The 41,656-nt window shown below is 66.4% G+C and carries 44 protein-coding genes and 2 tRNA genes; 20 read left to right on the forward strand and 26 right to left on the reverse strand.

Annotated elements, in window-relative coordinates; translation table 11 throughout:
• Positions 1-575 precede the first annotated feature (575 nt).
• The 6 genes from KF791_18300 to KF791_18325 all read left to right on the forward strand — a co-directional run bounded on the left by KF791_18300 (position 576) and on the right by KF791_18325 (position 4,670).
• Entirely contained in the window at positions 576-1,169 is a 594-nt protein-coding gene (locus tag KF791_18300) for an RNA polymerase sigma factor (GenBank protein ID MBX3734533.1), read from the forward strand.
• Positions 1,166-1,573, forward strand: a complete 408-nt coding sequence (locus KF791_18305) for a hypothetical protein (GenBank protein ID MBX3734534.1) — start codon at positions 1,166-1,168, stop codon at positions 1,571-1,573. Before KF791_18300 ends, KF791_18305 begins: the two co-directional genes overlap by 4 nt.
• Positions 1,574-1,797: 224 nt before the next feature.
• Positions 1,798-3,480 carry a hypothetical protein gene (locus tag KF791_18310; GenBank protein ID MBX3734535.1) on the forward strand — a complete coding sequence of 561 codons (1,683 nt, stop codon included), beginning with the start codon at positions 1,798-1,800 and terminating at the stop codon, positions 3,478-3,480.
• A gap of 170 nt (positions 3,481-3,650) precedes the next feature.
• Positions 3,651-3,726 (forward strand) — tRNA-Ala (locus KF791_18315).
• Between the two features lie 236 nt (positions 3,727-3,962).
• Complete coding sequence (locus KF791_18320; GenBank protein ID MBX3734536.1) at positions 3,963-4,166, forward strand: hypothetical protein; 204 nt, start codon at positions 3,963-3,965, stop codon at positions 4,164-4,166.
• A 168-nt stretch (positions 4,167-4,334) separates the two neighbouring features.
• Positions 4,335-4,670 carry an AI-2E family transporter gene (locus KF791_18325; protein ID MBX3734537.1) on the forward strand — a complete coding sequence of 112 codons (336 nt, stop codon included), beginning with the start codon at positions 4,335-4,337 and terminating at the stop codon, positions 4,668-4,670.
• 13 nt (positions 4,671-4,683) lie between these two features.
• On the opposite strand, the gene KF791_18330 is transcribed toward KF791_18325, so the two are convergent.
• The 10 genes from KF791_18330 to KF791_18375 form a co-directional block, all read right to left on the reverse strand.
• Complete coding sequence (locus KF791_18330) at positions 4,684-6,969, reverse strand: CotH kinase family protein (protein ID MBX3734538.1); 2,286 nt, start codon at positions 6,967-6,969, stop codon at positions 4,684-4,686.
• Positions 6,970-6,991: 22 nt separating this feature from the next.
• Entirely contained in the window at positions 6,992-8,734 is a 1,743-nt protein-coding gene (locus tag KF791_18335; GenBank protein ID MBX3734539.1) for a CotH kinase family protein, read from the reverse strand.
• A 43-nt stretch (positions 8,735-8,777) separates the two neighbouring features.
• Positions 8,778-11,075 carry a hypothetical protein gene (locus KF791_18340; GenBank protein ID MBX3734540.1) on the reverse strand — a complete coding sequence of 766 codons (2,298 nt, stop codon included), beginning with the start codon at positions 11,073-11,075 and terminating at the stop codon, positions 8,778-8,780.
• Positions 11,076-11,302: 227 nt separating this feature from the next.
• Positions 11,303-12,103 (reverse strand): restriction endonuclease, encoded by an 801-nt coding sequence (locus tag KF791_18345; protein ID MBX3734541.1) that lies wholly within the window; start codon positions 12,101-12,103, stop codon positions 11,303-11,305.
• The gene (locus KF791_18350; GenBank protein ID MBX3734542.1) at positions 12,081-13,859 is read right to left on the reverse strand and encodes an Eco57I restriction-modification methylase domain-containing protein; all 1,779 of its coding nucleotides are present in this window, start codon (positions 13,857-13,859) and stop codon (positions 12,081-12,083) included. The genes KF791_18345 and KF791_18350 overlap by 23 nt, the downstream gene beginning before the upstream one ends.
• A gap of 111 nt (positions 13,860-13,970) precedes the next feature.
• Complete coding sequence (locus KF791_18355; protein MBX3734543.1) at positions 13,971-15,017, reverse strand: efflux RND transporter periplasmic adaptor subunit; 1,047 nt, start codon at positions 15,015-15,017, stop codon at positions 13,971-13,973.
• Complete coding sequence (locus KF791_18360; GenBank protein MBX3734544.1) at positions 15,014-16,195, reverse strand: ABC transporter permease; 1,182 nt, start codon at positions 16,193-16,195, stop codon at positions 15,014-15,016. The genes KF791_18355 and KF791_18360 overlap by 4 nt, the downstream gene beginning before the upstream one ends.
• Positions 16,196-16,201: 6 nt before the next feature.
• A complete protein-coding gene (locus tag KF791_18365) occupies positions 16,202-17,347 on the reverse strand; it encodes an FtsX-like permease family protein (GenBank protein MBX3734545.1) in 1,146 nt (381 codons plus the stop codon).
• Between the two features lie 140 nt (positions 17,348-17,487).
• On the reverse strand, positions 17,488-18,180 hold the full coding sequence (locus KF791_18370; GenBank protein MBX3734546.1) for an ABC transporter ATP-binding protein: 693 nt from the start codon (positions 18,178-18,180) through the stop codon (positions 17,488-17,490).
• A gap of 61 nt (positions 18,181-18,241) precedes the next feature.
• Positions 18,242-19,126 carry an alpha/beta hydrolase fold domain-containing protein gene (locus KF791_18375; protein ID MBX3734547.1) on the reverse strand — a complete coding sequence of 295 codons (885 nt, stop codon included), beginning with the start codon at positions 19,124-19,126 and terminating at the stop codon, positions 18,242-18,244.
• Positions 19,127-19,343: 217 nt separating this feature from the next.
• Between KF791_18375 and KF791_18380 the strand changes: the two genes are divergently transcribed.
• From KF791_18380 to trxA, 3 genes are all read left to right on the forward strand, one after another.
• Positions 19,344-19,667, forward strand: coding sequence for an RNA-binding protein (locus KF791_18380; protein MBX3734548.1), 324 nt, complete (start codon positions 19,344-19,346; stop codon positions 19,665-19,667).
• A 121-nt stretch (positions 19,668-19,788) separates the two neighbouring features.
• Positions 19,789-20,193 carry a hypothetical protein gene (locus tag KF791_18385; protein MBX3734549.1) on the forward strand — a complete coding sequence of 135 codons (405 nt, stop codon included), beginning with the start codon at positions 19,789-19,791 and terminating at the stop codon, positions 20,191-20,193.
• 1 nt (position 20,194) lies between these two features.
• The gene (gene trxA / locus KF791_18390) at positions 20,195-20,530 is read left to right on the forward strand and encodes a thioredoxin (GenBank protein MBX3734550.1); all 336 of its coding nucleotides are present in this window, start codon (positions 20,195-20,197) and stop codon (positions 20,528-20,530) included.
• A 69-nt stretch (positions 20,531-20,599) separates the two neighbouring features.
• Here trxA and KF791_18395 read toward each other — a convergent pair whose 3' ends face one another.
• The 3 genes from KF791_18395 to KF791_18405 all read right to left on the reverse strand — a co-directional run bounded on the left by KF791_18395 (position 20,600) and on the right by KF791_18405 (position 22,583).
• A complete protein-coding gene (locus KF791_18395) occupies positions 20,600-21,562 on the reverse strand; it encodes an aspartate carbamoyltransferase catalytic subunit (GenBank protein ID MBX3734551.1) in 963 nt (320 codons plus the stop codon).
• Positions 21,559-22,092, reverse strand: a complete 534-nt coding sequence (pyrR, locus tag KF791_18400) for a bifunctional pyr operon transcriptional regulator/uracil phosphoribosyltransferase PyrR (protein ID MBX3734552.1) — start codon at positions 22,090-22,092, stop codon at positions 21,559-21,561. Before pyrR ends, KF791_18395 begins: the two co-directional genes overlap by 4 nt.
• 230 nt (positions 22,093-22,322) lie before the next feature.
• The gene (locus tag KF791_18405; GenBank protein MBX3734553.1) at positions 22,323-22,583 is read right to left on the reverse strand and encodes a hypothetical protein; all 261 of its coding nucleotides are present in this window, start codon (positions 22,581-22,583) and stop codon (positions 22,323-22,325) included.
• 166 nt (positions 22,584-22,749) lie between these two features.
• Between KF791_18405 and lpxC the strand changes: the two genes are divergently transcribed.
• Together lpxC and lpxA are read left to right on the forward strand one after the other, a co-directional pair.
• Positions 22,750-24,144, forward strand: a complete 1,395-nt coding sequence (gene lpxC, locus KF791_18410; protein ID MBX3734554.1) for a UDP-3-O-[3-hydroxymyristoyl] N-acetylglucosamine deacetylase — start codon at positions 22,750-22,752, stop codon at positions 24,142-24,144.
• 2 nt (positions 24,145-24,146) lie between these two features.
• Positions 24,147-24,923, forward strand: coding sequence for an acyl-ACP--UDP-N-acetylglucosamine O-acyltransferase (gene lpxA, locus KF791_18415; GenBank protein ID MBX3734555.1), 777 nt, complete (start codon positions 24,147-24,149; stop codon positions 24,921-24,923).
• A gap of 265 nt (positions 24,924-25,188) precedes the next feature.
• Here the strand turns inward: lpxA and KF791_18420 are convergent, their stop codons facing one another.
• The 6 genes from KF791_18420 to KF791_18445 all read right to left on the reverse strand — a co-directional run bounded on the left by KF791_18420 (position 25,189) and on the right by KF791_18445 (position 29,206).
• Positions 25,189-25,524 (reverse strand): hypothetical protein, encoded by a 336-nt coding sequence (locus KF791_18420; protein ID MBX3734556.1) that lies wholly within the window; start codon positions 25,522-25,524, stop codon positions 25,189-25,191.
• Between the two features lie 23 nt (positions 25,525-25,547).
• The gene (locus KF791_18425; protein ID MBX3734557.1) at positions 25,548-26,291 is read right to left on the reverse strand and encodes an NRDE family protein; all 744 of its coding nucleotides are present in this window, start codon (positions 26,289-26,291) and stop codon (positions 25,548-25,550) included.
• Between the two features lie 42 nt (positions 26,292-26,333).
• Complete coding sequence (locus KF791_18430; GenBank protein MBX3734558.1) at positions 26,334-27,554, reverse strand: carboxylate--amine ligase; 1,221 nt, start codon at positions 27,552-27,554, stop codon at positions 26,334-26,336.
• A gap of 11 nt (positions 27,555-27,565) precedes the next feature.
• Positions 27,566-28,075: a DinB family protein gene (locus KF791_18435; GenBank protein MBX3734559.1), complete on the reverse strand. Its 510-nt coding sequence runs from the start codon at positions 28,073-28,075 to the stop codon at positions 27,566-27,568.
• 223 nt (positions 28,076-28,298) lie between these two features.
• The gene (locus tag KF791_18440) at positions 28,299-28,607 is read right to left on the reverse strand and encodes a zf-HC2 domain-containing protein (protein MBX3734560.1); all 309 of its coding nucleotides are present in this window, start codon (positions 28,605-28,607) and stop codon (positions 28,299-28,301) included.
• On the reverse strand, positions 28,604-29,206 hold the full coding sequence (locus tag KF791_18445; GenBank protein ID MBX3734561.1) for a sigma-70 family RNA polymerase sigma factor: 603 nt from the start codon (positions 29,204-29,206) through the stop codon (positions 28,604-28,606). The genes KF791_18440 and KF791_18445 overlap by 4 nt, the downstream gene beginning before the upstream one ends.
• Positions 29,207-29,792: 586 nt before the next feature.
• Between KF791_18445 and KF791_18450 the strand changes: the two genes are divergently transcribed.
• From KF791_18450 to KF791_18480, 7 genes are read left to right on the forward strand one after another with little or no spacing between them, the layout of a single operon-like run.
• Positions 29,793-29,945 (forward strand): hypothetical protein, encoded by a 153-nt coding sequence (locus tag KF791_18450; protein MBX3734562.1) that lies wholly within the window; start codon positions 29,793-29,795, stop codon positions 29,943-29,945.
• A gap of 1 nt (position 29,946) precedes the next feature.
• A complete protein-coding gene (locus tag KF791_18455; protein ID MBX3734563.1) occupies positions 29,947-31,224 on the forward strand; it encodes a radical SAM protein in 1,278 nt (425 codons plus the stop codon).
• Positions 31,221-31,937, forward strand: coding sequence for a prolipoprotein diacylglyceryl transferase (locus tag KF791_18460; GenBank protein MBX3734564.1), 717 nt, complete (start codon positions 31,221-31,223; stop codon positions 31,935-31,937). The genes KF791_18455 and KF791_18460 overlap by 4 nt, the downstream gene beginning before the upstream one ends.
• Positions 31,934-32,392 (forward strand): tat pathway signal sequence domain protein, encoded by a 459-nt coding sequence (locus KF791_18465; GenBank protein ID MBX3734565.1) that lies wholly within the window; start codon positions 31,934-31,936, stop codon positions 32,390-32,392. The genes KF791_18460 and KF791_18465 overlap by 4 nt, the downstream gene beginning before the upstream one ends.
• A complete protein-coding gene (locus KF791_18470) occupies positions 32,389-32,805 on the forward strand; it encodes a hypothetical protein (protein MBX3734566.1) in 417 nt (138 codons plus the stop codon). Before KF791_18465 ends, KF791_18470 begins: the two co-directional genes overlap by 4 nt.
• A 30-nt stretch (positions 32,806-32,835) precedes the next feature.
• Positions 32,836-33,903 carry a ferric reductase-like transmembrane domain-containing protein gene (locus KF791_18475; GenBank protein MBX3734567.1) on the forward strand — a complete coding sequence of 356 codons (1,068 nt, stop codon included), beginning with the start codon at positions 32,836-32,838 and terminating at the stop codon, positions 33,901-33,903.
• Positions 33,900-34,649, forward strand: a complete 750-nt coding sequence (locus KF791_18480) for a hypothetical protein (protein MBX3734568.1) — start codon at positions 33,900-33,902, stop codon at positions 34,647-34,649. Before KF791_18475 ends, KF791_18480 begins: the two co-directional genes overlap by 4 nt.
• 120 nt (positions 34,650-34,769) lie before the next feature.
• On the opposite strand, the gene KF791_18485 is transcribed toward KF791_18480, so the two are convergent.
• Both KF791_18485 and KF791_18490 read right to left on the reverse strand, forming a co-directional pair.
• Complete coding sequence (locus tag KF791_18485; protein ID MBX3734569.1) at positions 34,770-34,964, reverse strand: type II toxin-antitoxin system HicA family toxin; 195 nt, start codon at positions 34,962-34,964, stop codon at positions 34,770-34,772.
• Complete coding sequence (locus KF791_18490) at positions 34,961-35,176, reverse strand: type II toxin-antitoxin system HicB family antitoxin (GenBank protein MBX3734570.1); 216 nt, start codon at positions 35,174-35,176, stop codon at positions 34,961-34,963. The genes KF791_18485 and KF791_18490 overlap by 4 nt, the downstream gene beginning before the upstream one ends.
• On the opposite strand from KF791_18490, the gene KF791_18495 reads away from it, so the two are divergent.
• Positions 35,175-35,363, forward strand: a complete 189-nt coding sequence (locus KF791_18495; protein ID MBX3734571.1) for a hypothetical protein — start codon at positions 35,175-35,177, stop codon at positions 35,361-35,363. The genes KF791_18490 and KF791_18495 overlap by 2 nt on opposite strands.
• A 72-nt stretch (positions 35,364-35,435) precedes the next feature.
• On the opposite strand, the gene KF791_18500 is transcribed toward KF791_18495, so the two are convergent.
• Positions 35,436-35,512, reverse strand: a tRNA-Arg gene (locus tag KF791_18500).
• A gap of 125 nt (positions 35,513-35,637) precedes the next feature.
• On the opposite strand from KF791_18500, the gene KF791_18505 reads away from it, so the two are divergent.
• The gene (locus KF791_18505; GenBank protein MBX3734572.1) at positions 35,638-36,756 is read left to right on the forward strand and encodes a GNAT family N-acetyltransferase; all 1,119 of its coding nucleotides are present in this window, start codon (positions 35,638-35,640) and stop codon (positions 36,754-36,756) included.
• Between the two features lie 21 nt (positions 36,757-36,777).
• Here the strand turns inward: KF791_18505 and pheT are convergent, their stop codons facing one another.
• From pheT to rpmI, 4 genes are all read right to left on the reverse strand, one after another.
• Positions 36,778-39,234 (reverse strand): phenylalanine--tRNA ligase subunit beta, encoded by a 2,457-nt coding sequence (pheT, locus tag KF791_18510; protein ID MBX3734573.1) that lies wholly within the window; start codon positions 39,232-39,234, stop codon positions 36,778-36,780.
• Entirely contained in the window at positions 39,231-40,250 is a 1,020-nt protein-coding gene (locus tag KF791_18515; protein MBX3734574.1) for a phenylalanine--tRNA ligase subunit alpha, read from the reverse strand. The genes pheT and KF791_18515 overlap by 4 nt, the downstream gene beginning before the upstream one ends.
• Positions 40,251-40,370: 120 nt before the next feature.
• Positions 40,371-40,745 carry a 50S ribosomal protein L20 gene (gene rplT, locus KF791_18520; protein MBX3734575.1) on the reverse strand — a complete coding sequence of 125 codons (375 nt, stop codon included), beginning with the start codon at positions 40,743-40,745 and terminating at the stop codon, positions 40,371-40,373.
• A 56-nt stretch (positions 40,746-40,801) separates the two neighbouring features.
• Positions 40,802-41,011, reverse strand: a complete 210-nt coding sequence (gene rpmI, locus KF791_18525) for a 50S ribosomal protein L35 (protein ID MBX3734576.1) — start codon at positions 41,009-41,011, stop codon at positions 40,802-40,804.
• Positions 41,012-41,656 lie beyond the last annotated feature (645 nt).

Raw genomic sequence — 41,656 nt, forward strand, 5'->3', positions numbered from 1 at the left:
GGAGCCATGACCTCTTGACTCGGTGGGGCAAGGCTCCTGCCGCGCCATACGCGGAACCGCGAGCGGACCTCGTGGGAACTCCACATGCTCACGGCTCGCCGGGAGGCTCGCCCCACCGGTATTGGAGCGATGACCTCTCGACTCGGTGGGGCAAGGCTCCTGCCGCGCCGTACGCGGAACCGCGAGCGGACCTCGTGGGAACTCCACATGCTCACGGCTCGCCGGGAGGCGAGCCCCACCGGTATTGGAGCCATGACCTCTTGACTCGGTAGGGCAAGGCTCCTGCCGCGCCGTACGTGCAACCGCGAGCGGACCTCGTGGAAACTCCACACGCGCACGGCTCGCCGGGAGGCTCCACCGGTATTGGAGCGCCAGGTGCGGGCGCATCCGCGAAGGAAGACAAGATCTCCCGGGTGACCCCATCCATGTGCCGGTTGTTGTTTGATTCGAAGGCAGGGAGGAATCCATTGCCGCCTGAAAGCGGCGAACCGAGGTCAGTTCAAGTTCGCGGCTTGGCCACGGCAGGCGGATACGGATTGAACCTTTCCCGTTCCGGCGCATTCCACTGGGTGACGATGGCTGACCGAAATGCATCCGATCCCCTTCCGGTGGCCCGGGCTCGAGCCGGATGCCCGGAGGCGTGGGAGGCTCTGTTCCGGCGGTACCAGCTACCACTGTACGCCTACGTCTTCGAAATGATCCGGAACGAGCAGACCAGTCTCGACATCGTCCAGGACACCTTCATCAGCGCCACACGGCATCTGTCGGGACTCCGGGCTGACGGCAAATTCGGGAGCTGGCTCTTCGGAATCGCCCACCAAAAGTGTCTCCAGGCATGGCGCCGCCACGGACGGGACGACCAGATTCAGGAAGCGCTGGCCGTGGAGGACCCGGACGCGGTCGAAAGACCGGATGCCCGGTTGCTGCAAATTGAGGATGAGGCCGCCTTCCTCGAAGGTCTCGCCCGCCTGCCGGCACCTCAGCGCGCCGTCCTGCTGCTCCACTATCTTGAGGACTTTTCCCTGGAGACCATCGCCGGAATTACCGGCACCCCGGTGGGCACCGTGAAGTCACGCCTGCACCACGCCCGACGGGCGCTGCGCGCGCTGCTGGCCTCCCCTCCCGAGTTTGCTCCCCAAGTCCCCACCGTTGATCGAATCCGGCCATGAAAACCCCGCGTGAACTCCTGCTCGAACACCACCAACCCATCGAACCCCGTCTGGATGCCATCCGACACCGGGTCGTCCACCCACGGCGCCCGGTCGCGGCAGCATTCGGTCGCCTGACCCGGCTTCTTGAATCAATCGGGGCCGGGCGCGGGCAGATTCTTGCCCTCGCCAGCGCCTGGGTGGCGATCGCCGCCCTGAATCACCATTCCGGACCCGATGGAACCCCGTCACCGTCGGGAAGCGATCGCGCATCCTCACCGCAATCCCTGCTGGTCCGCATGCAGGAAAATCAACGCAGGCTCCGGGATCTGCTGCGGCCGGATCCCGGGACGGCCGAGCCCGCCCTGGAGCCGATCCCTGCGGCGCTATGCCCGTCCCAGGCGACTCGCGGACTGCCCGTTTAGGCCGCAACGAAGCGGGCGGGCAGGAAGCAATCGCGCCACCAAGTTCCGAACAAGTAGCCAGGGGAGCATGGAGCGTATCACGTCGAGGCCATTTCACGACCAAACGCCAAGACTCCCGTCAGGAACGATCCCGCAACCAGAACCGGCCCACCCGCATCGTCCCTCCCAACCCGCAATCCCTGACGCCTTGCCGCACTCCGGCCAACACCCCGCCCCGCAACACCATGAACTCCGAGTCTGCCCCAAACGCAACGCCCGCAACCTCCGGATGGCATCACACATCCACCTACCGGTTGATCCGCTGGCTCACGCGCCCGCGCCTTCTGCGCTTGGCCGCGCTGACGGTTGTCTGGGCCGTCACCCTGGTTGCCCTCGCCTACGGCATCGCCAACTGGCGCGGCCAACGCGCCTGGGTCCGGGAACGCCAGTCGCTCCTGGACCGGAACATCCCGGTGGACTTCGCCGCCGTAATTCCCAAACCCGTTCCCGATGACCGAAACTTCGGCGCCACGCCGTTTGTGCAGTCCTGGTTCCAGTTCACCAACCGACCCGCCGACAGCTTTTGGAACGACACCTACTCGCGAGCGACGCATCTGGTCCCCGGACTGCCGGTGACCCATACGCAGCGCTGGACGGATCTGGGGGGGTGGGCGGGGGCGATGACCTATGTGGCGACGAACCCGCCGCCCGACCCCGACAAGCCACACCTCCGGTTGCGACGCCCCGACGGCGGATTGCCCGCGTTCTCATCACGAGCCGCCGCCGGAGCTGCGGTGCTTCGGGAATTCGAATCCGCAGGGTCCTGGCGTCAGGACCTCGAAGAGGCGCTCAGGCGTCCGGAGGCCCGCTACCCCGTCCAGTACCATCTCAAGGACCCCTGGGGCATCCTGCTGCCGCATTTGGCGACCGTGAAGTCCCTGTGCAACCGACTGGCCCTGCGGGCGAGTGCCGGAATTGCAACCCACCGCTCCGAGGAGGCTCTCGACGATGTCCTGCTGATCCTGAGCCTTGGGCAGACCCTCGATACCGAGCCCTTCCTGATCTCCTACCTGGTGCAGCTCGCGTGCTGGCAGATCTTGATCGAGCCCGTTTGGGAGGGCCTCGAACTCCGTGCCTGGACTCCCGAGCAACTGGTGGTGCTGGAACAGCGCCTTGCGGACATCCACACCCTTCCAGGACTTGAACGGGCGCTCCAAACCGAGCGTACGGCCGCATTCCTTACGGCGGACCTGCTCGCCTCCGGAGACTACCGCTACGGCATGCTGATGGAGGCCAACAACGGATCTTTGGACCCGGGGGCGCCGTCCGAGCTCGCGCTTCGTTTCGTCGAACGGATCATCCCTAGCGGTTGGCTCCACAGGGAGAAGGTGGAGTATTCGCGCCTGCTCGATGCCTGGATTCAAGGGGGATGGGATCCCGATCGGCGCCGGATCCACCCCGAAATCCTCGAGGCCAATCGTCGCCGGCTTGAAGACGAGCTCGGAGTTGAAGTCGCCACGGCCGGGGAGTGGATGTGGGGTGGTGCGATTCCTCCCCGCGCGGCCTCACAACTGCTGCGCCACCGATCCTTGGCGCCCATGCTCCTGCGCGAACTGCCCAAGCTACCGCCCAAGGCCGCGGCCGCGCAGGTGCTGGTGGATCAGGCACGACTGGCGTGCGCCATCGAGCGCTACCGGATTGCCGAGTCGCAACTTCCCCGGGATCTCGATGCGCTGGTTCCGCGGTTCCTTGCGGCCGTTCCCCTGGATCCGATCACAGGTCGTGCCTACCTGTACCGTAGCGGGGACGACGGAGGGTTTCAGATCATCTCGCCCGGATGGAACGAACGCGACGATGGGGGCGTTCCGGGGCGATCGCGGTTTGATGTGGAGGAGGGGGACTGGGTCTGGACCACAAGCACACCTTGAGCCTCCCCGTTCTCCGCCGCACCTGCGGGGACGCTCCGGCCGGACCCCGGGGCGGTGCTGGCGCCCCTTCCCTCGTCTTCGTCGGCTGTTCGGCCAAAATGGCTCCCGGCAAAACCCTTTGACACTCAGCCCCGGGTTTTTATGGTCCGGCGCGCATTGGTTCTGGCTTCGGGGTCGTAGCTCAGTTGGTAGAGCACCACAATGGCATTGTGGGGGTCGCAGGTTCGAATCCTGTCGGCTCCACCAGACCGATGCGCTGCGGGAGAGGTTGAGGCCTGTCCGACCGCGGCGAAGCGAACGCTTGCCCTGAGGACCCTCCGGCCGTTTTATCGGCGGGTATGCACTCCAAGTTCGCGAGATCGCTGATGACGTGGTTCGTATGCTTTGCGGTCTTTCTGGGTGCCGGATGCGCAACGCCGAAACCCGTGGTCCTTTCCCAACCCACCGTCGTGGATTTCGCCTGCGGCGAATGCCTGTTCGACATGCCCGGAAAGGGCTGCGACCTGGCCATCCGGTTTGACGGTCACGAGTACTATGTGGATGGCGTGAACGAAAACTCCCTTGGGGACGCCCACGCCGCCGACGGTATCTGCTCAATGATCCGACAGGCCCGGGTGACCGGAGAAGTCCAAAAGGGGCGGTTCGTCGCCACCACCTTCGAGCCGCTGCCGATGACCGTCAGATAGCTGCGAAGGCCCGGGTCTGCGGACAATCCGTCTGACGCCCCCCTGGCCGCCCCCCCTGCGGGGACAAGGACGGCCGAAACTCCAGACCGGTAAACACCCCATGGCGCAAAGCCTGTCGGCGAGGCCATGGTGCCATTGGTGTTCCACAGACTGCCGGTTTGTTGACCTATGTGTGCTCCCAAGCATCACAAGGATCATACGGCCCAGAACGCCGTCCCGGACGATTGGATCTCGGGAAGCCATGTCCAGGCCTTGGTCCTGACCGGGCTGACCCTCTTTGGGATCTATCTCTGCTACCGCCTGGCGGCACCCTTCGTGTCCGCAATCACCTGGGCCCTGGCGCTGGCGGTCCTGTTCACGCCCGTGCAGCGCTGGCTGGAGCGACGGGTCCTTCGTCCCGGGGTGGCCGCGATGGTCGCAGTGCTGGCCATTGCCCTGGTGGTGGCGGTGCCGGCGACGTTCGTGGCGCAACGTCTGCTGGCGCAGGCGGCCCACGACGATTGAGCCCGCAAAGGTCCTAAGGATTCGGGGCACCCGGAGTGGGAGGTACGGGGAGAAAACGGTCGGGGAATTCCGTCGTCCGTCCGATGGCCACGTCGGGACCCAAAGGGCCGAAGGTCACCGAATCGAGGAGCGCGTTGAATCGCGCGTCCGTATCCACCAACAGGACCTGTTCGCCGTCAGCGGACAGTTTGAAGCCCGCGTGCAGCCCCGGAAAATCGTCCACGTCCTCGTCGGCCCACACCAGGAGGTAACCGCCCGCCGGGATCATGGTCCCGGGCGGAAAGGACCATTTCCTGGGGTTGTCGGGACGATCGCTGAGAAACATTCCCGACAGGTCCACGGCAGCCTCGCTCCGGTTGAACAGCTCGATCCAGTCATCGCGCTGTCCCTGGGGATCGCGAATGGAGCTTTGGTTCGAGGCCATGAGTTCATTGATGATGACCGGGGATTCGTTCGCCTCCCGCGGACGGACCCGGAACGACAGCGGCCCGGCCTCGGCCGCCGCGGGGATAAACACCGCAGCTCCCGGTGCCGCCGCCGAGCGGGCCTCCACATAGTATCGCACCGTCACCCCTGCGAGTTGCGCCGGAAGCTGCGCCCCATGGACGGCATCTCCGGCCTCTCCATCTCCATGGGCCCCGTCGTCAAACATCTGAAGGCGCATGTACCTGCCAGCGGGTGTTGTCCGGTACCAGAGCCAGACCGAGTCCACACCCTCCTCCTCATGCCCGCGCACGGTCGCCGTGACACCCACCGGGCTCCCGGCATCCGCCGACCCGGGTTCCGTCACTGCAGTCAGGGACGGCGGCACCGGCCGGAGTTCTGCATGCCGGGTCAGGAACTGGTGCCGGTTGCTGATGAAAGTCTTCAGCGCGCGCAACTCGTTGGTATAGGTGGCCATGAGAAATCCCCGCCGCGTATCCGCGGCAAGCGCCTCGACACTCAAGGCACTCAGGCGGTCCACCTCCAGGTGGAGCACCTCCGGGCGGAAGGCCTCGGAGAGGACCGTGCGCATGTGCGCAAGGTACCGCTGGCGGAGCTCGGGGATGGCCAGGAGCTTCGAGATCACCGGCCGTGTGGACAGCGTGGCGCCCGCGACGGGCGACAGCGAGACGTCACGCGCCACGAAGGACTCATTGCCGTCATGTTCGACCGGATGCATCCGTCCGCTTTCGGGTTCGAAATAGAAGGCATAGTCCGCCCCCTTGTTCCAGTAGCTGTCATCATCCGCGAAGATGTTCTCAATGACGAGGAACCAGAGCCAGGAATCCACGGCAAGGACGTCCTCAACCGCGTCGCGCCGGAGCGCCTCCGGCGTGTTGTTCAACACGTCAATGGCATGGACCAATCGCGTCCACGCGTTGGTTTCATCCGAAGCCTTTTTCAGTTCGTAGTTGTTGCGGTAACGGGCGATGTCGGTGCCCAACCAGGAGAGCGCCGAGGCGCCGCTGGCCAGTCCGCCGCCCCCGCCTCCGCCGCCCGGCCGCCCGCCCCCGCCGCCGATGTTGGGTGCGCGCCAGCGATCCCCGGAACTGCTGGGAAACCACTCCTTCACCAGATCACCATCAAACTGCTGAATCAGCGAATAGAGGCCCCAATACTCCCCGTTGATGTGGAGCCGGACCAGCGACGTCTGGGGACAGGGCGCGTACCGACGCATCACGTTGAAATAGATCACCTCGCGCAGGAGGGTCCGATCACCGGCGGCATTGTTGAGATTGAACGTCTCATACCCCAGGAGTCGCGACGTCGCGTTGGTGAAATCCACCTGGACGTTGACCGATTTCTTGGCGCCACCGAGCTGAAACGAGCTGTTGCCACGGTAGCGCGCCCCGACCCCGCCCAGTGCGGCGCCATTGTCGAGCTCCAGTCCGCAAAGGACGTTGGAGCCCGTGGTGCGGCCCGATGTCAGGCGGGCCTGCCAGTCGGGCTGGGTGAACTGCAGGTGGACATTGCGGATCAGGGAGCTGTCGTAAAACCCTTCGGTCCTCACCCCGCGGAAATAGCCGGCAACCCGTTCGCCCAACGGGCCCAGTCGGCGGACCGGTGCCCGGGCGGCATCATCGGACATCAGCGGCCCAAGCGCCGTCCAACGTTCCCAGTGAACCAGATCCGGCGAACGCTCGATCCACCAGTCGTGCCTTGGTGAGCCCACAAACTGAATCACGGCCTCCGCCGGAGCGAGGTCCAGCGCCACCCGGGCATCGGCAGCCGCGGCCCGGAGCGACCCCCAGATCGCCACCGCAACCACCACGCTCATGCAGGGCGCATGAAGTTTTCGCGTCAACGGTGGCATCATGGGAAATCTCCCAAAGGGAGGATCAGGGCGCGGATGACGCCGGGAGCACCGGGATGACACGGAGGAGATACGCCCGACGCTGGTCGGCAAAATTCCTGAGCCCGATGGTCCGTCCCTCGTCCCGGGTGAGGCTGTTCTGGAACGTCTCCATGGACCCGAGCTTGCGGGTGTCCGCAGCCACGGCGGCGGCGATGAGCTCCTGGTGCCGCGCCGCCCGGGGTCCGAGGTTTCCCCAGTCGAGATGCCGGTCCGCGATGTCGCGGACCAGCGCCAGGTATCGTGTCCGGAGTGATGGCACCGCGAGCAGCTTGGAGAGCAACGGTTTGGCGGGATCGTTGGCGGCAATCAGGGGATCAAGCTCGACTCCCGGCGGATGCGCCGACCCGCCCGGGGTCCCGGGGCCCCCCGCGGGACCTGCAAACCGGCCGCGGCCCGGCCCGCCGAATCCGGGACCGCCAGGACGTGCAAAGGTCTCGTTGGTATCATGCGGCACCAGGTGAAACCGCCCGTCGGGGTCGAGATGAAGGTTGTAATCGCTGGCGCGCACCCAGTAGCCGTCATTGTTGATGAGCGCGTTGTCGAGTGCGAGGAACCGCAGCACACCCTCGATGTCGAGGATCGGCTCCAGCGCCGCCACCAGGCGGTCCGGCGGCGTCCCGTTCAGGACACGGCAAAGCTCGATCAGGGCGGCCCAGGATTTGGGATCGTCCTTGCTCTTGATCTCGTACAATGCGCGATAAGGGGTCGGATCGTCGCCGAGATACTCCAGGCCGCCGCGGCCCCGGGGACTGCCGGGGACCTTCCATCGGGCGCCCTTTCCCGTTCCAAAATTCTCGACGAGGAAGTCCTTGTTGAACTGCTGGACGTTCACATAGACGCCCCAGGATTCGCCATTGATCACCAACCGGACCCAGTTGGCCTTCGGCGCCGGCAGGTACTCGCGCGCAATGTCCAGGAACAGGACGGTGCGCAGGAAGCTCGGATCCTCGTGGCTGTTCAACAGGTTCAGCGTCCGGTATCCGCCCACCTGCTGCCCCGGATGCACCCAGTCGAGCGAGAGATTGAACGAGCGTTTCGAGCCGGCGCCGACCATGCGGAAGGACGACATGCCGCGGAACCGCACGCCGACGTCGTTGAGTTCCTGGCCGTCCATGACCAGTCGCGCCGGCACCAGGACATCGGTGTTGTGAAAATCCTCGAGGGCCTTCTCCCAGTCCGCATCTTCGAACTCCAGGAAGATCGTTCGCAGCACTCCGGGATCATAGAACGGCACGCCGGTCACGGGAGCGACGTCCCCAGGGGCCACCCTGGGCCCCGGGGAGGGTGGCGCGCCGTTCCCGCCGCGTCCGTACGGTCCTGCGCGCGGCCCCCATCCACGAGGACCCGCTTGCGGTGACGTCGCCAGAAACTCCCGGGCTGCCTTCCGTTCCGTCACATCCAGCCGGCCATCGCCGTCGCGGTCAAACCGCTTCACCAGTTCCTGTTTGGAAGCCATGGCGGGCCCGGGCGGGCCAAAACCACCGCGACCCGCGCCGGCTCCTCCGTTGGGCCCCGGCGGGGGTGGTGCCTGGGACAGCAGCGCTCCGGCGGTGAGAAAGGCGCATCCGATGGCAAGGGCAGCCCCGGGGGATCGGCGGGGTTTTGGAAGTGGCAGCGAGTTCATGTGGCGTGGACGCAGGTGGTGACCGTCGGGTGACGTTCCGGTGACACCCATGAAATCCTCTCCGAGTAAATCGCCGATGAACGCCACCGGGAGTTTTGTCAAGCAATGGTAAATCCGGCGCGATCGCACTGCGGCGTTCCCGGATTTACGGCTTCTGGATGTAGCCCTCGAACAAGCCCAGGTAGTACGGCAGCAGAAAAACCGTGCCGGCCCCCAGCTCACTCCCGTCGCCGCCGTAATCCAGCTGCCATGGGTCGGTGTTCCAGTGGGTGAAATACCGGTTGGACACCGGCAGGACCCGTCCGTTGACCCGCCCGCCCCGGGGCCGGGAATCCGGATCGTAGAGATCCCTCGCCTTCTGACGCGGCAGAGCTACGACGTCGAGCCGGTGTGAATTGCGATGCGGCCAGTTGATCCGGTCGAGCGGGAAGTCTTCCAGCGTCGCCTGCGACTCCCGAAGCCAGCCGTCCCATGGGGTGACCGGAAAGGTGCCCCAGATGTTGGTGACGCTTTGGCCGAGGCCGAACGGCGCGAAGGCGAAGTTGAAGAAGGGGTTCAACTCCGGAGCCTCGTTCGCCCAGTACGCGAAGAAGCTGTACCTGGCCAGGTTCTTCAATGCCGGATCCTTTGCGTACTTGAGCAGGTTGTAGAAGCACATCACCGCCATCTCGTCGTCCGAATGATTTCCGGAGCCGGGACCGAATTGAACCTTGGGGAACATGAGGTTCTGCCCGTAGCCATGCTGCTCCACGAGGTCGCGGGAGATGGCGCCATACTTGGGGTCGCCCGTGACATGCTCGGCGACGGCGAGATAGCTGAGGAGGCTGAGGGAATTGAGCCCGCGTTCCGCCCACCAGGCCGGGTCCGTGTTCAGGGATTGCGGGGCATACACCCCCCAACGTGTCGGGCGGCCGTCATGGTCGGTGAGGGTGAACCCGTGCTGGATGAGATGATCGGTCAGGCTGCGAACCACCTCGCGGACGCGCTCCCGCTCCGCCTCCGTGTCGGCACACAGGTCGAAATAGGCTGGATAGAAGAAGTAGTGCCCGTCCAGCTCGTCGCTGCTCGTGTCCGACTTCCAGAACCATTGACCATCGGCGCTCCGGGGCCACCGCGGTTCGTAGACCTTCCAGAGGGCATCCCCCTGCTGCTCGGCCTCGTCCCGGGCCCGACGCCCTTCATTGGGATCCGGCCAGGTGACGGGTCGGATGGTCCGGGCGACAAAGCCGGCAGGCGGCGCGGGGGATCCGCCCTGGGTGACCTGCTGAAGGAACCGCAGGGCCTCAAAGGCTGCGCGCGCACGTTCCTTGAGGGCGGGATCCCTCAAGGCGCCGAAGCCGAAACATTCGCCGGCGCCGTACATCGCAGTCCACAGACCGTCGTTGTCCGAATCCTGCGGATCCGCGCTGGACCGGTCCCCCGGGGTTCGCAACGAAGCCTCCGCGACAAAGCCGAATGGGGTCCGGCGAATGTAGCGGGCGATCTCCTCCTCGTAGTACGCCGCCTTGGCCGCCAGCGTCATGGGCTCCCGCAGGATGCCTCCCACACCCCCGGCCGTTGCAAACCATGCATCCCCTCGCGGGGAAACGGCGATTTGCCGGACATCGTCGTCGGGAAGCCATCGCGGCCCCTGGCGGTAATGAAACTCGGAGCCATCGAACCGGATCGCACCCAGGTGGGTGCCAAACCACACGGCACCATCCGGCCCTGCAGTCATTCCCGTGAAGTCATTCCAAGGCAGCCCGTCCCGCCCCTCGAAGAAACGCCACCCATCCGCGGTGCGGACGCCTACCCCGGCCCGGGTCGCGAACCAGAGTTGGTCGCGGGTGTCAAACTGGACGCCCAGGACGTCCGCCACCGCCCACGCCCTGCCGAGACCGTCACGGACTTCAACCGCGCGCCACCCGTCCGGGGTCAACTCCCGCAAGCCAGCCGAGGAACCCACCCACAAGGTGCGGCCTGGCCCCAGGGCCAGTTGATGGACCATCCACTTTGGAGGCCAGAGGAGGCGTTCGAATTCCCCCCCAAGGACCGTGAGGATTTCCCGGGCGGTTCCCACAAACTGGCGCGGACCATCGCGCAGCAATTGCCGGACATCGGTCCATGGAATTTCGAGGCGCACCACGGCGCCGGCATCGTCGAGGTAGCGAAACTCGCCCGGGCCGCAGGCCGGAACGGACGGCAGGGGCGTCCAGCGATCGCCCACGAGGCGGTACCATTGTCCCTGCGCCAGGCAGCGCGGCGCGCCGTCGGATCCCATCTCGATCAGCGCCACCGGCCCGGCGGGCAGTCCGCCACCTCCGGGGAAGCGCCGGGTGAGCTCCTGGATGAAGCGCTGGGGAATGGGATCAACGGCTGCGGCGGGGAGCGACCTGGCAGCCGCCAGAAGCAGCACGGCCTGAAACCAGGTGCGCCATCCGGAGGGGAGCTGTCGGAAACGCATGCCGACAGGGTACCGTCCCGCCATTCCCGCCGCACCCATTCAGTGGGAAACATTCGTTCCTGCTGGGGTGCTCCCCGCCGGCGGGCACCCCGGCAATCGGGACGCCGGGACGCGGCAGCCCAACTCCGGACGAAGTCCCACAGTTGGCGGCATTGAACTGCGGATTCGTCGCGCCCCAAGCGACGTCCACGCATCAAGAAAACGCTCGATATGCCCGGATTGCGCGCTCACGACCCGGCCGCCGCCAGTTTCGCGGCGTACTCAGCGAACAGGGTTCGCAGACTTGTCGCGTCCGAAAGGCTCCGATGCTCGCCCAAGGCACCGCCCGAATTTCGGGGGCTGAGCACCAATCCAGCGGCCCCATAAAGACGCCGCTCAACCAGTCGCTCGCAGAGAATCTGGTACCGCCGGGCATACGAGGCACCTCGAAACTCGGGAAACACGGCGTAATGGGGCTCGTCGGCTCCAACGGGACGCAAAGAGCCCTCACACTCCTCCAGCAACATGAGCCACCCGAGAAACGGGGGCCGTGGATCACGCTGAAGCTCCGGGTTCAGCATCGGCGAAGCTTCTCCCTCAGCCGCACGCATCGCCGGGGTCGGCGATTCCGGTGCGCGCCCGCTGTAGGCCCCATGATGGTGCGCCACCCACAGGTCCGCGGCAGAGCCGATCACCTCCTCAGAACGGTTGTTGAAATTGTTTCCGAACGAACCGACCTGTGACTTGGACTCGAAAACGGCGAGGAGCCGGCTACGGTGAACAATCACAACATCCCAGTTCTTGGTTGCCCTGAAGAAGCCCGGCATCATCACCTGGCTCTTCCGTGTGAACACCGAGTCTTGCGGGAAGCCACAATGGCGGGTGACCTCGCGGACCAGGTCAACAAACCCATCCATATTCTTACCGCCAATCACGGCTCCACGACCTCCCGCCTGGGCTCCCGCATTAGCCCCGGAGCGCATCATCCAAAAGCGCCGGACGGCGGATGCTGCAAGTTGATCGAATTCAAGGGGCAGGAGCTTCAACATCTCGAATGGGTCCCGTAATTCTGGCCTCACTGGCAGCGGCTCTTGCAATCTCAAACACTTCAGGAGGCAGGCGGTACACCATGGCAGCCGCGGCATCCAGCACCTCAAGGCAGGAAGTCTCCGCCGCCATGGCCAGGGTCTTCTTCTGCATTTCGGACAGACCGTTCCAGTGGGGCACGCGGATCCGCCGCAGGTATTGGGCCTGAAAGCGGAGGAACCCTCCGCTCATCCGGACGCAGTAGGACGACACAAAGAACAAGGCCAGTGAAGAACGAAGGAGCACCGCCAACGAGGGCAGATCCCATTGATCCGACGTGATGAAGTACAGGTTGTGGTGCGGATATAGCCGCCCGGGATCGAATGCGACAGCGGGCTCGCCCTTGATGTCGGGAATGAGCAGTTTGGGCCGGCGGGTGAGTTCGGGCCAAATGCGGTCAATGGTTCGGTACCATCCCCGCGCATTGTTCTTCGCGCAATGACGCCCCGCCACAGCGTTTTGGTGGGCCCTCAAGTAGGCCCCAAATCTCGGGAAGGCATCCAGATCCGCGAGACTGCCATCCGGAAGAAACGGATTGACGATTCCATGCCCGCGCCAGGACAGGTGATGCCCTTTGATATCACCGGCCATTGCCAGAGGAATTTTCCGATCGTCTTCGACGGGAAGTTCCCGGTAGTTTCCGATGAAAATCCGATCGGCGCCGGAGGCGACGCCGATACCGACCTTGCAGCCAGCCTTTTCGAGCGAGGGAAAGTCAAGTTCCAACTGGCGGAGCAGTCGCAATCGTTCCGGATGATCCAGCAGCCAGGGTTCTGATCCACGCACGGCATGCGCCACCTCTTCCACACGGGGATCCGAAGCATGGCCTCCGTTCAGCATCGCCCCGACCATTTGGGCGATCGAGGAGACACTCACTTCCGGATCCCTGGCCATGCGCGTCACCGAAGTCGCACTTCGTTCGAAAACCGTGATGGCCGGGTACGCAATCACCTTCGACTTGAAAGGTTGGGTCCCTTCAAGGTTGATGAAGTAACGAAGCGCGAAGCGCGAGGCGGCGAGTTCTCGGAGGGGTCCGCCATATTTGTTTTTGAGCCATCGATTCGCGCAAATGAAGGCGAGACGACCGCCCGGTGCCAGCAATTCCAGGCCCCGCTCAAAAAACGGAACATAAAGGTCCGCGCGATCGAACAGAGTGCGATAGCGCCGCCGATACTCCTGAAGCAGGGCTTCAGGAACCCGCTCCTGTCGCACATAGGGCGGATTGCCAACCACGAAATCAAACCCGCCGCTGAGAGGCGTCAGCAGAAAATCGTCCCGAACCAACCAGTCACTCACCAAGCCGTGTGCGTGCGCATGGGATACCCCCCACGCCATGAGCTTCTCTTGGACGCAAGCGGCTGTAGACCGAAAAGCCCCGGGATTCACCTCAACCGCCCGCAACGCTCCGGAAAGTTGCCGGACGCTGCCGGGGGTCCCTTCGGAACGGGCAAATGCGGCCAACACTCGGTCCACTGCCGGAAGCAGGAAATCCCCCGCTCCAAACGACGGTTCCAGCAGCCGCAGTTGGTGGAGAGGGCGGTCACTCGAATACCCCGCGAGATCCAAAAGGCCGTTGACGATCTCCGGTCGCGTGTAAATGGCGCCCCGCCCGTCCGCGTCGTGAGCCGAATACCTTTCGAGCGCCTCCAGCAGCGCCGGGTTCCGAAAATCTGGAAAAAGGTCCTCTGTCATCACGGAGCCGGGCATCGCTGCGACCATGGGAACGACCTCTCGTCCCGCTGCCCAGCAGAATCGCGTGCGATCCGATCGCCGCCAGGTTCGGTGCCGGCCCCCAGATGGCGATCGCCAGATTGAATGACCCGCGTGACCTCACCGCCTGCCCAGGAAATCCACGCGGGCGCTGAGCTCGGGGGTCAGGAACCGGTCGGGCTCCTCGATCTGCACCTTGATCTGGAGGGTTCCCTTCTGCCGGCTGGCCTCGGGCGCGATCTCGGCCACCACACCGCGATAGCTGCGGTCGGGGAACGCCTCCGGGCTGACCACACACTCCTGTCCCAGGAACACCTTGGGGAGATCCGATTCATTGAGGTCAATCTCCACCTGCAGATCGTGGGGATCGGCCACCGCCAGCAACGAAGTGCTCGGGCCACGGGTGCCGCCAAACGTCTGCGGTGTGACCAGTTCGCCAGGGTCCACCAGCTTCTCCAGGACGACTCCGTCCACCGGCGACCGGATCACGCACCAGTCGAGGTAGGTCTCGATCAACTGCCGGGACCCCAGCAATTGCTGCCGCCGGGCCTCCGCAGCCCGCAGGTCGAGACGGGCGTCGTCGAGGGTCTTGCCCGACTCGATCCGTTCCCGCGCCAGTTGCTCGGCCCGCAACAGGTCCAGCTTCGCGCGCTCGATGTCCACGCCGGCCGCGGCGACCTGGCCATTGATTTCGTTGAGGCGGGCCTCGTATTCGGAGCGGTCGAGTTTCACGACCACCTGGCCATTGGTCACGGCATCGCCCTTCTTGACGCCAATCCACGTCACCAGCCCCATGAACCGCGGGCTGATCTCGATGCGCTCCCGGTTCACAATGTAGCCGCTGGCCGTCAGCACCGATCCCTCCACCCGTCCGCCGCCCGCGGACGTCATCGCCACGGTGTCGGAGCCTGCCGGGGACGCCAGCGATCCCCGGGCGGGATCCGACTTGGTGGACCGGCCGCGCAACTCGGCATCCGCCCGCGCACGCGCCGCCTCCTTGTTGGACATCAGGCCGGTGCGAACCGAGTCGCCGTCCCGGGGCACGGCAAACCAGGCGACCACAGCCGTCACCACAGCCACCCCCCCAAAAATAAGCCACAGCGTGCTGCGCGGACGGCGCTTCCGCTCCGAGGCGATGCGCAGACGCTCCAATTGGGTGTCGTTCATGTGGATTTGAGCGCGGAAATCACGGGAAGACGGGCCGCGCGCAGCGCCGGCAGCAGGCTGCCCACCATGCCAATGGCCACGGAAAACAGGAGCCCGGCGGCCAGCAGGTCCGGGGTCACCCGGAACTGGAACATCGTCTCGGAGAACGACTGAAAATCCATGGTTCCGAAATAGATCCCACGCACCTGGACATACCCGTTCAACGAAAGCGCCAGCAGGCTCCCCAGCACCCCGCCCATGAGCGCCACAAGCGTCCCCTCGATCATGAAGGACAACACCACGGCGCCGCGGGAGTACCCCAGCACGCGCAACGTGCCCACCTCGCGGGTCCGGGCTGCCACGCTCGCATACATGGTGTTCATCGCGGCAAACACGGCGCCCACGGACATCGCCACTCCGAGGATGCCACCCAGGACCTTGAAGGGCATCGCGGTCATCGTCTGCTTTGAGTAATAGTCCCTCTCCCCCTCGGCCCGGAGTGCCAGCCGCTTGTCCAGTTCCAGCCGTTGGATGATGGCGGCGGCCGCGGCGGCGTCGCGGGGACGCAGCAGCACGCTCGAATACTGCTCACGGTCGAACAGGGACCGGGCTTCGTCGGCATCCATCCAGGCCTCGGCGTCGAAGGCGCTTCCCTGCCCGTCAAAGAGGCCCACCACGGCAAGACGGTCGGGCCCCGCCTTCAGGGTGCCGCCGATTTCGAAGCCTTCGAAGCGGTTCGACAACCGGCGGGACACGACGACCTCCCGGCGCCCGGGCTCGAACCAGCGTCCCTCAACCAGCGTCACCTGCGGGCGCAGCTCCATACCGCGGGGCGTCACGCCGCGGATCAGCGTGTTGGCCTCGCCGGCGCCGCCACGGCGGGGGGAGCTCACGATCATGAGGACTTCAGCCGAAACCACGGGCTCGCCCTGCTCGTTGCGCGCGATCTCCTCGAAATACTGGAGGGTGCGGAACTGCTCCCGGGTCACGAGGCTGCCCGATTCGGCCTGCGATCCCTTGCGGACGACCAGGACGTTGCGGGGGTCGCCGGTGTTGCCGCTGGTGGATTCGATGCCCCGGGCCAGGGCGCGCAGCAGCACGAACACCGACACCACGGCGGCCACGCCCAGCACGGTGAAGACCGTGGTGCGCCAGCGCACGATGACATTGCGGAAGTTGTAGCGCAGGGGCAGGGCCATGGCGGGTCAATCCAGGGTTCTCAGGCCGTCCACAACGCTCGTGCGGGCGACGGCCACCGACGGGGCGACGGCGGCCAAGATGCCCAGCACCGCGGCCACCACCGCACCGGTGGCCATGATCCGGGGCGTCACTTCGAAATACACAAGGATCCCGCCGGTCATTTCCTGGAGGTCGGCAAACGTCCACAGCGCCCATGCGCCGCCGATGCCCACCAGGGCACCGAGGGCGGCAAGCCCGAAGCTCTCGGCCAGGATGAATCCGAACAGTTCGCGCCGGCGGAACCCGAGCGCCTTCAAGATGGCCAGCTCGCGGAACCGCTCGCGGATGGCCATGCTCATCGTGCTCACCGTCACCAGCATCAGGGTGAACACCACCACCGCGCTGATGGACAGGGTCAGCACCTTGACGTTGCCCAGCATGCTGATGAACCCCATCTGGAAGGCGCGCTCCGTCTCGGCACGCACCTCGGCCGCGGAATTCTCAAACGCCCGGTTGACGCGCGCGATCACGTCGTTGGCGACGTCGGCGGACGCCACCCGGAGGTACCAGGTCCCGACGGTGCCCGGATCGCCGGTGAGTTCGTCGAGCAGCTTGTGGTGAAAGAACACGCCCCGGTCATCCACGGTGCCCGAGAAGACCGCGGCAATGCGCAGGTCGAGGTCCACTGGGTAGAAAGTTCCCGTGAACTTCATGCGGTCCCCCACCTTCAAGCCATAACGCTTCATGGTGTCCGCACCGACGAAGCAGGCCGTGCGCTCCCGGATGAAGTCGTCGTACGAGCCGTCGGACACCCGTCCCTCCACCAGCAGGTCGCGGAAACGCACCGGATCCACGGCGAACTGGGCAAAACTGGTCATCTGTTCGTCGCGAAACAGGCCCCCAAAGAAGGTGAACGGGGACACAGCAACCACGCCGGGAATCTTCTCGACGATGGACAACTGCCGCGCCGGCAGGGGCTGGGCCAGGGAGACCTTGTTGCGCGCAATGATGCGCAGGGACGCCCCCTCCGACTCCGGCGGCACGGTGAGCTCGCGCTGCAGCGTCAGCAACGTCACGAGGAGGGCGCAACTGCTGGCCACGCTGAGCACCGTCAGAGTGGCCCGGCGCTGGTTCCGAACGGCGTTGATCACCACAAAGGAGAAGGGACCCAGCCCGAGCCAGCGGACCCATACGCGGGCCAGGAGCGCCACCCAGGTGACCGGACTCAACAACGACAGCAATCGGAGGCCCCACCGGCCTCCCCTCCGGATCCACGACTCCGCCGGCATTTCCACGACTGGAGGATTGCCACTCATGCGGCCACGGTATCCCGGGCAAGTTCCCCCTTCTCCAGGTGGAGCTCCCGCGTGCCATACGCCGCCGCCTTCGGATCGTGCGTGACCATGATCACGGTCTTGCCCGCGTCCCGGCTCAGGCGCTGCAGGATCGTGAGGACATCCTCGGCGGAACGGGCATCGAGGTTTCCGGTCGGTTCGTCCGCCACCAGCAGGGCCGGGTCGGTGACCAGCGCCCGGGCGATGGCCACCCGCTGCTGCTGCCCGCCGGACATCTGGTCGGGACGATGGTGACCGCGGTCCGCGAGTCCGACCAATCCCAGCGCAACCGCCACCTGCTCCCGCCGCTCCCGCCGCCCCAGCGAGGTCAGGAGCAGGGGCAACTCGACATTCTCGTGGGCCGTGAGCACCGGGATGAGGTTGAAGCTCTGGAACACGAAGCCCACGTTCTGGTTCCGCCAGTCGGCCAGCTCGGATTCACCGAGATTGGCCACGTTGATGCCCTGCACCCGCACCTCGCCCGAGGTCGCCCGGTCAATCCCGGCGATGATGTGCAGCAGGGTGGACTTGCCCGAGCCCGAGGGCCCCATGAGCACCGCAAATTCGCCGGACGCGATGTCGAGGGACACCCGGTTCAACGCGATCACGTTGATGTCGCCCTGGCGATAGATCTTGCTCAGATCCCTGACGACGACGATGGGCACGCCCATAAAGCCCGGAATTGGTATGCGACCGATCCCTCCGAGGCAATCCCTTCAGCAGCGCCGAAAGTTACGGTTCGATGGCCGCAACGAAGCCTCGTCCGCGCAGCCAATGGATCAGGTCGTGAGTCCACGGATGCGGCTGCGAAAAGTCCGGCGGCGCGGCCCCCAAGCCGAGCCCGTGGCGTCCGCTCTCGTAAACATGCAGCTCGAACGGCACGCGATGCCGCCGGAGGGCGGCGGCAAACTCCATGGAATTCTCGACGGGAACCACCGGATCGTCCGCCGTGTGCCAGAGGAATGCCGGCGGTGTCTCCGGAGTCACCTGCCGTTCGTTGGAAAGCAGTTCCACCAGCGCCGCGGAAGCGTCGGGTCCCAGCAAGTTCTGACGCGATCCCTGATGGCCGATGGGGCCCATGGAGATCACGGGGTAACAGAGGATTCCAAGGTCGGGGCGCGAACTGAAGCGATCCACCGGATCCGCGGCCCCGGGTTGGCCGGCATCGAAGTGGGTCATCAGGGTCGAGGCCAGGTGGCCTCCGGCGCTGCTGCCCATGATGCCCACACGGCCGGGGTCCACGGCGTAGTCCGCAGCGCGGGCCCGCACCCATCGCACGGCCCGGGCGGCATCCTGCAACATCGCAGGGTGCCGGTATCCGTGCGTGCCCAACCGGTATTTGAGCACGAAGGCGCTCACCCCGAGCCGGTTGAGGAAAAGCGCATAGTCCCGACCCTCATGACCGGCGAGGCCGCCGTAGCCACCTCCAGGACAGACAACGATGGCCGGCGTGGGCGTTGCCTCCCGGGTTGCGGGGTACGGGGTCAGTGTGGGCGCATCGTGGGCCGCCGTGCCCAGGGCTCCCGGAGCCCCGGCCGGCCACAGCATCACAGGACTCGCCGGCGCCGCCGCTGCGGTCACTTTCAGCAACAGGCCGGCACCCAGCAGCCAGGGCATGGTGGACACCGGGGCAGCCTGACGGCGGCGGTCGGCACCGGGCAAGCGCCGTTCTCCAAATCCGGCGTTGACTTGACGGACGGTTTCCCAACAACTGCTCCTGCTGCCTCAAGGTCCCGCAGGCCCCGGGCCGCGCGATGATCCTCCGGTCGTCCGCGCTCCGGGTGGCGGGTTCCAGCCCGCCGGAGCGCGGGCGCGGAGGCTTCCCGTTCTTGTTATGGAAACCAATTGTCGGCTCTTCGTGGGCAACCTCCCCTACCAGGTGGCGGAACGCGATCTTGAGGATCACTTTCGTGCGGCCGGGGTGGTCACCAGTGTCAATGTCATGCTCGACCGCGAGACGGGCCGTTCCCGCGGATTCGCCTTCGTCGAATTCAGCACGCCAGACGAGGCTCAAAAGGCGGTCGAGCTGTTCCACGGAAAGGAGCTCAACGGTCGCGCATTGACCGTGAACATCGCCCGACCCCGCGAGGAGCGTCACGGCGGCGGAGGCGGTCGGGGCGGCGATCGTGACCGCGGATGGAGCCGCGATCGCGGTTGATCGTGACGGCAGTGGCGCCGCCGCCGTTTACCCGGGTGATCCGCTCCAAGTCGGGGCGCGGGCATTAACGGTTTGACTCGTCCTTCACCGCTTCCTAGCGTCCCCCTGCAACGTCACGGTTATGTCTGATCCCACCACTCCCGGCGCTCCGACCCCGGCTTCTGAACCTCCGAAGGCGGCCGATGCCGCCCAGAAAAAGCAGACGGTCCGGATCAGCCTGCCCCCGAAGCCCGCGGCCGGCCCTTCCATCAAAATCCCTGCTCCGAGCGCACCGGCCGCACCGGCCGCCGCGGTCCAGGCGGCGGCAGCACCCGCTGCGGCCGCACCCGCGGCGCGCCCGGCGGGCCCTGCACCCGCACCCGCCCCTGCGGCCCCGCGCCCGGCCCCTGCGTCCGCCCCGATGACCCCGGCGCGCCCGGCGGTGGCCTCCGTCAGCCCCATTGATGTCGGGCTGGCCTTCGCCACCGTCGTCATCGGCCTGGCCGTGGTGGTGCGTCTCCTCTTCCTGGTGCCCGTCGCCTCCTGAAATGGCCTCACCCCACATCATCACGGTCACCAGCACCGGATTTGAGGAACAAGTCGGCCGTTCATCCGTTCCGGTGCTGTTGGACTTCTGGGCCGAATGGTGCGGCCCCTGCCGCATGATCGCACCCCTGCTGGATGAGTTGGCCACCGAATACGCCGGCAGGGCGACCATCGGCAAGGTCAACGTGGACCAGGAACCCGGTTTGGCCGCTGAGTACGGCATCTCCGGAATTCCCGCGCTCCTCGTCTTCAAGGGAGGTGCCGTCGTCAATCAAATGGTCGGCCTGCGCCCAAAGTCGGAGCTGAAGAAGGCCCTCGACGCAGCCATTGCCGGGTGATCCCCGGCGGTCACCCCCGCTGCCGACCCTGTGACGTTCTGGCTCGCCGGGTCTCCGCGCAGTTCAGGATCAGGATTGGGGAGGCGCCGGCGCCCCCAAGTCGGTTTCATGCCCTCCATTGAGGAGGAACAGGACCGCCATTCGGACGGCGAGCCCGTTCGTCACCTGCTTGAGAATCAATGAGTTCGGCCCGTCGGCCAGCTCACTGGAAATCTCCACTCCGCGGTTGATCGGCCCCGGATGCATGATCAGCACATCCGGCTTCATCCACGACATCCGGGACGCTGTCAGACCAAACAACGTCGCGTATTCCGGGATGCTGGGAAACGCGCTCATGCGCTGCCGTTCATGCTGGATGCGCAGGAGGTTGACGACATCCGCACCTTCCAGGGCTTCCTCCAGGCGCCACGTGACCCGTACCGCGGGATGCAGGGCCTCCAGTTGTCGCGGCACCAGCGTGGACGGCCCGCACAGGGTCACCCGCGCTCCCAGGGTGACAAGAGCCCACAGCGTGGACCGCGCCACCCGGCTGTTGAGGATGTCGCCGAGAATCGTCACCTGCAGACCCTCGATCCGACCAAGCTCCTCCCGGATGGTGAAGGCATCCAGCAGTCCCTGGGTGGGATGCTCGTGCGCGCCGTCCCCGGCGTTGATCACATGCGCATTACCGAACTGGGTGAGGTAAAGTGCCGCACCGCTGGCCGCATGCCTCAAAACGATGAAGTCGGCGTTCAGCGCCTCCAGGTTTCGGACCGTGTCCTTGAGGGTCTCGCCCTTTTTGAGCGAACTGGACTCCGTGGTGAAATTGATCACGTCGGCGCTCAACCGCAGTGCGGCCAACTCAAAGCTGATACGGGTCCGGGTGCTGGGCTCGGCAAACAGGTTGACCACGGTCCGCCCGCGCAGGGCGGGAACCTTCTTGATCGCCCTCTCCCCGATGGCGCGGAACGCACGGGCCGTGTCGAGCACGGTGGTCAGTTCCGCGGCCGACAGGGACTGAAGATCAATCAGGTGCCGCCGCGTCCAGCTCATCGGGGCGCCTCCGTGATGTGGACGCTGTCGTCGCCGCCCGCCTCGACCCATCGGACGTCCACCCGCTGTTCCCGCGAAGTCGGCAGGTTCCTGCCCACAAAATCCGCACGGATTGGCAACTCCCGATGGCCGCGGTCCACCAACACCGCCAATTGGATTCGACGCGGTCGCCCAAGGTCTGCGAGGGCGTCGAGGGCGGCACGCACCGTACGGCCGCTGAACAGGACGTCATCCACGAGGACCACCGTCCGCCCCCCGACATCCACCGGGATTTCCGTGGGCATCACCGCAGGTGCCGCCCGGCGGTCCAGGTCATCACGATACATCGCCACATCCAAGCAGCCCACAGGCACGGGATGCCCGACAATCCGGCCCACGGCCGGTGCGAGGCGCGTCGCGAGGGCCACCCCTCCCTTCTGGATGCCGACGACCACCAGATCGTCCGAACTCGGATTGCCCTCGGCGATCTCATGGGCCATCCGGGCGATCACCCGACCCAGCACCGTGGAGTTGACCACCGGAATGCTCATGCGCCCATCACGTCCTGCGGCTCCGAAAGAATCCGCCGTCCGTTCCCGCAAGCCGGGAGAGAGGATTCACGAACCACGGCCATCCGAAGGGTCTCAGCGAAGGAGCCATCCACCTGCCGGGGACCTTGGAGGGGTGAAGGGGCTTCCATCAAGGGGCAAAACACCACGGAACCCGGCCCTCTGATGCCGCAGTCCGGGTCCGGATTGCCGGCAGCCGGGTTCGGACGGGGCTATCCCGCCCCCACCCCGGACGCGCCCGCCAAGGGTCCATCGTCCGTGGACGACTGCTGACGGGCACGCCGCCAACCGGCGCGGTAATGGGTGATCCAGTCCACCAAGGCCCTCTCGAAACCAATGTCGTAACCGGCCTTCTCCGACTCGATCCATTTGTGCCGGAGGATCTCCTCCTTCTCCGCCTGAAACTCGCGGTACAGCGTCGTGTTCATCAACAGCGCCCGAGCCCCTCGAATCGTGTCCACCTGTTGAGTCATACTCACGCGAAAATCGTCACAGCAAGGTAACGACGGACCCCGATGTGTAAACCAGTTTGTGGCGGGATGCGTTCCCTCGTTCGCTCGATGGGACGGCGGCGTCCGGACCCAAACGAGTTGAGCCCCCGCCTTGCGTCGCCAAGTCCAACTTGGCTACAAACCCGCCGTGCCGCAGCAGCAAACCATCCGCAAGGCCGCCTCGTTCTCCGGGATCGGCCTTCACTCGGGAAACCGGGTGACGCTGACGTTCCTGCCGGCTTCGCCCAACACAGGACTGCGGTTCCGAAGGGTGGACCTGGAAGACCGTCCCGAGCTCGATGCCCGCACGGAACTGGTCGTTGACACTCAACGGTCCACGACCCTTGGACGTGGTGCGGTGCGCATCCACACCGTTGAGCATGTTCTGGCCGCGCTTGCGGGGGCGGGGGTCACCAACGCGGTGATTGACCTGGATGCCAACGAGCCGCCGATCGGTGACGGCAGTTCGCGGGAGTTTGCACGGATGCTTCGTGACGTCGGGCTGGAGGTGCAACCGGACCCCATTGAACCCCTCCGCCTCACGGCCCCGGTCGAGGTGCAGGTCGGAGCCGCGCAGATGGCCGCCTTTCCACATCCGGGGCTGAAGCTCACCTGCACCAGCGTGGACAAGGGCGGGCGGTTCACCCAGTTCTACTCGCTGGAGGTGACCCCGGAGAGCTGGGAACGCGAATTGAGCCATGCCCGCACGTTCGGATTTCTCGACGAGATCGAGCACCTGTACCGGAACGGGCTGATCCGCGGCGCCAGCCTCGAGAACGCCATCATCGTCCGCGATGATGCGGTGCTGACCAACGAGCCGCTGCGCTATCCGGAGGAGTTCGTGCGCCACAAGATGCTGGATCTGGTGGGGGATCTGGCGCTGATCGGACGTCCGCTGCACGCCCACATCCTGGCGGTCCGACCCAGCCACCAGGCGAACACCGAGCTGGCCCGGGCCATTCTCGCCCAGGCCCGCAAGCCGCTCGAGGCCGCCCAATCCTTTGCCCCGCCGCCTCCCGAGGCCCGGCCCCGCGCCTCACGGACCGAATCCCGGGGCCCCGCTTCTGCCGCCGTGACCACTCCCGACTCCACCGAAACCGTCGTGCGCGACGGCGCCGTCCTCGACATTGACCAGGTCATGAAAATGCTGCCGCACCGGCCACCGTTCCTGATGGTGGACCGGGTGACGCGCATTGCCGGCAACCAGATCACCGGCCTCAAGCAGGTGACGATGGGCGAGCCGTATTTTTCGGGACACTTCCCCGGACACCCCATCATGCCCGGGGTCCTCCAACTGGAGGCCATCGCGCAGGTCGCGGGCATCCTCCTCATGCGGCAGGCGGACAACCTCGGGAAGCTGGCCTACTTCATGTCGGCCGAGGACGTCAAATGGCGCAAGCCGGTCCGTCCCGGGGACTCCCTGGTGATCAATGTGGAGCTGACCAAGACACGGGGTCGGATCTGCAAGGCCAAGGGGGTCTGCACGGTCAACGGCGAGACGGTCAGCGAGGCGGAGGTCACGTTCATGCTGGTGGACCGCTGAGCATGGCCACGACTCACCACTCCACCGCCATCCTCCATCCCGGGGCGGAGATCGGGGACGGATGCGAGATCGGCCCGTACTGCATCGTGGGCGCGCACGTCCGGCTGGGTCCGGACTGCCGGCTGCACGCCCACGTGGTGATTGACGGGCATACCGTCCTGGGCGCCCGCAACGAGGTCTATCCTTTCGCGTGCCTGGGGGCTCGCAGCCAGGATCTGAAGTGGCGCGGGGGGCTGACCCGGGTCGAGATCGGCGACGACAACACCTTTCGGGAATACGTCACCGTGCATGCGGCCACCGCGGATGGCGGGGTGACGACCCTCGGGTCCCACAATCATCTGCTCGCCTACACGCACGTGGCGCACGACTGCCGGCTCGGCAATCACATCGTGATGTCGAACCTCGCGCAGATGGCCGGGCACGTCACCGTGGAGGACCATGCGATTCTCGCCGGCATGTCGGCCATCCACCAGTTCTGCCGCATCGGTCGTCTGGCCATGGTCGCCGCCTGCACACCCGTGCGGCAGGATGTCGTCCCGTTCATGCTTGTTTCCGGTGATCCGGCAGTCACCGTTAAGGCCAACACCGTCGGGCTCGAACGGGCCGGCGTCCCGCCGGAGGTCATCCGCACCCTCGGTCAGGCCCACCGGATCGTCTTTCGCGACGGGCTGGCCCTTCCGAATGCCCTGACACGGCTGGAGTCCGAGCTGCCCGACTCCCCGGAACTCCGCCACCTGATCCGGTTCCTGCGCTCCAGCGAACGCGGCATCACCCGGTGACCGGGGAATGCGCGGGACCCCTCCGCCTCGCCTGGGCCGCCATTGAACAACGGGAGGACTTCCGGCGTCCCAAGGCGCGGACTCCCTGTAAACCGGCGGCCTTCGCTGCCACCCAAGGGCGTCCCGCCTCTGGGAGAATTGAAACCGGCGGGACGCCCGCTGCCCCACCCCCTTCGCCTTGGTGCGGGCACCGTCCCAAGCCCTTCCGTCCGGGCAACATGAGACGCCCACAACGCCCAAAACGCCGACCACGCCACCGGGCCGTTTACGCCGGGAGCAGCACCACATCCTCCTTTTCCGCCGCGAATTCGGCATCCTCCACGTCGCTCTGCAGCGGTGCAAACCGTTCGGAATTGAAGCCCAACTCCCCGTTCAGGCCCGATTTCAATGCCGGGTCGCGAGGGTTGATGATTTCCTCGAGCAGGACGCCGATCTCCCCGTCCTTCCGCCCGCTCTCCGCACGCGTGTAATTGCCGCGTCCGATGTAGGTTGCACGCACGGTGTACACCGCATCCTTCACCGGAAGCGCCTTGAAAAAGAGCGCCGCCAGCGGGGGAAACTCGTCATTGACGCAGACCACCTTTTGTCCCTTCGCGAACATGTCCGGAGGATGCGAAACCGGGGTCAGCGCCTCCAGCCTGAGTTCGCAGCCTGGGTGAGATCGGTGGAAATCAGCATGCCGCAACCGCAGGGGCTCCCGGACCGGTATCGCATGACTTGCCGGCCGTGGAAGGACTCGATTTCGGTATAGCTCACCGTTGCTGCGTCGGCCCGGTGCATGCAGGTGGAGTACGGCCCGCGCATCGGCTCATGCGAAGCGTGCAGGCGGTGCAACCAAGCTTCACTGCCGGCATCCGCGGCCTCCCGGCACCTCTGAAAGACGCCGCTCCGAGCGCGACGCGCCCCGGCTTCGTCGAAGCCCGAGGAAATCCACTGCCGGGGCGCCCACGGGTGGGACCTCGCCGTCAACGCCACCCGGTTCCAACGCCACTCATGAACGGTCCCGGTCCCCGGAAAAATGCCGATGAGGCGGAACGGATTCATCTGGGCCAGCGGCAGCGCTCCCACCAGGACGGTGACCTGGTCTGGCTGATCGGCGGTCCGGGCAGCCAACACCACGCCGCCCCGGGAGGCCACTGGCGCCGGCGCGCGGGCAGTTTCGGCATACCCATTCACCAGGGCCAGAGTGATGCCGGCATCGTTCAGGTTGATCCACGTGCCGCCGCCGGGTTCCCGGGGGTGAAGGACGCGGCGTCCGTAGACCTCGTGGACCGAGGGAGGAAGGGCGGCAACGCGCGACCGCAGTTCGTCGCGGTTCATGGCGAGACGGTAGTTGCGGCCCTTGGGCCAGAAGGTGACGGAACACATGGAGAACAGTGGTCGCGCCGCGGTTCGGTGATGCCGCGGACGTCAGTCCGCGAGCGGATAGCTGGCCGTCAGCCGGGTCGTGTCGCGCCAGGCGCGCCAAAGTTCCATGACCGTGTTGCTGCGGGCACCCCGGTCCCGGTTGGCGGCACCAATGGCGAAGACCAGCTCCCACTGCTGGAACAGCGTCCGGTAGGCCCCATGGAGCGGACTCCGGGAGTCGTAGATGCTGGTCGCCTCGGCGGCGGCACCGTTGAGTTCAATGATCTGGAAGTTTCGGCCGGCGCTCAGATCCGTCTCTGAGGCGTAGCGCAGATCGTAGCGGCCGATGAAAAATCCGGGCACGCCTCGTGAGATGCTGTCGAGCCGGTCGGCAAGTCCGGGCGTCAGCAGATGGGCACCGTCCCGGAAGATGCAGCCCTGGGCATGATTTCCGGCCTCGACCAGCCGCAGCGCTTCGCCCTTCGCCAACACGTCGTCGCGCCGGGTGGCGAAGCGCGTGAGATAGCGCTCCGCAACGAACCGGGCGCGCGGATCGGCATGGATCAGCTCCTCGATCGTTTGGTGGCCGTCGCCGGTGAGCGATGGAAAGACTTTCTCCGTGACCGAAAAAATCCGGCCGTGCGGCTCCTGTGGAAACCGGTAGTAGAAGACGCCCAGTTCGAGGGGCCCGGGGGCGTAGCGCTGCACCACGAGCGCAGCGTCGGTCCGGCTCAGATAGTCCTCCGCCCCGGCGAACCCGCGGATCAGTTTCACGCCCGCACCGCGCTGGCCCACGTCGGGCTTGAGAATGAATGGGAAGGAGATGGCATTCCTGGCACACAGGCTGCGCAACATTTCCAGGCGAAGCGCCATCCGGTTGCCCGCGTTCCTCTCGTCGGGGAATGCGGGGAGGAGCCACGCTTCGGCGGTGAACTCGGGGCTGGTCCGCGAAAGTTCCCGCAACGTGGCAAACTTGGATTCGCCCACGAGACCGCCGGTTGCGATGCCCGGATTCGCGGCACTCGGCAGCGTGATCCCCCGGTAACGCAGCGCGAGCTGGGCATAACGGGCGACGACAGGCAGGTAAAACAGCCACGCCGGCCAGAACTCCCAACGCCGCCAGCGGCCAAAGCGGGGGCCCCATCGGCGGATCATTTCGCACCAGGGCCGCCGGCAAACGTGGCGCAGTCCCACGAGCACGACCGCCACGAGGACGGGCAGCAGCCAGCCGCCGATCGGCGCGCCAGACAGCCGGACAAGCCCGAAAAGGAGCACCAGGGACATGGGCGCCGGGATCAGGGGCGGGCCAAGGTTTGCCCGTGCGCGACCGTGGAGGGCGCAACCCCGAAGTGCGCCGGCAGCGCCGCATTCAGGAGCCGGGCAATGACGGCGATCAGGGCGTAGTGGTGAATGCCGTGGGCGATGGTGTACACGAGCTCCCGGCCCAAAGTGGACTGCGTGACCGGCGCGTCGCCGTGCGTGTAGCTGACCTCGCACCGGGTCGAAACCGGGGCGTCCAGAGCCCCGGGCGACAGCCCTTCAAGGCGACGCAGCAGCTGTCGCGTCACACGACGGGCGATCTCCGGTTCCCGCTCCAACCGCGGATCCCGCCCGCGGTGGCCGTAGTCCACTCTCGCGCACCCCATTCCGTCGAGCAGGCTGGCGAAGTGGTCGAGGCAGTGTCGGTAGTGTCCGCCGATGGAGGCGTTGAACGCGACAGGCACCCTGGTCGCGTAGACTTCGGGGCTCAGCGCCTCCAGCAGCCCATCGCCCTGGTGCAGAATGTCCATCGAGGCGGCAAGCACGCGACGGGAATGGGCGGTTCGAACCGGGGAACCGTCGGCAGGCTCCGGCGGATGCCCGGCCGCTCTGGAAACGACCCGCGACGGGCGATGAAGGAGCGGAATCAACGTCCCAGAGGCGGCGGGAAGGGTCCTCGTCACGCGGTTGGGTCGCACCGCAGGCCGATCGCTTACACAGCAGTCGTCAGGAGGTTGACGCCTCGAAGCAACCCCCGGGAGGACCAGGTCATCCGGCCCATTCGCAGCGCAGACGCCCTTTGATCCGGATCTTCGCCTCGGGAGGGAGTCCCCGACCAGAGGACGGCAACCGGTCCACCGACGACGCCGCCGCTGCACGGAGGAAATCGAGCTGCCGCAGGTAGCGTTCGCATCCGCTGCAGATCCGCAGGTGGACGCGCAGCCGGAGCCGCGTCCAGGGCGTCAGCGGCCGCTCACAGGCAAGCGATGCGAGCTGAACGATCCGCCGGCACGCCGGGGTGAGCGCCGCCAGCAGGAGGATCCCGCGCCAACGGAGCCATTTCACGGGACCGTTCATGACGCGTCGGGCTCCGGGGGTTGGGCGCCAAACCAGTTCACTTCCAGACACCGTCGCAACGCCATCCGCGCACGGTGGAGCATGACCCAGAGATTGTTGGGCGTGATGTTCAATGACGCACAGATTTCGTCGCCCGGCACGTCGTCCACCTCGCGCAGCAGGAACACGCGCGCCACGCGATCGGGCAGCTTGCCGCTGCACCGCTGAAAAACCCTCCAAAACGCCTCCTGGTCGAGCGCCGCTCCGGCCCCGTTCCACTCGGTCGGCGCAGCGGCCGCATTCCAGTGGTCGGGAAAGGCGGCATTCTCGAACGTCCTGGCTTCCTCGTCTCCGTAGAATTCCAGGTCCGTGAACACCGTTTCGCGGCCCACTTTGCGGAAGTGGTCGAGGATCTTGTGCTTCAAGATGCCCGTCAGCCAGCTGCGCTCCGACGAACGGCCCTCAAAGCGGTGATGCGATTTCAGGGCGGCCAGCAGCGCGTCCTGCACGAAATCCTCGGCCAACACGGGGTCGCGCAGACGCGAAAGGGCGTAGTGATACAGGCAGTCCCCGTGCTCATCCACCCAACGTTCGGGATCCAATGCGGGCGGGGGCTTCATCGAACCTGCCGAAGGCTGGGCCGGGCCGGCTGGATTGTCAGCAGTACTCGTCATGATCGAGGCGGCGGGTGGTCATTTCCGGCTTCCGGACCGCTTGGGGCGGTTCGGCAAATGGGCGCGCGCAGCGATTGAATCAGTCGGGACCGCGCAGCCCCGGACAACCGGATCCCTGGAATCTCCGCGCCCCGCCTGCGACGAACCGCGCGGTGCAGCCAGAGGATCTGGGCCCGGTAACGCCGGCAAAGCCGGCAAAAGAGGAGGTGCAGGAACATGCCCGGCCGCTGCCACCAGGGCAGGCACCCATCCAAAGCCCCTGAGGAATGCCGGCACATCTCGCGACAGTTCGGCAGCAGGGCCGCCCGCAGGCGGGCCGACGCCCCCTCATCGTGGCGCTTTTGGTGCATGATTCAGATTCGCGATCGGGCCGGGACGACGCCGGGGCCCCTTCAATCGGTGGGTCGGAGCAATCCGCCATCCCTTACAACCCAAGGTTGCCGACCCTGCCTGTAAGTTTTCGGCGGATGCAACGACCGCTCATGGGCGGGTCATCGGCGCCTTGCATCACAAATCAGAACGCTTCACCTCCATGAAAAAGACCTTTGCAATGCTGTTCGCCCTGGCGGCCGTACTGGCCGCCGGCAGCGCGTGTTTCTCTCCTTCGTCCAAGCCCGATCCGAATTTGCCGGCACTCCGGACCAATCCGCCGCCGTCGTCGGTGGCTCCGACCGCAACCCCCTGACATGACCATCGCCCACCAGGCCGCAGAGGCGCGCATGGCGTTGGCGACGGCCTGGGCACAACTGCCGGCGTCCCTGCAAACACCGACCCAATTCATGGGCCGGCACTACGTCGGATGCGGAGCCACCATTGGCGCCATGCCGCGTTGTGACTTCTCGTGCCGCGGTTGTTATCTGGGTGCCGACGCCAATCGGGCCCGTCCCAGCCCGCTCACGGCGTTGAAGGACCAGTTGCGGCAGCTGCGCGCGTGGCTGGGGCCGGCGGGGAACGTGCAGCTCACCGACGGCGAAGTCTCGCTGCGGGCCGAGGCCGAAGTCATCGAGCTCATCCGGTACGCGCGGTCCATCGGGCTGGTGCCGATGCTGATGTCCCATGGCGAGACCTTCCGCCGCCGCCCCGGCCTGCTGGAGCGCTTCATGACCGAGGCGGGACTCACCGAGTTGAGCCTGCATGTGGACACCACCATGCGGGGCCGCCGGGACGGCTACGCGGGGGCCCGCATGGAGTCGGAGCTGGATGGCCTGCGGACGGAGTTCGCCGGATTAATCCGCGGAGCGCGGCGCCGGACCGGACGGCGACTTGAGGTGGCGTCCACTGTGACCGTAACCCGGGAAAACCTCGCCGGAGTGCCGGGGATCGTGCGCTGGTTCCTCGCAAATGCCGACGCGTTCAAGATGGTGAGCTTTCAGCCGCTGGCCTCCGTGGGGCGGACCGAGGTGGCACTGCGGGGCGTGACAGCGGACGCGTTGTGGGCGCGCATCGTCGAAGGCACCGGAAATCCCGACGTGGGCGTGGGCGACGGGTCCCTGGGCCATCCCGCCTGCAGCCGCTTCGTCCAGGGGCTGGCCGCTGGACAGGGCGACGCGGTGCGGTTCGAACCGCTGTACCGGCGGGATCGTCCGGCCGAGTTGGCGGTGCTCCGAGAAGGATTGGATCGCCTCGGAGGCGAGTCGTTCCGGCTGGACGGACAGCGCGACGCCATGGTTCGGGGCGGGAGATTGGCCCGGCGCCACGGCGGCTTCCTGCTGGGCCGCGCGTTGCCGCACCTCGTTCGTGTCTGGTGGCGCACCAGCAGTCTGCGCCCGCGGTACTTCTGCCTCGTCAGCCATCACTTCATGAATGCCGGGGAAACGGAGACCCCACTCGGCAGGGAACGGCTGGCCGTCTGTGCCTTTCGCGTGCCCGTTGACGGCGTGCTCCAGCCCATGTGCGCGGTCAACGCGCTCGGCATTCGAGAGGCCTACTACCGGGGTGCAACCCCGGTTGGGGAGACCGCATGACGCCATACGGTTTTTTTGCGGCACTGGGCGGGCTCGTCGCCATCCTCTGGCTGCGGAGGCACCGGGCCGGGCTGGGCGTCACCGACAACGAGTTCTGGGCGGCCATGTGGACGTTGCTGCTGGGCGGCATCGCGGGGGCCAAGGGGCTGTTCGTGATCCTGGGCTGGCATCACTATGCCCGGGGTGAACTGCGCTTCTGGGCCGACTTCGGCACCGGATTCGTCTTTTTTGGCGGTCTGGCCGGAGCGATTCTGGCGGGGGCCGCGTTCGCCGCCGTACGCCGGTTGGATTTCTTCCGCGGCTCCGACTACTTCGCCGTGGCGTTGCCGCTGGGACATGCATTGGGGCGGGTCGGCTGCTTCTTTCAGGGCTGCTGCGGGGGACACCCGCCGCATCCGGTGCAGCTCTACGAGGCGGCCGGATTGGTGGCGATGGCGGGATGGGGGCGCCTGGTGCTCGACCGCGTGGAAGCGGGTCGCCTGCTTCCGGGCACCGCGTTCGCCGGGTACCTCGTCGTGTATGGATTGCTGCGCGTGCTGATGGACCCGCTGCGGGCCGACGGCCGGCCGGAGCGGTGGCTGGGCCTGTCCGCCCAGCAGGGTCTCGCGCTTGCATTGCTCGTGCTGGGTGTCACGGGCCTCATCTGGCGTGCAGGAAGTCCCGGCGGCTCGCGCGTAAGGAATCTCCGTGCCGTCCCACTCAACCGCGAATGAAAGGACGTGCGTTCCTCCTCGCGCTGGCGGCGTTCGCCGCTGCTGCCGTGGTTTCCGCGGCGGACAAATCCCTGCTCAACCTGGACAAGGACGGCGTGGCCATCCAGGGCTACGATCCCGTGGCGTTTTTCACGGTGAAGGCGCCGGTCAAGGGCAGTCCCGGGTTCACGAGCGAGTTTCGCGGCGCGAAGTACCGATTCCATTCCGCAAAGAACAAGGCGGCGTTCGACGCGGATCCCGCCAGGTATGAACCGCAGTTCGGCGGCTTCTGCGCGTTCGGAGTTTCGAGGGGCAGACTGGTGGAGATTGATGTCACCGCGACCCAGATCGTGGATGGCCGCCTGCTGCTGCAGTACAGCCCCGGCGTCCGCGATGACTTCACCAAGGATGCCGCGGGGAACCTCAAGAAGGCTGACGCCCACTGGCCGAAGCTCGTTGAAAAGAGGGGCAAATGACCGCGGTCGTCGAGTTTCTCCTCGCGGTGGCCGGGGTGTACCTTGCATCGGGTGCCCTGTTTGCGGTCGCGTTTCAGGGTTTCGGCCTGCGCCGGATGGACCCGGCCGCAGCGGGCGCGGGCGCGGGTTTCAAGATGCTCATCACCCCCGGAGTGATCGCGCTTTGGCCGCTGCTGGCGCTGCGCTGGTGGAGGCTTGGGCGGGCGGAGGCTTTCCCCGGCGAATCCGAGGGGCCGGTGGCGCCTCAATCGCTGCGCGCCTCGCACCGGCTCGCGTGGCGCCTCCTGGTGGTGTGGGTACCGGTGATCCTGGCGGCAGCGTTGTGGTGGCGGCCCCGGGAGGTCCCCGGCTTGCAGATTCCCGGTCCGGAGCCGGAACTGCAAACCCTCCGCACGCCGCGCGGGCTCCCCTGAACACCATGCCCGTCCCCCGAAACTCCCCGCATGTCCCTCGCATACCGCGCCATTGATTGGAACCGGCAGAAGCGGATCTACGACCTGACGCTGGTCGGGCTGCTGGCCCTCTTGCTGGCGACTTTTGTCGGCGTGTCGCTGTGGGTTTCGCCGAACTTCACGGCCGAGACGCTGATCATCCGTGGCACCGCCGTCGCCGCGCTGCTGCTGCTGCATGTCCTCCTGTGCGTCGGACCGCTGGCCCGGCTTGATCCCCGCTTCCTGCCGCTGCTCTACAATCGCCGGCACCTGGGCGTGACGATGTTCCTGCTCGCCCTCGTGCACGGGGTGTTTTCGGTCTTCCAGTTTCATGCGCTCGGAGACGCACATCCGCTGGAGAGCGTCTTCACCGCCTACTCGCAGGACTATCGGGTGCTCGCCGGCGGCCACGTGAATGTTCCGCACGCTCCCTTCGAGCCGTTCGGGGTGGCGGCGCTCGCGATCCTGTTTCTGCTGGCGGCAACGAGTCATGACTTCTGGCTGCGCCAGCTTGGAGCGTCGTTCTGGAAGACCCTGCATCTTGGCGTGTACCTGGCGTACGGCCTGTTGCTGGTTCACATCGCGCTCGGCGCGCTGCAGTCGGAGCGGCATCTGCTGTACCCGGCACTCCTGGCGTTGGGTTTCGGGGTCGTCGCCGGACTCCATCTTGCCGCGGCGCGGCAGGAGGCGCGAAGAGACCGGGCGGCAGGTGCAGCGGAACGTGAAGGCTTTCTCGCGGCCGGCCCCGCGGACGGAGTCGGCGAAGGCCGTGGCCGGGTGGTGCCCGGCGCCGGCGGCGGAAGGATCGCACTGTTTCGTCACCAGGGTCGAATCTTCGCAACCTCCAACGTCTGCCGCCACCAGGGCGGTCCCGTGGGCGAGGGACGGATCGTGGACGGCTGCATCACCTGTCCGTGGCACGGGTGGAACTACCGGCCCGACGACGGCTGCAGTCCGCCGCCGTTCCAGGAATTGCTGGCGACCTACGACACGAAGATCGTGAACGGCGAGGTCTGGGTAAAGCGCCAGCCGAACCCGCTGCGGACGCGATGTCCCGGAGCGCCCGTCCCGATGACATGAACGAAGAGTTTTACATCGGTTACAAATCGAGGGGGCCGTCCGGATTGGCGCGGCACACCCGGGTCGCGGTGCTCGCGGTCGGCCTGCTGACGGCGCTGGCGACGGCCCTGACTGCTGCGCGGCAAACGCCAGCCGATTCGGGGACGTTTGAGTATGGAATCACCCGCACCTTTGAAGGAGTCCTCCACGAAATGCCGCTTCCGATGCTGCGCACGGTTTCGCCGGCGGGTGGGGTCACGAACTACCTCCTCGTCGGGGCCGGCAAGCATGGCCTGCCCGCCTGCGCCCGCGGCCACGACGGCGAACGGGTGCGCTTCCAGGGCTCGCTGATCCGGAGGCGGAGGGCAGTGATGATCGAACTCAATCGGCCGTCCTCCTTTGAGGCCCTGGGTCGCCGCCCCGTCGGGGAAACGGAGGCGCGACCCAGGGTGATCGGGGAGGCGGTGCTGTCGGGGGAACTGGTGGACACGAAATGCTGGCATGGCGTGATGCGACCGGCCACGGGCAAGGTCCATCGCGCCTGTGCGGTTCGTTGCCTCAGCGGTGGCGTGCCGCCGGGCCTCCTGGTCCGGGATGGCGGGGGAAATGGGACCGTGGTGCTGCTCACCAGCGACACGGGGGCGCCGCTAAAATTCGACCCGCAATGGGCCGCCCGGATCGTCACCGCAGACGGGACCCTCGAGTACCGCGATGAGATCCCCATCTTGCGAGTCAGACGTCTGGCGCTGGCCCCGTCGCCACGTTAGCTCCCAAGGACCTGCCGCCGCGCCAGCATCCCAAGTGGGCCAAAGGAGGCCTTCGACCGCGCGCTGAATTTTTGGTGACGCGCCAAGATTGGCCAAGCAAGCGCTATGCGGCAAACCGGGCTAGCGTCGCTTGAGATCCGGCACCGACAAACGTCGGCAAATCTTCCGACAGAGAATGTCAGGAATACCGCTGTGGCGCGGAATCGCCTGCATTGCACCCGTGCCGGGATTGTGAAATAAAGAATGTTCCCCACCTTCACGTTTGAGACGGCAGCCGTAGGCCTCAATGTGCCGGATCAGCTCTCGACGATTCATCCAACTGCGACCAGAACCTCCTCGGCATCCGACTTGAGCTCGCTGAGAGCCGAGGCACGCCGCTCTTCGAAAACCAGCTCAATGGCGGCTGCCAGGCTCTGCAGACATTCCTGCTTGGAATGGCCCTGGCCGTTGGCCTCGGGCACTTCCGGACAGGTTGCGATAAACCACTCGCCTTCGCGCTGCACATAGGCGGTGAACTGGTTCTTCATGAAGCGAAGGTATTCCCGAGAATGGGATCGAAGCAACCACGCTCATTGCGTCTGCCCGGAAGCCACGGCATTCCTGCACTTCACCAGGCTCCTGATCGCGGCAGCGGCGGGCATCGCCGCGGGCCACTTCGTGTACGCCCCGCACCACCGGCCCCCGATGGCCGGCAGCCGGATCCGGACGCGATGACGAACCGTCCCCCCAGGCAGATCGTTGTGACTGTTGCCCGGGCGGCGGGAATTCCCGTGGAACTGATCAAGCTGGTGCACCGGGCAGGACTCGAACCTGCAACCTTCTGATCCGAAGTCAGAAGCTCTATCCAATTGAGCTACCGGTGCCCGCCGCCACGTTTGAACCACGGGGCCTGACGCTTGGCGAGCCGGAAGTCGCTGGGTCCCGGCTCGCCATGGCTGGACTGTTACGTCAGCGTGACGGTCACTTGACGGCGCCGCAACCAACAGGGGTGCAGAGACTCGACACCGCCCGCAACCCGGACCGCCGCCGGTTCCTGCACGTGGCTTCGCGGCTGCGCCTCAACGATCCCCTCTGGGTCGCACCGCTGGAGTCGGAACAACACCGGGTTCTCGGTCCCGGAAACCCGTTCCACAAACACGCCGCCATGGAACTGTTCGTCGCGACGGGCCCGGCGGGCGACGTCGGACGTCTCGCCGTCATCGAGGACCGCACCCACAACTCGATCCACGGGGAGCGCACGGCCTTCTTCGGATTCTTCGAATCGGTGGAGGACCCCGCCGTTTCCGGCGCCCTGTTCAATGCGGCGGCGGACTGGGCACGACACCGCGGCCTCGACCGCCTCCGCGGCCCGATGAATCCCTCCATCAACGATGAGTGCGGGCTGCTGGTGGAGGGGTTCGACACCCCGCCGGCAATCATGATGCCCCACAACCCGCCGCATCACGCACACCTTCTGGCGGCCTCGGGATTCGCGAAGATCAAGGATCTGCTGGCGTTCCAGATGCGGGTGGCCGATGCCCCGGCGGCGGTGTTGTCCCGGTTTCTCCAGAAGTTCGCGCGCCGCGAACCGGACGTCACGCTTCGCGCCCTGGAGCGCCGCACCCTGGGCATCGAGGTGCCAAAGATCCGGACGGTGTACAACCTCGCCTGGGAAAAGAACTGGGGCGCCGTGCCACTGACTCCCGCGGAGATTGACTTCCTGGTGGAACGTCTCGCCCCGCTGCTGGTCCCCGGGCTGGTCTGGGTGGCGGAGGTTCGCGGGGAGCCCGCAGGCTTCCTGCTCGCCTTGCCCGACTTCAACCAGGTGCTCCGGCGCTTGCGCGGGCGGCTCCTGTCCGTCCGGTTGCCCCTGGTGCTGCCCGATCTGCTCGGCTGGCGGCAGCCCGATGCCATCCGCATGGTGGCCCTTGGGGTTCGCCATGAGTTTCAAGGGCGCGGGATCGAATCCGCGATGCTGGCGAAAACGCTGGAGGCCTGCCGACGGCGGCACTTCGCGACCTGCGAGGCCTCCTGGACGCTGGAGGACAACACGGCGGTCCAACGGCTCATCGCCCGCTTCGGGGGACGCCGGCACAAGACCTACCGGATCTTCGAGAAGCCGCTATAGCGCGCCCGGTGCAACCCGCCGTCATTCGCGCACCGTGGCGCCGAGGCGATCCTTGAGCGCCATCACCAACGCGCTCTGGACCGCCTGAACCTCCTCGTCCTTCAGCGTGCGATCGGCCGCCCGGTACGTGAAGGCATAGGCGAGGCTCTTGGATCCTTCGGGCACGTGACGTCCGCGAAACACATCGAACAGCGCCACGCTTTCCAGGTGGGCCGGGCGCAGCGCGCGAACCACCTCCAGCACGGCGTCATGAGTGACGCTTTCCGGGACAAGAATCGCAAGATCGCGCTCGACGGCCGGAAACTGGGGCAGCGGCTTGAAGGACGCGGGCTCCTGCCGCCGCGACAGCAGCAGGTCCAGATCCAGCTCGGCAAGGAACACCGCGTCGCGAAGTCCATGGTCCCGTGCCACCGCGGGCTGCAACCGGCCCAGGCGCCCCACGAAGCGGCGTCCGCCCAGCGACATCGTGGCGGACTCCAACCAGAACGGAGACCCGGCGGCGTCGGCGGCCCACGTCACCCCGCGCACCCCAAGCGACTCCAGAAGCGCCTCCACCACCCCTTTGGCATCATACAGGTCGCAGCGGGCCCCGCGGTCGGCGCCACTCCAGAATCCCGGGTCCCGCGCCCCGGTCATCGCAAGGGCCAGTCGCCACCCCTCCCGGGGCGCCGGGGCCCCGCCGGTGAAGACACGCCCCAGTTCGTACACCTGCACGTCCGGATTCCGGCGGCTCAGGTTGACCCGGAGAACGTCCAGCAGCCCCGGAAGCAGGGAGGGACGCAGGACGTTCATGTCCGAACTCAATGGATTGGCGAGTCGGACGATGTCGGGAGTCATCCACAAGGCGGATGCCTCGGAAACAAGGGTCTGTCCCTGCGCCTCCAGCAGCCCCAGGGACGCCAGTGTTGTCCGGACGCCCGCCATGCGGTCATGGACCGCGTCGAAGGGATGCGTCCCGACCGCACCGCGCGGGGGGGTCGCCGGGATGCGATCCACACCGTAGAGCCGCGCAACCTCCTCAATGAGATCAGCCTCGCGCTTGAGGTCCACGCGCCAGGTGGGAATCCGGAACTCCAGGGCGCCCTCCACGGTTGCCAGCTCCGAAGTCACCGGTTCCAAGCCGAGGCGCGTCAGATATCCCGCCTGTTCCTCCGCGGGAATTGAGACCCCGAGCAGGGCGTCGGTGCGCCGGGGACGCAGCGGGATCGTGCGGTTCGGCACGGCATCCGGCTGGACATCCACCACACCCGCCTCCAGGACGCCGCCCGCGGTCTCCAGGATGAGTGCGGCACACCGGCGGCTGGCAGCCTCGCAAGCGCCAATGTCGGCACCCCGCTCGAACCGGTGACTGGCATCGGTGCGCAGACCCAATGCCTTGCTGGTGCGGCGGATCCCTGCAGGCGCGAAGGTCGCCGACTCCAGCAGCACGTCGGTCGTGGACGCCGTGATTTCCGAGTTTTGGCCGCCCATCACCCCGGCCAGGGCAATGCCCTTTTCGGAATCGGCGATCAGCAGGTGCGCCGGAGTCAGCTCATGGACGCCGCCGTCCAGGGTGGCGAATCGCTCGCCCTCGCCGGCGCGCCTCACGACGATCGCGGGTCGCCCGTCCGGTCCGGCCGCCACCTGCCGCAGGTCAAAGGCGTGCAACGGCTGCCCCGTTTCGAGCATCACGAAATTCGTGACGTCCACGAGATTGTTCACGCTGCGAAGGCCGGAGCGCTCCAGAGCGGTCCGCAGCCAGTCCGGACTTGGACCCACCCGCACCCCGCGCAGGACCCGGGCGGTGTATCGGGGGCAAAGGTCCGGCGCCTCGATCCGCACCGCGACCGAGGCGTCCACGCCCCCCCCTTCTTCGACGGGCCGCGGGTCGGGAATCTGCAGCCGCTCCCCGGTGACCGCAGCCACCTCACGGGCGATGCCGATGACACTGTTCCAGTCCGGCCGGTTGGGGGTGACCTCCAGATCGAAAACGACATCCCCACCCGACCGGCCGAGATGCACGGCAAGCGGCTGGCCCACCGGGGCGTCGGGACGCAGGATCAGGAGGCCGTCCGCAGCCGCCAGGCCGAAGTCCTCGGGTTGGATGCCCAACTCCTCCGCGCTGCAGAGCATGCCGTGGGATTCCACGCCGCGGATCCGTCCGACCTTGATGGTGAACGGTTCGCGTTCACCCGCCCGGGGCGGCAATGAGGCGCCCGGGAGAATGAGCGGCACCTTGTCTCCGGGCTGGAAGTTGCGGGCCCCGCAGACGATCTGGCGTTCCCCCTGGCCGTCGGCAACCCGGCAGATGGACAGCTTGTCCGCATTGGGATGCGGATCGCGGGTTAGCACCTGGGCGACGACCACCCCGTCGAATTCACCCCCGAATCGCTGCACGGATTCCACCTCGAGGCCAAGGCAGGTCAATCGCCCGGCCAGATCCTCGGGGGTGCCGTTGAAGGCGACGTACTGCCGCAGCCAGTTCAGTGAAAGCTTCATGACGCAAGGCCCGCGAACTGCCGGAGGAACCGGAGGTCGTTCTCGTAGAACAGCCGGATGTCGGTGATCCCGTACCGAAGCATGGCAATGCGCTCGATGCCGAAGCCGAACGCCCAGCCGCTCCACACCTCGGGATCCCAGCCCACATTCTCGAAGACCTGCGGATGGACCATCCCGCAACCGGCGATCTCGAGCCATTCCTTGCCGAGCTTGCGCACCAACGCGTTCGAAAAATCAATCTCCAGCGACGGCTCGGTGTAGCTGAAGTAGTGCGGACGAAACCGCAGCTTCACGTCGCCCCCCAGCACCTCGCGAAACACCGCCTCCACTGTGCCCTTGAGATCCCCCACGGTGACACCGCGATCCACGTAGAGCCCCTCAATCTGATGAAAGGTCGGGTTGTGCGTCGCATCCGCATTGTCCCGCCGGTAGACGCGTCCGGGCACGACGATCCGCACCGGCGGCGGCCCGTGGCGCATCACGCGGATCTGCACCGACGACGTGTGGGTGCGCAGGAGCGGCCGCCCCGGGGCGTCGAGGAAGAAGGTATCCTGCGTGTCGCGCGCGGGATGATCCGCGGGGGTGTTGAGTGCGTCGAAGCAGTGCTCCTCGTCCTCGATTTCCGGCCCATCGGCCACGGCAAAACCCAGCCTGCGAAAGGCCCGCACGATGTCGCGGGTCACCTGCGTGAGCGGATGCAGCCCGCCGGTCCGGCGGTGGCGTCCGGGCAGGGTGAAGTCGGTGGGTTCCGTGGGCAGGGACGCCCGGATCTCGAGCTCGGACCGGCGCGCTGCGAGCATGGCCTCGATTTCAGCCTTGGCGGCATTCAATGCCCTTCCGGCGACGGGGCGCAGGTCCTTGGCGAGGGACCCCAGTTCCTTCAACAGCAGGGTGAATTGTCCCTCGGTTCCGAGGAAGGCACCCTTGGCCCGCTCCAGCGCCGGAAGTTCCCGGGCGCCCTGCAGCTCGGACATGGCCGCCTGTTTCACCGCATCAATGCGATCCAGCAGTGACATGAAAGGGAGAGGGCGCGGGGTGAAGGCTTCGGACGAGGTTCCTGGAAACGCAGCGGCGCGGACGGCCCGGTTTGGGACATCCGCGCCGCCTCGGGAAGGAGACCCGGTACGCCTTGAAACTCAGGCCTTCGCAGCCGCCTTGGTCTTGAGCGCACCCTGTGCGGCCTCGACGACCTTGCCGAACGCGGCGGCATCGGTGGCGGCGAGGTCGGCGAGCACCTTGCGGTCGAGGGTGATGCCAGCGGCCTTCAGCCCCTCGATGAACCGGCTGTAGGTGATGCCGGCCGAGCGGGCCGCGGCATTGATGCGGATCTGCCAGAGGGCGCGGTATGTGCGCTTCTTGGCCTTGCGATCCCGGTAGGCGTACTGGAGGCCGTGATCCACGGCATCGCTGGCGTACCGGTAGAGCTTGCTGCGCTTGAGCCGGTAGCCCTTGGCCAGCGTCAGCATGCGTTTGCGGCGTTTACGGGAGGCGGGAGCGTTGGTGACGCGCATGGGAGAAAATCAGGACAGAAGTGGCAGGAGGCGGATGCCGCAGAGCGCGGCCGAAATCAGTGGGAGAACGGCAGGCAGGCCTTGATCTTGTACACGTCGCGGGGGCTGAGCTCCATCCACTCACCCAGGCGGCGGCGGCGCTTGGCGCTCTTGCCCGACAGCAGGTGGCGGGTTCCGGAGTGCCGGGCCATCACCTTGCCCTTGGCGCTGATCTTGAAGCGCTTGGCGACCGATTTCTTGGTCTTGATTCCCTTGGGACGTCGCATAAATGGCCTTGAAAACTGCTCGTTAAAGGCCGGCGATCATGCGGGCGTGCCCCATGGGCTGCAAGAGGAATCCACTCAAAAACCAGCTCCCTGGTGCGTCGGGAAGCCGCCGCCAGGAAACGGGCCGCCAGTGACCTGTCCCTCTCCTCCCCGTCCATTTGTTGCCGGCCCAGCCTGGACCTGAAGGCGACGGGCGGATGGGTGGATGGGGTGAGGCTCCGCCGAACCGTACGCGCCACCGGGAGTTGGGATTGTGGGGACTCCACGAGCGTACGCGTTGCCCCACCGGTGGGGGAAGAATTGGTGTGGCACTGATGGGGTTGGGCCTCGAATTGGTGGGGTGAGGCCTTTACCTGGTGGGGTGAGGCTCCCGCCGAACCGTACGCGCCACCGGGAGTTGGGCTTGTGGGAACTCCACGAGCGTACGGCTCCGCGAAGCGTCGCCCCACCGGAGGGAGAATTGGTGTGGCACTGATGGGGTTGGGCTCCTGACCGGTGGGGTGAGGCTCCCGCCGAACCGTACGCGCCACTGGGAGTCTGGCCTGTGGGGACTCCACGAGCGAACGGCTCCGCGGAGCGTCGCCCCACCGGAGGGAGAATTGGTGTGGCACTGATGGGGTTGGGCTCCTGACCGGTGGGGTGAGG

Source organism: Verrucomicrobiia bacterium, from assembly GCA_019634635.1.
In the GTDB taxonomy this organism is placed as follows: domain Bacteria; phylum Verrucomicrobiota; class Verrucomicrobiia; order Limisphaerales; family UBA9464; genus UBA9464.

What these genes read in the sequence shown, in the direction of transcription:
- KF791_18445 (MBX3734561.1), bottom strand. Translation starts at nt 29,206, where the DNA reads ATGAAGCCCCCGCCCGCATTGGATCCCGAACGTTGGGTGGATGAGCAC.
- KF791_18355 (MBX3734543.1), bottom strand. Translation starts at nt 15,017, where the DNA reads ATGAACGACACCCAATTGGAGCGTCTGCGCATCGCCTCGGAGCGGAAG.
- KF791_18495 (MBX3734571.1), top strand. Translation starts at nt 35,175, where the DNA reads ATGAAGCGAAGGTATTCCCGAGAATGGGATCGAAGCAACCACGCTCAT.
- KF791_18395 (MBX3734551.1), bottom strand. Translation starts at nt 21,562, where the DNA reads ATGAGCTGGACGCGGCGGCACCTGATTGATCTTCAGTCCCTGTCGGCC.
- KF791_18300 (MBX3734533.1), top strand. Translation starts at nt 576, where the DNA reads ATGGCTGACCGAAATGCATCCGATCCCCTTCCGGTGGCCCGGGCTCGA.
- KF791_18440 (MBX3734560.1), bottom strand. Translation starts at nt 28,607, where the DNA reads ATGAACGGTCCCGTGAAATGGCTCCGTTGGCGCGGGATCCTCCTGCTG.
- KF791_18485 (MBX3734569.1), bottom strand. Translation starts at nt 34,964, where the DNA reads ATGAATCGTCGAGAGCTGATCCGGCACATTGAGGCCTACGGCTGCCGT.
- KF791_18470 (MBX3734566.1), top strand. Translation starts at nt 32,389, where the DNA reads ATGACCGCGGTCGTCGAGTTTCTCCTCGCGGTGGCCGGGGTGTACCTT.
- KF791_18385 (MBX3734549.1), top strand. Translation starts at nt 19,789, where the DNA reads ATGTCTGATCCCACCACTCCCGGCGCTCCGACCCCGGCTTCTGAACCT.
- rplT (MBX3734575.1), bottom strand. Translation starts at nt 40,745, where the DNA reads ATGCGCGTCACCAACGCTCCCGCCTCCCGTAAACGCCGCAAACGCATG.
- KF791_18330 (MBX3734538.1), bottom strand. Translation starts at nt 6,969, where the DNA reads ATGATGCCACCGTTGACGCGAAAACTTCATGCGCCCTGCATGAGCGTG.
- KF791_18455 (MBX3734563.1), top strand. Translation starts at nt 29,947, where the DNA reads ATGACCATCGCCCACCAGGCCGCAGAGGCGCGCATGGCGTTGGCGACG.
- KF791_18310 (MBX3734535.1), top strand. Translation starts at nt 1,798, where the DNA reads ATGAACTCCGAGTCTGCCCCAAACGCAACGCCCGCAACCTCCGGATGG.
- trxA (MBX3734550.1), top strand. Translation starts at nt 20,195, where the DNA reads ATGGCCTCACCCCACATCATCACGGTCACCAGCACCGGATTTGAGGAA.
- KF791_18515 (MBX3734574.1), bottom strand. Translation starts at nt 40,250, where the DNA reads ATGTCACTGCTGGATCGCATTGATGCGGTGAAACAGGCGGCCATGTCC.
- KF791_18320 (MBX3734536.1), top strand. Translation starts at nt 3,963, where the DNA reads ATGCCCGGAAAGGGCTGCGACCTGGCCATCCGGTTTGACGGTCACGAG.
- KF791_18460 (MBX3734564.1), top strand. Translation starts at nt 31,221, where the DNA reads ATGACGCCATACGGTTTTTTTGCGGCACTGGGCGGGCTCGTCGCCATC.
- KF791_18345 (MBX3734541.1), bottom strand. Translation starts at nt 12,103, where the DNA reads ATGTTGAAGCTCCTGCCCCTTGAATTCGATCAACTTGCAGCATCCGCC.
- KF791_18370 (MBX3734546.1), bottom strand. Translation starts at nt 18,180, where the DNA reads ATGGGCGTGCCCATCGTCGTCGTCAGGGATCTGAGCAAGATCTATCGC.
- KF791_18420 (MBX3734556.1), bottom strand. Translation starts at nt 25,524, where the DNA reads ATGTTCGCGAAGGGACAAAAGGTGGTCTGCGTCAATGACGAGTTTCCC.
- KF791_18490 (MBX3734570.1), bottom strand. Translation starts at nt 35,176, where the DNA reads ATGAAGAACCAGTTCACCGCCTATGTGCAGCGCGAAGGCGAGTGGTTT.
- KF791_18380 (MBX3734548.1), top strand. Translation starts at nt 19,344, where the DNA reads ATGGAAACCAATTGTCGGCTCTTCGTGGGCAACCTCCCCTACCAGGTG.
- KF791_18475 (MBX3734567.1), top strand. Translation starts at nt 32,836, where the DNA reads ATGTCCCTCGCATACCGCGCCATTGATTGGAACCGGCAGAAGCGGATC.
- rpmI (MBX3734576.1), bottom strand. Translation starts at nt 41,011, where the DNA reads ATGCGACGTCCCAAGGGAATCAAGACCAAGAAATCGGTCGCCAAGCGC.
- KF791_18305 (MBX3734534.1), top strand. Translation starts at nt 1,166, where the DNA reads ATGAAAACCCCGCGTGAACTCCTGCTCGAACACCACCAACCCATCGAA.
- KF791_18430 (MBX3734558.1), bottom strand. Translation starts at nt 27,554, where the DNA reads ATGTCCCTGGTGCTCCTTTTCGGGCTTGTCCGGCTGTCTGGCGCGCCG.
- KF791_18405 (MBX3734553.1), bottom strand. Translation starts at nt 22,583, where the DNA reads ATGACTCAACAGGTGGACACGATTCGAGGGGCTCGGGCGCTGTTGATG.
- pheT (MBX3734573.1), bottom strand. Translation starts at nt 39,234, where the DNA reads ATGAAGCTTTCACTGAACTGGCTGCGGCAGTACGTCGCCTTCAACGGC.
- KF791_18425 (MBX3734557.1), bottom strand. Translation starts at nt 26,291, where the DNA reads ATGTGTTCCGTCACCTTCTGGCCCAAGGGCCGCAACTACCGTCTCGCC.
- KF791_18450 (MBX3734562.1), top strand. Translation starts at nt 29,793, where the DNA reads ATGAAAAAGACCTTTGCAATGCTGTTCGCCCTGGCGGCCGTACTGGCC.
- KF791_18350 (MBX3734542.1), bottom strand. Translation starts at nt 13,859, where the DNA reads ATGGTCGCAGCGATGCCCGGCTCCGTGATGACAGAGGACCTTTTTCCA.
- KF791_18360 (MBX3734544.1), bottom strand. Translation starts at nt 16,195, where the DNA reads ATGGCCCTGCCCCTGCGCTACAACTTCCGCAATGTCATCGTGCGCTGG.
- lpxA (MBX3734555.1), top strand. Translation starts at nt 24,147, where the DNA reads ATGGCCACGACTCACCACTCCACCGCCATCCTCCATCCCGGGGCGGAG.
- KF791_18325 (MBX3734537.1), top strand. Translation starts at nt 4,335, where the DNA reads ATGTGTGCTCCCAAGCATCACAAGGATCATACGGCCCAGAACGCCGTC.
- KF791_18340 (MBX3734540.1), bottom strand. Translation starts at nt 11,075, where the DNA reads ATGCGTTTCCGACAGCTCCCCTCCGGATGGCGCACCTGGTTTCAGGCC.
- KF791_18465 (MBX3734565.1), top strand. Translation starts at nt 31,934, where the DNA reads ATGAAAGGACGTGCGTTCCTCCTCGCGCTGGCGGCGTTCGCCGCTGCT.
- KF791_18375 (MBX3734547.1), bottom strand. Translation starts at nt 19,126, where the DNA reads ATGCCCTGGCTGCTGGGTGCCGGCCTGTTGCTGAAAGTGACCGCAGCG.
- KF791_18480 (MBX3734568.1), top strand. Translation starts at nt 33,900, where the DNA reads ATGAACGAAGAGTTTTACATCGGTTACAAATCGAGGGGGCCGTCCGGA.
- pyrR (MBX3734552.1), bottom strand. Translation starts at nt 22,092, where the DNA reads ATGAGCATTCCGGTGGTCAACTCCACGGTGCTGGGTCGGGTGATCGCC.